Annotated in this window: 54 protein-coding genes and 1 riboswitch (2 of these 55 only partly in view); of the genes, 16 read left to right on the forward strand and 38 right to left on the reverse strand. The window is 67.4% G+C overall.

The features are described 5' to 3' along the window. From ASD05_RS19325 to ASD05_RS19360, 8 genes are all read right to left on the reverse strand, one after another. On the reverse strand, positions 1-171 hold the 5' portion of the coding sequence (locus ASD05_RS19325; protein WP_082572172.1) for a DUF4349 domain-containing protein. Its footprint begins 792 nt before the window's first position; the window shows 171 of its 963 coding nt (coding positions 1-171); its start codon is at positions 169-171; its stop codon lies off the left edge, out of view. A 69-nt stretch (positions 172-240) separates the two neighbouring features. After that, on the reverse strand, positions 241-2,244 hold the full coding sequence (locus ASD05_RS19330; protein ID WP_056595692.1) for an acetyl/propionyl/methylcrotonyl-CoA carboxylase subunit alpha: 2,004 nt from the start codon (positions 2,242-2,244) through the stop codon (positions 241-243). After that, positions 2,237-2,908, reverse strand: coding sequence for a DUF4126 domain-containing protein (locus ASD05_RS19335; protein WP_056595695.1), 672 nt, complete (start codon positions 2,906-2,908; stop codon positions 2,237-2,239). The genes ASD05_RS19330 and ASD05_RS19335 overlap by 8 nt, the downstream gene beginning before the upstream one ends. A 9-nt stretch (positions 2,909-2,917) precedes the next feature. Further along, positions 2,918-3,709 carry an enoyl-CoA hydratase/isomerase family protein gene (locus ASD05_RS19340; RefSeq protein WP_056595698.1) on the reverse strand — a complete coding sequence of 264 codons (792 nt, stop codon included), beginning with the start codon at positions 3,707-3,709 and terminating at the stop codon, positions 2,918-2,920. Further along, on the reverse strand, positions 3,706-4,869 hold the full coding sequence (locus tag ASD05_RS19345) for a hypothetical protein (RefSeq protein WP_157610167.1): 1,164 nt from the start codon (positions 4,867-4,869) through the stop codon (positions 3,706-3,708). The genes ASD05_RS19340 and ASD05_RS19345 overlap by 4 nt, the downstream gene beginning before the upstream one ends. Before the next feature lie 36 nt (positions 4,870-4,905). After that, positions 4,906-6,531, reverse strand: coding sequence for a carboxyl transferase domain-containing protein (locus ASD05_RS19350; RefSeq protein WP_056595704.1), 1,626 nt, complete (start codon positions 6,529-6,531; stop codon positions 4,906-4,908). Further along, positions 6,528-8,201, reverse strand: coding sequence for an AMP-binding protein (locus ASD05_RS19355; protein ID WP_056595706.1), 1,674 nt, complete (start codon positions 8,199-8,201; stop codon positions 6,528-6,530). Before ASD05_RS19355 ends, ASD05_RS19350 begins: the two co-directional genes overlap by 4 nt. 151 nt (positions 8,202-8,352) lie before the next feature. Continuing rightward, positions 8,353-9,525, reverse strand: a complete 1,173-nt coding sequence (locus tag ASD05_RS19360; RefSeq protein WP_056595709.1) for an isovaleryl-CoA dehydrogenase — start codon at positions 9,523-9,525, stop codon at positions 8,353-8,355. Positions 9,526-9,664: 139 nt separating this feature from the next. Between ASD05_RS19360 and ASD05_RS19365 the strand changes: the two genes are divergently transcribed. Continuing rightward, positions 9,665-10,693 (forward strand): AraC family transcriptional regulator, encoded by a 1,029-nt coding sequence (locus ASD05_RS19365; RefSeq protein WP_056595711.1) that lies wholly within the window; start codon positions 9,665-9,667, stop codon positions 10,691-10,693. A gap of 15 nt (positions 10,694-10,708) precedes the next feature. Here ASD05_RS19365 and ASD05_RS19370 read toward each other — a convergent pair whose 3' ends face one another. From ASD05_RS19370 to ASD05_RS19385, 4 genes are all read right to left on the reverse strand, one after another. Then, positions 10,709-11,038 carry a thioredoxin family protein gene (locus ASD05_RS19370; RefSeq protein WP_056595930.1) on the reverse strand — a complete coding sequence of 110 codons (330 nt, stop codon included), beginning with the start codon at positions 11,036-11,038 and terminating at the stop codon, positions 10,709-10,711. A 21-nt stretch (positions 11,039-11,059) separates the two neighbouring features. Continuing rightward, positions 11,060-11,752, reverse strand: a complete 693-nt coding sequence (locus ASD05_RS19375) for an HAD family hydrolase (RefSeq protein ID WP_056595713.1) — start codon at positions 11,750-11,752, stop codon at positions 11,060-11,062. A gap of 52 nt (positions 11,753-11,804) precedes the next feature. Further along, a complete protein-coding gene (gene thiC, locus ASD05_RS19380; RefSeq protein ID WP_056595716.1) occupies positions 11,805-13,691 on the reverse strand; it encodes a phosphomethylpyrimidine synthase ThiC in 1,887 nt (628 codons plus the stop codon). Between the two features lie 91 nt (positions 13,692-13,782). Beyond that, a riboswitch (TPP riboswitch) is annotated at positions 13,783-13,888 on the reverse strand. Between the two features lie 26 nt (positions 13,889-13,914). Further along, positions 13,915-14,349: a YchJ family protein gene (locus tag ASD05_RS19385; protein WP_007827801.1), complete on the reverse strand. Its 435-nt coding sequence runs from the start codon at positions 14,347-14,349 to the stop codon at positions 13,915-13,917. Positions 14,350-14,516: 167 nt separating this feature from the next. Here ASD05_RS19385 and ASD05_RS19390 point away from each other — a divergent pair, with 167 nt between their 5' ends. Beyond that, positions 14,517-15,266 (forward strand): helix-turn-helix transcriptional regulator, encoded by a 750-nt coding sequence (locus tag ASD05_RS19390; protein WP_056595719.1) that lies wholly within the window; start codon positions 14,517-14,519, stop codon positions 15,264-15,266. Between the two features lie 10 nt (positions 15,267-15,276). Here ASD05_RS19390 and iaaH read toward each other — a convergent pair whose 3' ends face one another. The 7 genes from iaaH to ASD05_RS19425 all read right to left on the reverse strand — a co-directional run bounded on the left by iaaH (position 15,277) and on the right by ASD05_RS19425 (position 23,707). Beyond that, the gene (iaaH, locus tag ASD05_RS19395) at positions 15,277-16,797 is read right to left on the reverse strand and encodes an indoleacetamide hydrolase (RefSeq protein ID WP_200955460.1); all 1,521 of its coding nucleotides are present in this window, start codon (positions 16,795-16,797) and stop codon (positions 15,277-15,279) included. Positions 16,798-16,887: 90 nt separating this feature from the next. Continuing rightward, the gene (locus ASD05_RS19400) at positions 16,888-18,018 is read right to left on the reverse strand and encodes an acyl-CoA dehydrogenase family protein (protein ID WP_056595722.1); all 1,131 of its coding nucleotides are present in this window, start codon (positions 18,016-18,018) and stop codon (positions 16,888-16,890) included. A 36-nt stretch (positions 18,019-18,054) separates the two neighbouring features. Further along, the gene (locus ASD05_RS19405; protein ID WP_056595724.1) at positions 18,055-19,302 is read right to left on the reverse strand and encodes a glutamate carboxypeptidase; all 1,248 of its coding nucleotides are present in this window, start codon (positions 19,300-19,302) and stop codon (positions 18,055-18,057) included. 88 nt (positions 19,303-19,390) lie between these two features. Next, on the reverse strand, positions 19,391-20,575 hold the full coding sequence (locus tag ASD05_RS19410; protein ID WP_056595727.1) for an acetyl-CoA C-acyltransferase: 1,185 nt from the start codon (positions 20,573-20,575) through the stop codon (positions 19,391-19,393). Positions 20,576-20,621: 46 nt separating this feature from the next. After that, entirely contained in the window at positions 20,622-22,442 is a 1,821-nt protein-coding gene (aceK, locus tag ASD05_RS19415) for a bifunctional isocitrate dehydrogenase kinase/phosphatase (RefSeq protein ID WP_056595730.1), read from the reverse strand. A 29-nt stretch (positions 22,443-22,471) separates the two neighbouring features. After that, positions 22,472-23,260, reverse strand: a complete 789-nt coding sequence (can, locus tag ASD05_RS19420) for a carbonate dehydratase (protein WP_056595733.1) — start codon at positions 23,258-23,260, stop codon at positions 22,472-22,474. 27 nt (positions 23,261-23,287) lie between these two features. Beyond that, complete coding sequence (locus ASD05_RS19425; protein WP_056595736.1) at positions 23,288-23,707, reverse strand: MerR family transcriptional regulator; 420 nt, start codon at positions 23,705-23,707, stop codon at positions 23,288-23,290. A gap of 107 nt (positions 23,708-23,814) precedes the next feature. On the opposite strand from ASD05_RS19425, the gene ASD05_RS19430 reads away from it, so the two are divergent. The 4 genes from ASD05_RS19430 to ASD05_RS19445 all read left to right on the forward strand — a co-directional run bounded on the left by ASD05_RS19430 (position 23,815) and on the right by ASD05_RS19445 (position 27,962). Further along, positions 23,815-24,885 (forward strand): MBL fold metallo-hydrolase, encoded by a 1,071-nt coding sequence (locus tag ASD05_RS19430; RefSeq protein ID WP_007836164.1) that lies wholly within the window; start codon positions 23,815-23,817, stop codon positions 24,883-24,885. A gap of 9 nt (positions 24,886-24,894) precedes the next feature. Continuing rightward, positions 24,895-26,199 (forward strand): leucine-rich repeat-containing protein kinase family protein, encoded by a 1,305-nt coding sequence (locus ASD05_RS19435; RefSeq protein WP_056595738.1) that lies wholly within the window; start codon positions 24,895-24,897, stop codon positions 26,197-26,199. After that, a complete protein-coding gene (locus tag ASD05_RS19440; protein WP_056595741.1) occupies positions 26,196-27,116 on the forward strand; it encodes a pseudouridine synthase in 921 nt (306 codons plus the stop codon). Before ASD05_RS19435 ends, ASD05_RS19440 begins: the two co-directional genes overlap by 4 nt. A gap of 75 nt (positions 27,117-27,191) precedes the next feature. Further along, positions 27,192-27,962: an SDR family oxidoreductase gene (locus ASD05_RS19445; RefSeq protein ID WP_056595744.1), complete on the forward strand. Its 771-nt coding sequence runs from the start codon at positions 27,192-27,194 to the stop codon at positions 27,960-27,962. Between the two features lie 18 nt (positions 27,963-27,980). Here ASD05_RS19445 and ASD05_RS19450 read toward each other — a convergent pair whose 3' ends face one another. The 8 genes from ASD05_RS19450 to glyQ all read right to left on the reverse strand — a co-directional run bounded on the left by ASD05_RS19450 (position 27,981) and on the right by glyQ (position 34,915). After that, on the reverse strand, positions 27,981-28,964 hold the full coding sequence (locus ASD05_RS19450) for a M48 family metallopeptidase (protein ID WP_235508036.1): 984 nt from the start codon (positions 28,962-28,964) through the stop codon (positions 27,981-27,983). Positions 28,965-28,981: 17 nt separating this feature from the next. Next, entirely contained in the window at positions 28,982-29,749 is a 768-nt protein-coding gene (locus ASD05_RS19455; RefSeq protein ID WP_056595751.1) for a lysophospholipid acyltransferase family protein, read from the reverse strand. After that, positions 29,749-30,327 (reverse strand): D-glycero-beta-D-manno-heptose 1,7-bisphosphate 7-phosphatase, encoded by a 579-nt coding sequence (gene gmhB, locus ASD05_RS19460; protein WP_056595754.1) that lies wholly within the window; start codon positions 30,325-30,327, stop codon positions 29,749-29,751. The genes ASD05_RS19455 and gmhB overlap by 1 nt, the downstream gene beginning before the upstream one ends. Further along, positions 30,324-30,857, reverse strand: coding sequence for a DUF6036 family nucleotidyltransferase (locus ASD05_RS19465; protein WP_157610169.1), 534 nt, complete (start codon positions 30,855-30,857; stop codon positions 30,324-30,326). Before ASD05_RS19465 ends, gmhB begins: the two co-directional genes overlap by 4 nt. Further along, on the reverse strand, positions 30,847-31,176 hold the full coding sequence (locus tag ASD05_RS19470) for a hypothetical protein (protein ID WP_056595760.1): 330 nt from the start codon (positions 31,174-31,176) through the stop codon (positions 30,847-30,849). The genes ASD05_RS19465 and ASD05_RS19470 overlap by 11 nt, the downstream gene beginning before the upstream one ends. 25 nt (positions 31,177-31,201) lie before the next feature. Then, on the reverse strand, positions 31,202-33,334 hold the full coding sequence (gene glyS / locus ASD05_RS19475) for a glycine--tRNA ligase subunit beta (protein WP_056595763.1): 2,133 nt from the start codon (positions 33,332-33,334) through the stop codon (positions 31,202-31,204). A 95-nt stretch (positions 33,335-33,429) separates the two neighbouring features. After that, positions 33,430-33,981, reverse strand: coding sequence for a metal-dependent hydrolase (locus tag ASD05_RS19480; RefSeq protein ID WP_056595765.1), 552 nt, complete (start codon positions 33,979-33,981; stop codon positions 33,430-33,432). 25 nt (positions 33,982-34,006) lie between these two features. After that, complete coding sequence (glyQ, locus tag ASD05_RS19485) at positions 34,007-34,915, reverse strand: glycine--tRNA ligase subunit alpha (RefSeq protein WP_056595769.1); 909 nt, start codon at positions 34,913-34,915, stop codon at positions 34,007-34,009. 171 nt (positions 34,916-35,086) lie between these two features. On the opposite strand from glyQ, the gene ASD05_RS19490 reads away from it, so the two are divergent. Then, positions 35,087-35,899: a phosphatase PAP2 family protein gene (locus tag ASD05_RS19490; protein ID WP_056595773.1), complete on the forward strand. Its 813-nt coding sequence runs from the start codon at positions 35,087-35,089 to the stop codon at positions 35,897-35,899. A gap of 85 nt (positions 35,900-35,984) precedes the next feature. Here the strand turns inward: ASD05_RS19490 and ASD05_RS19495 are convergent, their stop codons facing one another. Continuing rightward, the gene (locus ASD05_RS19495) at positions 35,985-37,055 is read right to left on the reverse strand and encodes an asparaginase (RefSeq protein ID WP_056595776.1); all 1,071 of its coding nucleotides are present in this window, start codon (positions 37,053-37,055) and stop codon (positions 35,985-35,987) included. A gap of 150 nt (positions 37,056-37,205) precedes the next feature. On the opposite strand from ASD05_RS19495, the gene ASD05_RS19500 reads away from it, so the two are divergent. Continuing rightward, the gene (locus ASD05_RS19500) at positions 37,206-37,883 is read left to right on the forward strand and encodes a TetR/AcrR family transcriptional regulator (RefSeq protein WP_157609054.1); all 678 of its coding nucleotides are present in this window, start codon (positions 37,206-37,208) and stop codon (positions 37,881-37,883) included. A 15-nt stretch (positions 37,884-37,898) separates the two neighbouring features. Here ASD05_RS19500 and ASD05_RS19505 read toward each other — a convergent pair whose 3' ends face one another. The 6 genes from ASD05_RS19505 to ASD05_RS19530 form a co-directional block, all read right to left on the reverse strand. Continuing rightward, positions 37,899-38,210, reverse strand: a complete 312-nt coding sequence (locus tag ASD05_RS19505; RefSeq protein ID WP_056595778.1) for a hypothetical protein — start codon at positions 38,208-38,210, stop codon at positions 37,899-37,901. A gap of 119 nt (positions 38,211-38,329) precedes the next feature. Continuing rightward, the gene (locus ASD05_RS19510; RefSeq protein WP_056595781.1) at positions 38,330-40,453 is read right to left on the reverse strand and encodes an SdrD B-like domain-containing protein; all 2,124 of its coding nucleotides are present in this window, start codon (positions 40,451-40,453) and stop codon (positions 38,330-38,332) included. Then, positions 40,450-41,277, reverse strand: a complete 828-nt coding sequence (locus ASD05_RS19515; RefSeq protein WP_056595784.1) for a hypothetical protein — start codon at positions 41,275-41,277, stop codon at positions 40,450-40,452. Before ASD05_RS19515 ends, ASD05_RS19510 begins: the two co-directional genes overlap by 4 nt. After that, the gene (locus ASD05_RS19520) at positions 41,274-41,738 is read right to left on the reverse strand and encodes a hypothetical protein (RefSeq protein WP_056595787.1); all 465 of its coding nucleotides are present in this window, start codon (positions 41,736-41,738) and stop codon (positions 41,274-41,276) included. Before ASD05_RS19520 ends, ASD05_RS19515 begins: the two co-directional genes overlap by 4 nt. Beyond that, positions 41,735-42,370, reverse strand: a complete 636-nt coding sequence (locus tag ASD05_RS19525; RefSeq protein WP_157610171.1) for a hypothetical protein — start codon at positions 42,368-42,370, stop codon at positions 41,735-41,737. The genes ASD05_RS19520 and ASD05_RS19525 overlap by 4 nt, the downstream gene beginning before the upstream one ends. Before the next feature lie 67 nt (positions 42,371-42,437). Further along, on the reverse strand, positions 42,438-43,070 hold the full coding sequence (locus ASD05_RS19530; RefSeq protein WP_056595936.1) for a hypothetical protein: 633 nt from the start codon (positions 43,068-43,070) through the stop codon (positions 42,438-42,440). A gap of 419 nt (positions 43,071-43,489) precedes the next feature. Between ASD05_RS19530 and ASD05_RS19535 the strand changes: the two genes are divergently transcribed. The 6 genes from ASD05_RS19535 to ASD05_RS19560 all read left to right on the forward strand — a co-directional run bounded on the left by ASD05_RS19535 (position 43,490) and on the right by ASD05_RS19560 (position 49,738). Beyond that, a complete protein-coding gene (locus ASD05_RS19535) occupies positions 43,490-44,761 on the forward strand; it encodes an amidohydrolase family protein (RefSeq protein ID WP_056595793.1) in 1,272 nt (423 codons plus the stop codon). Between the two features lie 17 nt (positions 44,762-44,778). Continuing rightward, positions 44,779-45,642 carry a creatininase family protein gene (locus ASD05_RS19540; RefSeq protein ID WP_056595795.1) on the forward strand — a complete coding sequence of 288 codons (864 nt, stop codon included), beginning with the start codon at positions 44,779-44,781 and terminating at the stop codon, positions 45,640-45,642. A gap of 74 nt (positions 45,643-45,716) precedes the next feature. Next, the gene (locus tag ASD05_RS19545; RefSeq protein ID WP_056595798.1) at positions 45,717-46,700 is read left to right on the forward strand and encodes an ABC transporter substrate-binding protein; all 984 of its coding nucleotides are present in this window, start codon (positions 45,717-45,719) and stop codon (positions 46,698-46,700) included. Positions 46,701-46,712: 12 nt separating this feature from the next. Next, positions 46,713-47,543, forward strand: a complete 831-nt coding sequence (locus tag ASD05_RS19550; protein WP_056595801.1) for an ABC transporter ATP-binding protein — start codon at positions 46,713-46,715, stop codon at positions 47,541-47,543. Next, a complete protein-coding gene (locus tag ASD05_RS19555; RefSeq protein ID WP_056595804.1) occupies positions 47,540-48,349 on the forward strand; it encodes an ABC transporter permease in 810 nt (269 codons plus the stop codon). Before ASD05_RS19550 ends, ASD05_RS19555 begins: the two co-directional genes overlap by 4 nt. Positions 48,350-48,358: 9 nt before the next feature. Further along, entirely contained in the window at positions 48,359-49,738 is a 1,380-nt protein-coding gene (locus ASD05_RS19560; RefSeq protein ID WP_056595807.1) for an FAD-binding oxidoreductase, read from the forward strand. 6 nt (positions 49,739-49,744) lie between these two features. Here ASD05_RS19560 and lnt read toward each other — a convergent pair whose 3' ends face one another. The 4 genes from lnt to ASD05_RS19580 all read right to left on the reverse strand — a co-directional run bounded on the left by lnt (position 49,745) and on the right by ASD05_RS19580 (position 53,599). After that, positions 49,745-51,310 carry an apolipoprotein N-acyltransferase gene (lnt, locus tag ASD05_RS19565; RefSeq protein WP_056595810.1) on the reverse strand — a complete coding sequence of 522 codons (1,566 nt, stop codon included), beginning with the start codon at positions 51,308-51,310 and terminating at the stop codon, positions 49,745-49,747. Then, positions 51,310-52,188: an HlyC/CorC family transporter gene (locus tag ASD05_RS19570; RefSeq protein WP_007836122.1), complete on the reverse strand. Its 879-nt coding sequence runs from the start codon at positions 52,186-52,188 to the stop codon at positions 51,310-51,312. The genes lnt and ASD05_RS19570 overlap by 1 nt, the downstream gene beginning before the upstream one ends. A gap of 99 nt (positions 52,189-52,287) precedes the next feature. Continuing rightward, on the reverse strand, positions 52,288-53,016 hold the full coding sequence (locus tag ASD05_RS19575; RefSeq protein WP_056595812.1) for a GNAT family N-acetyltransferase: 729 nt from the start codon (positions 53,014-53,016) through the stop codon (positions 52,288-52,290). A 109-nt stretch (positions 53,017-53,125) separates the two neighbouring features. Then, positions 53,126-53,599, reverse strand: coding sequence for an Lrp/AsnC family transcriptional regulator (locus ASD05_RS19580; RefSeq protein ID WP_007836115.1), 474 nt, complete (start codon positions 53,597-53,599; stop codon positions 53,126-53,128). Between the two features lie 142 nt (positions 53,600-53,741). On the opposite strand from ASD05_RS19580, the gene hppD reads away from it, so the two are divergent. Both hppD and ASD05_RS19590 read left to right on the forward strand, forming a co-directional pair. After that, a complete protein-coding gene (gene hppD / locus ASD05_RS19585; protein WP_056595815.1) occupies positions 53,742-54,869 on the forward strand; it encodes a 4-hydroxyphenylpyruvate dioxygenase in 1,128 nt (375 codons plus the stop codon). Between the two features lie 33 nt (positions 54,870-54,902). Then, a protein-coding gene (locus tag ASD05_RS19590; RefSeq protein WP_056595818.1) for a transporter substrate-binding domain-containing protein crosses the window boundary here: on the forward strand, positions 54,903-55,328 show its 5' portion. Its footprint extends 378 nt past the window's final position; only the first 426 of its 804 coding nucleotides appear in the window; it begins with the start codon at positions 54,903-54,905; its stop codon lies beyond the right edge, outside the window.

Consider the following 55,328-nt stretch of genomic DNA (forward strand, 5'->3'; position numbering starts at 1 on the left):
GGCCTGCATCGGCGCGGGCGGCGGAGCCGGCTCGGCGAGCGTGGTGGCCTCGTCGTGGGTGCGGTTGCAGCCGGCGAGCGACAAGGCGGCCGCCAGGGCCAGCAGGACGATGCCCGAGCGGTGGCGGGCAAACAGGAAGCGAGGCGCGCCGGACAGCGTGCGATAGGTCATGGGATATCCCTTGAGTGATGACTACCGCAGCTGATACGGGCGGGCGCCCGAAAGGGGGTTAACTATTTTTCAGGCTGCGGCGGCACTCATTCGCAACAGTTCCTCGCCTTCGGCCACCTGCTCGCCTGGCGCGAACATCAGCTCGTCCACCGTGCCGTCGGCCGGTGCCGCAATGGTGTGCTCCATCTTCATGGCCTCCATCACGGCCAGCGGCTGGCCGCGGCTGACCTTGTCGCCGGCCTTGACGGCGAAGGACACGACCTTGCCTGGCATCGGTGCCGTGAGCCGGCCGCCCTCGGCATGGGTGTCGCCCGCGTGCGCGAGGCGGTCGATGGCGGTGATCTTCGTCGCGCCCTTCGAGGCGAAGACGTGGGCGGTGGCGCCATCGACGTGCACGTCGAGCGTCTGGCGCGTGCCGGCGAATTCGACTTCGAATTCACCGCTGGGGAACTGGCCGATGACCAGCGGGCCTTCGGCGCCGCCGGCTTCGAGCCACAGGCCGCCGTCGCGCTTGTAGGTCAGCAGCGCCGTCTGTTCGGCACCGCGGAACTCGAAGTCGAAGTGGCGCCGGTACTCGCCCAGCGAGCGCCAGCCGTCGCGCCGCGCAAAAGGATCGGGCATCTTCGCGGGCCACTCGGTGATCAGCGTGCGCGTGATCGCGGCGGCTGCGGCCAGCGGCAGGCCCAGCGGCTCGCGGTCGAACAGCACGGCGCGCTCGCGCTCGATCAGCGCGGTGTCGAGGTTCGCCTTCGAGAACGATTCGGTCGCCAGGATGCCGCGCAGGAATTGCACGTTGGTCGACACGCCCACGATCTGCACCTGCGCCAGCGCGGCGTCGAGCCGGGCCAGCGCTTCTTCGCGCGTGCTGCCGTGCACGATGAGCTTGGCAATCATCGAGTCGTAGAAGGGCGAGATCTCGCCACCCTCGCGCACGCCGTCGTCGATGCGCACGCGGCTGCGCTGGAAGGCGGTCGCCTGCGGCTTGCGGTACACGCGCAGCGTGCCGGTGGCGGGCAGGAAGTTGTTGTCGGGGTTCTCGGCGCAGATGCGCGCCTCGATGGCGTGGCCGTGGATCTGCAGCTCCGCCTGCTTCGCGGGCAGCGTCTCGCCCGAGGCCACGCGCAGCTGCCATTCGACGAGGTCCTGGCCGGTGATCGCTTCAGTGACGGGATGCTCGACCTGCAGCCGCGTGTTCATCTCCATGAAGAAGAAGTTCATCTCGCCGCCTTCGCGCTGCTCGACGATGAACTCGACCGTGCCGGCACCGACGTAGTTCACGGCGCGCGCCGCAGCTACGGCGGCCTCGCCCATCTGCTTGCGCATCGCCTCGGTCATTCCGGGCGCGGGCGCTTCTTCGAGCACCTTCTGGTGGCGGCGCTGCACCGAGCAGTCGCGCTCGAACAGGTAGACGTAGTTGCCGTGCGTGTCGCCGAAGACCTGGATCTCGATGTGGCGCGGGCGCTGCACGTACTTCTCGATCAGCACCGCGTCGTCGCCGAAGCTGTTGATGGCCTCGCGCTGGCACGAGGCGAGCGCGGCGGCGAAGTCTTCCGCCTTGTCGACCGCACGCATGCCCTTGCCGCCGCCGCCCGCGCTGGCCTTGATGAGCACCGGGTAGCCGATGCGGTCGGCCTCGCGCTGCAGCAGCTGCGGGTTCTGGTCGTGGCCGTGGTAGCCGGGCACCAGTGGCACACCGGCCTTTTCCATCAGCTGCTTCGACTCGGCCTTCAGCCCCATCGCCTTGATGGCCGAAGGCGGCGGGCCGATGAAGACCAGGCCGGCGTCGGCGCAGGCCTGCGCGAACTCTTCGTTCTCGCTCAGGAAGCCGTAGCCCGGATGCACGGCCTCGGCGCCCGTGGCCTTGGCCGCTTCGAGGATCTTTTCCCAGCGCAGGTAGCTGTCCTTCGGGGCACTGCCGCCGAGATGCACCGACTCGTCGCAGGCGCGCACGTGGTTGGCATGCGCGTCGGCATCGGAGTACACGGCGACCGTGCGAATGGCCATGCGGCGGGCCGTTGCAGCGACACGGCAGGCGATCTCGCCACGGTTGGCAATGAGGATCTTCTTAAACATTCGGAGTGTCTCCCGGAGGATTCTTTTTCAGTTGAAACGCGGGCACGACGCCCGGATCGGGTCGGCCGCTGAAGATGCGGGCCACGCGGGTGAACAGCGCCTTGAGGAAACGCCAGCTCTTGCGGATCAGCCACACGCTGAGCACCAGCACGAAGACGAACAGCACCAGAAAGACCAGCGGATGCGCCACCGCGAGCCACAGCCCCGCCGGCACCATCGTGTCTTCGACCAGCGAGGCACCCACGTTGGAGAACGGCTCGGGCGAGGTGTTGATGGCCGCGCGCGTCGTCGCCTTGGCCGCATGCGCGGTGGCCGCGAAGCTACCGCCCAGCAGCGCGGCGACGATGGCCATCACGCCATGGTCGGCGCCGAACACGCTGGCCGCGAGCGCCGCGCCGGCCGGAATGCGGATGGCGGTGTGCACCACGTCCCACAGCGAATCGAGGCCGGGGATCTTGTCGGCGAAGAATTCGACGAACACCATGAAGCCACTGGCCGCGATGACCACCGGGTGCGCCAGCAACTGCAGCCCGCTCGGCAATGGCACCCAGCCGAAGTAGCCGACAAGGCCGGTCAGCAGCACGACGAGGTAGAGCCGCACGCCGCTGGCCCAGCCGATGGCGGCGGCCAGTGCGAGCAGCTGGGGCATGTCGAGTGCGTTCATCGCGTGTGCTCAGCGTCCCAGCCAGGACGGCTTGCGCTTCTGCAGGAAGGCCTGCACGCCTTCACGGCCTTCCTCGCTCGCGCGGATGTCGGCAATGCCTTCGACGGTCTTCGCGATCAGCGCGTCATCGATCTCGCGGCCGGCCACGTCGGCGATCAGTTGCTTGCACGCGCGCACGGCGGCCGGACTTGCACCGGTCAGCGCCTTCACGAGTTCGTCGACCTTGGCATCGAGCGCATCGGCGGCAACCACTTCATGCACGAAACCGATGCGATGCGCCTCGGCCGCGGTGAAACGCTCGGCCGTGAGGAAGTAGCGCTGCGAGGCGCGCGTGCCCATGGCGCACAGCACGTACGGGCTGATGGTCGCGGGCACGAGGCCGATCTTCACTTCGCTCAGGCAGTACCAGGCCGTGTCCACACTCACCGCCATGTCGCAGGCCGCGACCAGCCCCATGCCGCCCGCGTACACGTCGCCCTGCACGCGCGCGATGGTGGGCTTGGGGCACTCGGCAATGGTGCGCAGCATGCCGGCCAGCTTGCCCGCGTCGGCGATGTTCTCGTCGCGCGTGTAGTCAGCCATGCGGCGCATCCAGTTGAGGTTGGCGCCCGCGCAGAAGGCCGGACCGTTCGCGCCGAGCACGATGGCCTTGACCTGCGGCGCGGCGCCGGCTTCGGTGAAGGCGCGCGTGAGTTCGGCGATGACGATGTCGTCGAAGGCGTTGCGGGCATCGGGCTGGTCGAGCCAGATGCGGGCGACCGCGCCTTCTATTTGAAGATCGAGTTTTTCGAAATCGCTCATGGAGTACGTGCGTCCTGTTGAATCCTGGAGAGTTGGTTGACGCGGCCGATACGCTGGCGCGGGTCGGACTTCCACACCACGCGATCGTCCACGGCATAGAGCCAGCAGGTCTTTCCTTCGCGTTCGCAGGTGTTCAGGACATCGGCCATCGCCGCGCCACCGGAAGCGAAGGCCGCGCTACCGTCGGCCGCGATTGCAAAGGCGCGCGGCATGGGCAAGGCAAGGAATCCAAGGTAGCGGTCCCTGCTCTGCTCACGCACGGGCACCACGGAGGGATCGTTGACGTCGGCAAAGTGGCTGTCGGTCGGCAACCTGTAGAGGTTGGCGACAGGACCCTCGGTTGCCACTTTGCGATCGGCGGCAGCAGGCTTGGGCTTCTGATAGACCACGGTGTAATCCACCGCGTAGACACTGCACTCGCCCTGGTGGCGATCTGTGCAATATTCCAGCGCCCGCTGCGTCGGATCCGACGGCCGGTTGATGTCGCGCGGCACCAGGCCATCGGCCCAGTGGACCCAGGAACTGTCGCCGGACCGCCGGATGACAAGAACCCGCGGCGGCTTGGCCTGCAGGAATTTCTGATACGCCGCACGACCTTCCGCGTTCAGCCCCGGAACGGCATCGACGTCGTCGACCCCGACACCTGCTGTCGCCACCGCACCGCCATCGCCCCCCGCCACTCCGCGCAGATGCACTTCAGCGCTTCCGGTGCCCGCATGGCATTCATAGGCACCGGGCGTCGACAGCAGGGCGCCTTCGTAAAAACTCTCGACCTGCGTCACCGTGTGCACGCCACGCGCCCGTGCCGCCTGGGCCAGCGCCACCAGCGTATTGCGCATGGCCTCGCGGCAGGTCTCTTCGTCGCCACGGATCACCGGCCGGCCGTCGCCGTAGCGCTGCGTGGTGGAGTACGGCCGGGCATAGCTTTCGGCCTTGAGCATCTGCGACTGCGATACCAGGGGCTGCGGCGTGGCGGCAAAGCGAAGCTGCACGTCGTTGCCTATCGCTTCGCGCGTGGCGGGCTGCTGCATCACCGGATAGATGGGCAACACCAGCCGCGTGTCGCGGGCAAGCGCGGGCATGGCCAATGTCGCCAGGCAAGCAGAAAGCACGAGAAAGCCGACTCCCAGCTGACTTGTACCAAGGGGTTTCGAGATCATGGGATCACTTCCTGTTCGAAGCCGGCGGAGGCCAACTTACATGCGGAAGATACCGAATTTCGGCTCTGGAACAGGTGCGTTGCGCGCGGCCGCGAGGCCCAGCGCCAGCACGCGCCGCGTATCCGCCGGATCGATGATCCCGTCGTCCCACAGCCGCGCGGTCGCGTAGTACGGATGGCCCTGGTCTTCGTACTGCTGGCGGATAGGCGCCTTGAAGGCTTCTTCTTCTTCCTTGCTCCAGCTGCCTCCCTTGAGCTCGATGCCGTCGCGCTTCACCGTGGCCAGCACGCTCGCGGCCTGTTCGCCGCCCATCACGCTGATGCGTGCGTTGGGCCACATCCAGAGGAAGCGCGGACTGTACGCGCGGCCGCACATGCCGTAGTTGCCGGCGCCGAAGCTGCCGCCGATGATGATGGTGAACTTGGGCACGTTGGCCGTGGCCACGGCCGTCACCATCTTGGCGCCGTGGCGCGCGATGCCTTCGTTCTCGTACTTGCGGCCCACCATGAAGCCGGTGATGTTCTGCAGGAACACCAGCGGGATCTTGCGCTGGCAGCACAGTTCGATGAAGTGCGCGCCCTTTTGCGCCGACTCGCTGAACAGGATGCCGTTGTTGGCGACGATGCCCACGGGCATGCCCTCGATCTCGGCGAAGCCGCAGACCAGCGTGGCGCCGAAGCGGGCCTTGAACTCGTGGAACTCGCTGACGTCGACGATGCGCGCAATGATCTCGCGCACGTCGAAGGGCTTGCGCGTGTCGGTGGGGATCACGCCGTAGAGTTCTTCGCGCGGGAATGCAGGTGCGCGCACCGGGGTGTTCGTGGGCGTTGCCGCCGCGGCCTTCGCATTGAGGTTGGCCACCGCCGAGCGCGCGAGCGCCAGCGCATGCAGGTCGTTCTGCGCGAGGTGGTCGACCACGCCAGACAGACGCGTGTGCACGTCACCACCGCCCAGGTCTTCGGCCGTCACGACCTCGCCGGTGGCAGCCTTCACGAGCGGCGGGCCGCCCAGGAAGATGGTGCCCTGGTTCTTCACGATGATCGATTCGTCGCTCATCGCCGGCACGTAGGCGCCACCCGCCGTGCACGAGCCCATGACCACCGCGATCTGCGGGATGCCCTGGGCGCTCATGTTGGCCTGGTTGAAGAAGATGCGGCCGAAGTGGTCGCGGTCGGGGAACACCTCGTCCTGGTTCGGCAGGTTGGCGCCGCCCGAGTCGACGAGGTAGATGCACGGCAGGCGGTTCTGCTCGGCGATCTCCTGTGCGCGCAGGTGCTTCTTGACGGTCATGGGGTAGTAGGTGCCGCCTTTCACCGTCGCGTCGTTGCACACGATCATGCAGTCGACCCCGTTCACGCGGCCGATGCCGGCGATGAGGCCGGCGCCCGGCGCCGATTCGACGCCCTTGGCGTCAAGGTACATCGCATGCGCGGCCAACGGCGCGATCTCGAGGAAGGGCGTGCCCGGGTCGAGCAGCTCTGCGACGCGGTCGCGCGGCAGCAGCTTGCCGCGCGACGTGTGCTTGGCGCGCGCGGCTTCGCCGCCGCCCTGCTCCACTTTGGCGAACTGCTGGCGCAGGTCGTCGACCAGCGCGCGCATGGCGGTGGCATTGGCCTGGAAGTCGGCCGAACGGGCATTCAGTTTGGTTTCGAGTTGGCTCATGCTGTCTTTTCTTGCTGAAGGCCGAGTTGCTCGGTCATGGCGTCGCGGATCTTGAATTTCTGGATCTTGCCGGTCACCGTCATCGGGAACTCGGTGACGAACTGGATGTACTTCGGCACCTTGTAGTGCGCGATCTGGCCCTTGCAGAAATCGCGGATCTCGGTGTCGGTCGCGGTCTGGCCGGGCTTGACGATGATCCAGGCGCAGAGTTCTTCGCCGTACTTTTTATCGGGCAGACCGACCACCTGCACGTCCTGCACCTTCGGGTGGCGATACAGGAATTCTTCGATCTCGCGCGGGTAGATGTTCTCGCCGCCGCGGATCACCAGGTCCTTGATGCGGCCGACGATGTTGACGTAGCCCTCGGCGTCCATGGTGGCGAGGTCGCCGGTATGCATCCAGTGCTCGGCGTCGATGGCTTCGCGCGTCTTCGGCTCGTCTTCCCAGTAGCCGTGCATCACCGAGTAGCCGCGCGTGCAGAGCTCGCCCGATTTGCCGACCGGCATGATCGCGCCGGTCTCGGCGTCGACGATCTTCACCTCGAGGTGCGGCTGCACGGTGCCCACGGTCGACACGCGGCGGTCCAGCGGCGTGTCGGTGCTGCTCTGGCAGCTCACGGGGCTGGTCTCGGTCATGCCGTAGGCGATGGTGATTTCGCTCAGGTGCATCTCGCTGACCACGCGCTTCATCACCTCGATGGGGCACGGCGAGCCGGCCATGATGCCGGTGCGCAGCGTGGACAGGTCGAACTCCTTGAAGCGCGGATGGTCGAGCTCGGCGATGAACATCGTGGGCACGCCGTGCAGGCCGGTGCACTTCTCGGCCTGCACCGTCTCGAGCACGGTGAGCGGGTCGAAGCCGTCGTTCGGGTACACGATGGCCGAGCCGTGCGTGAGGCAGGCGAGGTTGCCCAGCACCATGCCGAAGCAGTGATAGAGAGGCACCGGAATGCACAGCCGGTCGACGGGCGACAGCTTCATGCACTCGCCGATGAAGAAGCCGTTGTTCAGGATGTTGCGGTGCGTGAGCGTCGCGCCCTTGGGAAAGCCCGTGGTGCCGCTGGTGAACTGGATGTTGATGGGGTCGGCGGCCTTCAGCGTCTTCTGCGCCTGTGCCACGCGCGGGTCGGCGGCATCGCCGCTCGCGAGCAGCTGCGAGAAGCGCTGCATGCCGGGCTGCTCGTCGCCCTGGCCGGGCTTGTCGATCCAGAAGGTGTGCAGCAATTGCGGCAGGCGCTGGGGGCCGAGTTCGCGCAGCATGCCGAGGTAGTCGCTGGTCTTGAACTGCGCCATCGTCACCAGCGCCTTGCAGCCGACCTTGTTGAGCGCGTATTCGAGCTCGGAGGTCCGGTAGGCGGGGTTGATGTTGACGAGGATCAGGCCGACCTTGGCAGTGGCGATCTGCATCAGCACCCACGCGACGTTGTTGTGCGACCAGATGCCGACGCGGTCACCGGGGGCGAGGCCGAGGTTCAGCAAGGCGCTGGCGAGGCGGTTCGATTCGGTCTGCAGCTCGCGGTAGGTGAAGCGCTGGCCTTCATGGCGGCTGACGAGGGCTTCGCGCTCGGGCTGCTTCGCGACCATGTCGTCGAAGAAGTCGCCGATGGGTTGTTCGATGAGGGGGACGTCTGTGGCGCCCTTGCCGTAGCTCTCGGTCAGTGCGGCGGTCATGTGTTCATTTCCTTGTCTCCTTGTCTTGCTCCTTCCCCCTCTGGGGGAAGGTTGGGATGGGGGCTGGCGGCGCCTGTTCGGCGCAGTGCTTCATCGAACGCCGCTTGCCCCCACCCCTGCCCTCCCCCGGAAGGGGAGGGAGAAAAACAGCCTATGCAGTCTCCGCGAACAACTCGCGCCCGATCAGCATCCGCCGGATCTCACTCGTCCCCGCACCGATCTCATACAGCTTCGCATCGCGCCACAGCCGCTCCACCGGAAACTCCTTCGTGTACCCCACGCCGCCCAGCGCCTGGATCGCCTCGCCGGCCATCCACGTCGCCTTCTCGGCCGAGTACAGGATGGCGCCGGCCGCGTCTTTGCGGAAGGTGCGCGCATGGTCGTTGCGGTCGCAGGCCTTGCCCACGGCATACACGTAGGCCCGCGTGGCCTGCCAGGTCGAGTACATGTCGGCCAGCTTGCCCTGCATCAGCTGGAACTCGCCGATGCTCTGGCCGAACTGCTTGCGCTCGTGCACGAAGGGCAGCACCGCATCCATGCACGCGGCCATGATGCCGAGCGGGCCGCCCGAGAGCACGGCGCGCTCGTAGTCGAGGCCGCTCATCAGCACCTTCGCACCCATGCCTTCGCCGCCGAGCACGTTCTCTTCGGGCACTTCGCAGTTGTCGAAGAACAGCGGGAAGGTGTTGGAGCCACGCATGCCGAGCTTGTCGAGCTTGGTGCCGGCCGAAAAACCTTTGAAGTTCTTTTCGACGATGAAGGCCGTCATGCCGCGCGCGCCCATCTCGGGTTCGGTCTTGGCATAGATGACCAGCGTGTCGGCGTCGCCGCCGTTGGTGATCCACATCTTGCCGCCGTTGAGCACGTAATAGCCGTCCTTCTTCTCGGCCTTGAGCTTCATGCTCACCACGTCGGAGCCGGCATTGGGCTCGCTCATGGCCAGGGCGCCGACGTGCTCGCCGCTCACCAGCTTGGGCAGGTACTTCTTCTTCTGCGCGTCGCTGCCGTTGCGGTGGATCTGGTTCACGCACAGGTTGGAGTGCGCGCCGTACGACAGGCCCACCGAGGCCGAGGCGCGCGAGACTTCTTCCATCGCCACGATATGCGCCAGGTAGCCCAGCTCGGTGCCGCCGTATTCTTCCTTCACCGTCATGCCGTGCAGGCCGAGCTCGCCGAGCTTCTGCCAGAGGTCGTGCGGGAACAGGTTGTCGCGGTCGATGTCGGCGGCGCGCGGTGCGATCTCGCGGGCGGCGAAGTCCTGGATCGCGCTGCGCAGCGAGTCGATGTCCTCGCCCAGGTCGAAGTTCAGGCCGGGATCGTGCATGTGTCTTGTCTCCTCTGAAGGGTCTGCGCAGTGCCATCCGCGCTGGATGGCGCTTGCGAAAGATCGCAGCTTACGCCTCGCTGTTCCGCAATTGGCGCCACAATGGTTGCAAATTGCGCCACGCTTGATCCGCATAACCATGTCGTCCCCCTCCTTCCTGAGACCCGCCCGTGCCGTCACGCCGATGGCCTTCGTGCGAGCCATCGTGCAGGGCTACGAGCGCTACGGCAAGGACCCGGCCGAGGCCCTGAAAGCGGCACAGATCACGCCGCGCGATCTGGCCCGGCCGGGCGCGCGGGTGACGGCTGCGCAGTTCGAGGCGCTTTCGGAACACGCCATGCAGGAACTCGACGACGAGGCGCTGGGCTGGTTTTCGCGGCGCCTGCCCTGGGGCAGCTACGGCATGCTGTGCCGCGCTTCGCTGACCTCGCCCGACCTGGGCGTGGCCATCAAGCGCTGGTGCCGCCACCACCGGCTGCTGACCGAAGACATCGGCCTGGCGCTCGAAGTGGCCGGCGGCGTGGCCACCTTGCGCATCACCGAGAACCGCCCGCTCGACGATGCCTTCCGCGAGTTCTGCCTCGTGACCAGCCTGCGCTTCATGCACGGCTACATGTGCTGGGCCATCGACTCGCGCATCTCGCTGCGCAGCGCGACCTTTCCGTTCGCCGCGCCGCCGCACCGCGACGCCTACGCGCCGATGTTCACGCCCGAGGTTCGCTTCGACGCGCCCAAGGCTGGCATCAGCTTCGACGAACGCTACCTCGCCCTGCCGCTGCAGCGCGACGAACGCGCGCTGCGCACCATGCTCAAGCGGGCGCTGCCGCTGACCATCCTGCAGTACCGGCGCGACCGCTTGCTGGGCCAGCGCGTGCGCGAGCTGCTGCGTTCGCGTGCGAGCGAGGCCACCACGGCCGAGGCGCTGGCTGCGCTGCTCAACGTGTCGAGCCGCACGCTTCACCGGCAGCTGCACGAGGAAGGCACGTCGCTGCAGGTGCTCAAGAACGAGGTGCGCCACGAGGTCGCCGTCGAACAGTTGCGACGCACGACGCGCCCCATCAAGCAGGTGGCGCTGGCGGTGGGGTTTCGCAACGAGAAGAGTTTTTCGCGCGCATTCCTGCAATGGACAGGGCACGCGCCGCGCGACTTCCGGCAGCAGGGGCTCTAGGCAGCCCTGCCGTGCTCAGGTGGCCGGAGCGTCGATCAGCGCGAGCGCGTCGGCAATCGACTGGCTGTCTTCCGGGCGCACCAGCTTCGCGACTTCCTTGCCGTCGCGCATGAACACCAGCGTGGGCCACAGCCGCACGTTGAACGAGCGGCCCAGCGGGCGGCCGCTGCCGTCTTCCACCTTGATGCGGCGCACGTTCGGGTACTTGGCAAAGGCCTCGGCGATGTTCGGCTGCGCGGCCTTGCAGATGCCGCACCAGTTGGTGCCGAACTCGACCACGGCGGGGCCGGTGAGTGCATCGATTTCGCTGCGATCGGGCTGCTCGGTCTTGTATTCGGAATTCATGCCCTTCATTCCACCAGAAACTCAGGCCGCCTGCAGGCCATAGCCCGAAAGCAGCGCCGGCAGTTCGGCCATGTCGCTGAACACCTTGACCGCGCCCACGCTCAGCAACGGGCCGGGGCCGCTGTGGCCCGATTCGCCCGTGCTGTAGCCGAACACCGTGGCACCGGCGGCCACGCCCGCCATGGCACCGGTGACGGTGTCTTCGACGATGGCGCAGCGCCTCGGATCGACGCCGAGGGCTTCGGCGGCGGCAAGGTAGACATCGGGATGCGGCTTGGAGCGCGGCATCTCGTGGCCGCTGAAGATGCGGCCCTCGAAGCAGTCGAGCAGGCCGACCTTGGCCAGCTGCAGCTCGACCTTGTGGCGGTCGGCACCCGAGGCACAGGCAATGCGGCCCTTGAGCCTTGCATGGATGTCCCGGATGGCCGCAGGGGCGTTGGGTATCGCCGTGAGCGTGCGCTCGAGGGCTTCGTTGCGCCGCGCCCGGAACGTCTTCAGCCACTCGGCGGTGATGGCGAAGCCCGTCTTCGATTCGATAAGGGCGGCTTCGTCCTTCACGGCCTTGCCGGTGAAGGTGTTCATCGACTCTTCGGTGGTGATGTGCCAACCGAGCTCGCCGAGCATTTCGGCGAGCACGCGGTTGGTGATGGGTTCGGAATCGACGAGAACGCCGTCGCAGTCGAAGAGAACTGCGGAGAAGGGGAATGGGGTCATTGCGCTGCAGGGTTCGGGGGAGTTCCCATGGTAGCAACGACCCCGGGCGCGCTCAGGCCGCCGGCTTGATCGGGATGTAGATCTCGCCCCCGCCCGCCATGAATTCCCTGGACTTCTGCTCCATCCCGTCGGCCAGGGCCTCGGCCTCGGCCACGCCCTTCTTCGCGGCGTACTCGCGCACCTCCTGCGTGATCTTCATCGAGCAGAACTTCGGTCCGCACATCGAGCAGAAGTGAGCGACCTTGCTGGAGTCCTTCGGCAGCGTCTCGTCATGGAATTCGCGCGCCGTGTCCGGATCGAGGCCCAGGTTGAACTGGTCCTGCCAGCGGAACTCGAAGCGCGCCTTGCTCAGCGCGTCGTCGCGCGAGCGAGCGCCCGGGTGCCCCTTGGCCACGTCGGCTGCATGCGCGGCGATCTTGTAGGCAATGATCCCCTGCTTCACGTCGTCGCGGTCGGGCAGGCCCAGATGTTCCTTGGGCGTCACGTAGCAAAGCATCGCGGTGCCGGCCCAGCCGATCATCGCGGCGCCGATGGCGCTCGAGATGTGGTCGTAGCCCGGCGCGATGTCGATGGTCAGCGGGCCGAGCGTATAGAACGGCGCCTCGTGGCAGTGCTTGATCTGCTCGTCCATGTTGGCCTGGATCATGTGCATCGGCACGTGGCCCGGGCCTTCGATCATGGTCTGCACGTCGTGCTTCCACGCGACCTGCGTGAGCTCGCCCAGCGTGCGCAGCTCGGCGAACTGCGCTTCGTCGTTGGCATCGGCGCCCGAGCCCGGCCGCAGGCCGTCGCCCAGCGAGAAGCTCACGTCGTACGCCTTCATGATGTCGCAGATGTCCTCGAAGCGCTCGTAGAGAAAGCTCTCCTTGTGGTGCGCGATGCACCACTTGGCCATGATCGAGCCGCCGCGCGAGACGATGCCGGTCATGCGGTCGGCCGTCAGGTGAATGAACGGCAGGCGCACACCCGCGTGGATGGTGAAGTAGTCGATGCCCTGCTCCGCCTGCTCGATCAGCGTGTCGCGGAAGATCTCCCAGGTCAGGTCCTCGGCCACGCCGCCCACCTTCTCGAGCGCCTGGTAGATCGGCACGGTGCCGATGGGCACCGGCGAGTTGCGCACGATCCAGTCGCGCGTGGTGTGGATGTTCTTGCCGGTCGAAAGGTCCATCACGTTGTCGGCGCCCCAGCGGATCGCCCACACGAGCTTCTCGACCTCTTCCTCGATGCTCGACGTGACGGCCGAGTTGCCGATGTTGGCGTTGATCTTGACCTTGAAGTTGCGGCCGATGGCCATCGGCTCGACTTCGGGGTGGTTGATGTTGGCGGGAATGATGGCGCGGCCGCGCGCCACCTCGTCGCGCACGAACTCGGGCGTGATGATGCGCGGAATCTGCGCGCCCATCGGGTTGCCGGCCACGCGCTTCGCGCGCGCCTCGTTGGCAAGGTATTCGGCCATCCACTCGCGCTTGCCGTTCTCGCGCAGTGCCACGTATTCCATCTCGGGCGTGACGATGCCGCGGCGCGCGTAGTGCATCTGCGTGACATTGGCACCCGACCTGGCGCGGCGCGGCGTGCGCTGCAATGCGGAAGCTCCGGCGCGCAGTTCGGCCAGGCGCTGGGCGTCGTGGTCATGCGCGTGCTTCAGGCCTTCGTCGAGCGCCTGGTGCGAACGGCCTTCGTAGATCTCGGTGTCGTTGCGCTCGGCGATCCACGCATCGCGCACGCCAGGCAGGCCGCGGCGCACGTCGATCTCGACCTTGGCATCGGTGTACGGGCCAGAGGTGTCGTAGAGCGACACGGTCTCGCCGTTGGTCAGCAGCACGTCGCGCACGGGCACGTTCAGGTCGGGTCGGCTGCCCGGGATCAGGCACTTGTGCGACGCGGGAAAGGGCTCGCGCGTGAGCGAAAGCAGGGAGGTGAACTTGTCGGGGGCATTCATGGCGGGCACTCCTTGTTGAGGAAAGGGTGCTCCGCAATCGCTCGGTGGGCTTTGGAGGAACCCGTCACGGAAGGGGGAGTGACGGACCGAAGCCAGGGAGTGCAGCTCTTCTTACGCCGGTATGACCCGGATCAAGTTCGCGGGTCGGCTGCTTTGCCATCTCAGCACGCCACATGCGTACACCCCGGAGCGGGGCCGATTGTGCGGGCCTGCGCCCGTCGCGTCAACCCAGGGGCTGCTGCAGGTCGCCGTCCAGGTAGTACCAGCGCCCGTCCTCGCGCACGAAGCGGCTGCGCTCGTGCAGGCGCGTGGCGGCACCCGTGGCCGCGCTGCGCTGGCGCGCGACGAACTCGATCTCGGCGTGGTCCGCGTCGAGCACCGAGCGCGAGCGGATGTCCAGCCCCAGCCATTTGACGCCCGGCTCGAACTCGATCGAGGCTGGCCGCTTCGATGCATGCCAGGTGGCGAGCAGGTAGTCGCCGCGCTCCAGCACGAAGGCCGAATAGCGCGAGCGCATCAGCGATTCGGCGTCGGGCGCGGGCGTATTCTGGAAATCGTCGAGGTAGCGGCCGCAGCACAGGGCGTAGCCGATGGGCTTGTCGCGGCGGTCGGTGCGGCCGCAGGGGCAAGGTCCGGTGGTGGGATCGATGGCGCTCATGGAGACCGCTATTGGAACACCTCGCGGCCCGGGTGCCGACAGGGCAAGCCCCGAAACGGGCCGATCGGGCGCGTTTGCCCTGCCGCGCGGGGTTCCTGCGGGCATTCACCCTTGGCGCGGTGCTTGCTGGACGCTAGCGTTCAACGACCCCATCGAGAAAGCCGGCGATGTACCTCACAGGCACTGAACAGCACGCCCTGCGCGGCGTTTTCGCGCTGCTGGCGGAAGACGACCACGGCGAGCAGGAGATCCGCGAGCGCCTGGGCCGGGCCCTGCTCGACTTGCTGCACGCGGACCAGTTCGCCTCCTTCGTATGGGATGCCGGGAGCGGCAACTTCGACGCGCGCGTGGCGCTGCACATGGATCCTGCCAACCTCGACCGCTACGCGCAGTGGCATCAGCACCACGACCCGATCACCTTCGTGCTGCAGTCGCGCCGCCGCGCCACGCGCGTGACGGAGGTGATGCCGCAGCGCGAACTGATGCGCACCCCCTTCTTCAACGACTTTCTCGCGCGCGACGGGCTGCACTGGGGCATGAACCTGCACGCCTTCGAGGGCGGGCGCGCGCTGGGCGACCTGCGCATCTGGCGCCGCAAGTGCCGCGGCGATTTCGGCGACCACGAGAAGGCGCTGCTGGACCTGATCGAGCCGGCGTTCGCGGGCGCCCTCCAGCGGGCGCAGCGCGCGGCGGCTTCGGCCGCGGCAGTGCCCGCGCCCGCCGCATGGACTTTGCTCAGCGCGCGCGAGCAGGAGGTGGCCCGCTGCGTGCGCGAAGGGCTCACCGACAAGGAGATCGCGCGTCGCCTCGCAGTGGGCGTGCCCACCGTGCGGACCTACCTGCGGCGCATCTTCGACAAGCTGGGTATCGAGCGCCGCTCGGCGCTGGCAGGCTGGGCGGTGCCGCCCGCGCGCTGACGCGGCGCGCTTACTTCGGCGCCGGCAGGCGGCCCAGTACTTTTTCCACCGCGAGGCCCACGGCCAGCAGCCTGCGGTCGCTGCCGGCCGGCCCGTCCAGCTCCAGACCCACGGGCAGGCCGCTGGTGGCGCCAAGGCCGAAGGGCAGCTGCACGCCCGGAATGCCGGCGTTGCTGCCGGGGTCGGTGTTCCGGATCAGCGCGCCGAAGTTCTCGGGGCTGCTGGCTTCGGGCGCCGCGGCCAGCGCCACACTGGGCACCGTCGGGAACACCAGCGCATCGAGCCTGTGCTTCGCGAAGGTGTCGCGGTAGAGCTTGCGTAGCGCGGGCCGAGCGACGCGCATCGCGTGCTCGTAGGCCGGCCTGGCGTCGACCACGCCGTTGGCGGAGGGCAGCTTGCGCGGGACAACGAAGGCCTCGAAAGTGCCCTTGACGTCGGGGCTCGCAATGCCGGCTGTGAGCTGCGCAATGTCGATGCCCGTGCGGTACTTCGCGAGGTAGGCCGCCATGTCGTCGTACGCCTCGTAGAGCGCGAGCGGGAAGCCGACCGCGCCGTTGAGCTCCATCAGCCCCGGCATGTCCACGTCCACCAGCGTGGCGCCGGCCGCGCGCAGTTTCGCAAAAGCGGCGTCGGTCGCGGCGCGCGTGTCGGTGTCGAGGCCGGCCTGGAAGGCGGGCACCACGCCGAGCCGCACGCGCTTCAGATCGGCGGGCTTCAGCGGAGCGCCGCCGGCAATGATGCTGTCGAGCAGCGCCACGTCGGCCATCGACTGCGCCATCGGCCCCGCGGTGTCGCGTGTGTGCGAGATCGGCGCAATGCCCTGCTGCGGATAGCGCCCCACCGTGGGGCGCAGCGACGCGCAGCCGTTGAACGCGCACGGAATGCGCACCGACCCGCCCGTGTCGGTACCCAGCGCCGCCGGCGCCATGCGCGCGCCCAGCGCGGCGCCATTGCCCGACGACGAGCCGCCCGCGATGCGGCTCGGGTCGTAGGCATTGCGCACGCCCACCTCGGGGCCGGTCTGGAACGCGGGGTTGTAGCCAGTGACGCCGAAGGCCAGCTCGTGCATGTTCGTCTTGCCGAGCACGACGGCGCCGGCCGCGCGCAGCCTGGCGACCACCGGCGCGTCGGCGGTCGGCACGAAGCGCTTGAGCGCGGGCGTGCCGGCTGTCGCGGGCAGGCCCCGCACCTGGATGTTGTCCTTGATGGCCACCGGCAGCCCGGCCAGCGGCGTGCAGGCGCCGCCGCGCTTGCGCAGTGCATCGGCGGCGCGCGCGGCCGCCATGGCGCCGGCTTCGTCGAGCGTGACGAAGGCGTTGAGGTTCGCCTTGGCCTTGGCCTGAGTGAGGTAGGCCGACACCAATTGCTCGCTGGTGACGGTGCCGGCGCACAACTGCCGCACGGCTTCGGTCGCGGTCAGCGTGGCGATATCGGGGACGGCGGGCTGGGCATTGGCGCAGGGGCCGAGCGCAGCGGCGAGCGGCAATGCCGCGAGCCATGCGGCGCGGGAGACGGGGGTGGCAGTAGTCATGGCAAGGCACTCCGTGAAAGAGGCAGCCATGGTGCGCCGGCGCGCGGCGCCTGTCTGTCATCCAAACCGATGACAGACAGGCGGCGTCGCTCACGCGAGCGCGCGTTGGATCAACAGCTTCTGGATGTCCGACGTACCTTCGTAGATCTGGCACACGCGCACGTCGCGGTAGATGCGCTCGAGCGGGAAGTCGTTCACGTAGCCGTAGCCGCCCAGCGTCTGGATGGCGGCGCTGCACACGCGCTCGGCCATCTCGCTCGCGAACAGCTTGGCCATGGCCGCTTCCTTCAGGCAGGGCCGCCCCGCATCGCGCAGGCTCGCGGCATGCCAGATCAGCTGGCGCGCGGCTTCGAGCTGCGTTGCGCATTCGGCCAGGCGAAAGCCCACGGCCTGCTGGTCGAAGATCGAGCCGCCGAAGGCCTGGCGCTCCTTGGCATAGGCCAGCGCCACGTCGAAGGCGCTGCGTGCCATGCCCACGCTCTGCGCGGCGATGCCGATGCGCCCGCCCTCGAGCGCGCCGAGCGCGATCTTGTAGCCCTCGCCCTCGGCGCCGATCAGGTTCTCGCGCGGAATACGGCAGCCGTCGAAGTTGATCTGCGCGGTGTCGCTGCTGTGCTGGCCCAGCTTGTCTTCCAGCCGCGCGACGTTGTAGCCCGGTGCGTCGGTCGGCACGATAAAGGCGCTCATGCCGCGCTTGCCCGCGCCCTTGTCGGTCACCGCGATGACGATGGCGACCTGGCCGTTCTTGCCGCTGGTGATGAACTGCTTCACGCCGTCGATCACGTACGCATCGCCGTCCTTGCGCGCCGTGGTGCGCAGGCTCGATGCGTCGCTGCCGGCCTGCGGCTCGGTCAGGCAGAAGGCGCCGAGCATCTGGCCCTGCGCGAGCGGCTCGAGCCACTGCTTTTTCTGCTGCGCATTGCCATAGCGCATGAGGATCGCGTTGACCGGGCAGTTGGTCACGCTGATGGCGGTGCTGGTGCCGCCGTCGCCGGCCGCGATTTCTTCCAGCACCAGCGCGAGCGTGAGGTAGTCGAGGCCCGCGCCGCCATGGTCCTCGGGCACGCAGATACCGTAAGCACCCAGTGCCGCAAGGCCTTGGTGAGCCTCCTTGGGAAAGCTGTGCTCGCGGTCCCATTTCGGGGCGTTGGGCCAGAGTTCGGCTTGCGAGAAGTCGCGCACCGCGTCGCGGATGGCTTCCTGGTCTGCGCTGAGCAGCATGGCGTTGTCTCCTGTCTGTCTTTTTTCGAGTCGCGCTTACTTGCCGGCGCCCAGGTCCATGATCAGGCGCGCAGCCATGTACAGACGGCGCGGAATGGCGCTGATGTCCACGTACTCGGCCTTGTCGCTGTGGTAGCCGAAGCCCGGCAGGCCCAGGCTTTCGATCACCGGCTTGCCCGACAGCGCCGCATAGGCCGCGTCGGTGCCGCCACCGGTGCGCTCTTCCACGCCGAGGTTGCCGCCCGCTTCCTTGTAGAAGCCCACGGCCTTGTCGACCAGCTTCTTGCCGCCTTCGCCCGCGTTGAAGGCCGGACGGCCGCGCGTGACGATCACCTTGACGTCGGCCTCGGGCAGCTTCTTCTGCTGCGCGCGCTCTTCCAGCGTCTTCATGGCGGCGTCGAAGTCTTCGTTGCGCGCATAGCGCACGTCGGCGTTCAGCGTGGCGCTGGCCGGAATGATGTTCGATACGTTGCCGGCCTTGGCGATGGTCCAGTTGAAGCGCAGGTTCTTCGCCTTGTCGTCGATGTTCATCGTGCGCAGCACGAGGTCGGAGGCCTCGACCAGCGCGTTCACGCCCAGCTCGGGCGCGGCGCCGGCGTGCGAGGCCTTGCCGGCGATGTTGACCTGAACGTACGCGATGCCCGAGGTGCCGAGCGAGAGCTTCTCGTCGCCGGCGCTGGTGGGTTCGAAGGACAGCACGTAGTCGGCCAGCTTGGCTTCTTCCTGGATCAGGTCGCGCGAACCGAAGGAGCCCTTTTCCTCGTCGGTGTTGAACAGCACGGTGATGGTGCCGTAATCGCGCACGCCATAGTCCTTCAGCAGCCTGAGCGTGTGCAGGATGACGGCGTTGCCGCCCTTGTCGTCGGCGATGCCGGGGCCGTAGGCCTTGTCGCCTTCGATCTTGAACGGCGCCTTCGCGAGCGTGCCCTTCAGGTACACGGTGTCCATGTGCGACATCAGCAGCAGGTTCTTGCCGCCGCGGCCCTTGAGCTTGCCGACGATGTTGTCGCCCACCACGAGGCCGGCCGACTTGCTGCGCGTGACCGTGAAGCCCAGGTTCTTGAGTTCGCCCTCGAGGTAGTTGCCGGCGGCGGCGATGCCCTCTGCATCACCGGTGCCGGTCTCGATGTTGACGAGCTTCTCCAGCGTCTTGATCACCGCGGGCTGCTCGTCGGTGGCGGCCTGGAACAGCACGTTGTCGCGCTTCTGCGCCCAGGCGGCGCTCGCCACGAAAGCGGTGGCCAGCACAGCGGCAATGGCGGTACGGTGGATGGATGGGCGCATGAAATCTCCTGCTCTACGCATTGTTTGAAGTATCCGAACGAGAAAGCCGGCAAGCGCCCGTCCCCCGGGCGCTTGCCGGCCGTTGCCCTTATAGCAATTCGAGTGCCACGGCCGTGCCTTCGCCGCCGCCGATGCACAGCGTGGCCACGCCGCGCTTCTTGCCGCGCGCCTTCAGCGCATGGATCAGCGTGACCATGATGCGCGCGCCGCTGGCGCCGATCGGGTGGCCCAGCGCGCAGGCGCCGCCGTTCACGTTGACGATCTCGTGCGACACGTCCAGCTCGTGCATCAGCGCCATCGGCACCACGGCGAAGGCTTCGTTCACTTCCCAGAGGTCCACGTCCTTCACGGTCCAGCCGGTCTTCTTGAAGAGCTTGGCGACCGCGCCGACGGGTGCGGTGGAGAACCACTCGGGCTGCTGCGCGTGCGTGGCATGGCCGACGAGGCGGGCGATGGGCTTCGCGCCGATCTTCTTCGCATGCGACTCGGTCATCATCACCAGCGCGGCGGCGCCGTCGTTGATCGACGAGCTCGATGCGGCGGTGATGGTGCCGTTCTCCTTCTTGAACGCGGGCTTGAGCGTGGGGATCTTGTCGAGCTTGACCTTGCCCGGGCCTTCGTCGATGGAGATCACCGTGTCGCCGCCGCGGCCCTTGACCGTGACGGGCGCGATCTCGCCCTTGAAGAGGCCCGTGTCGGTCGCCTTCTTGGCGCGCTCGACGCTGGCGATGGCAAACGCGTCCTGCTGCTCGCGCGTGAACTTGTATTTGGCCGCGCAGTCTTCGCCGAAGGTGCCCATCGAGCGGCCCGGCTGGTAGGCGTCCTCGAGGCCGTCGAGCATCATGTGGTCGAAGATGCGGTCGTGGCCCATGCGGTAGCCGCCGCGGCCCTTGAGCATGAGGTAGGGCGCGTTGGTCATGCTTTCCATGCCGCCCGCGATCATCACGTCGTGCGTGCCAGCGAGCAGCAGGTCGTGCGCGAGCATCGCGGCCTTCATGGCCGAGCCGCACATCTTGCTGAGCGTGACGGCGCCCGCGCTGTCGGGCAGGCCGCCCTTGTAGGCTGCCTGACGCGCCGGCGCCTGGCCCTGGCCGGCCATCAGGCAGTTGCCGAACAGCACTTCGCCCACGCTGTCCGGGGCAATGCCGGCGCGCTCGACGGCCGCCTTGATGGCGGCGCCGCCGAGGTCGTGCGCGGCAAGGGAAGAGAAGTCGCCCTGGAAGCTGCCCATGGGGGTGCGGGCGGCGCCGACGATGACGATGGATTCGGACATGGAGTTCTCCTTCAGGTATGTGAAAGCGGAATCGAAAAACGATCGGTCAAAAATGCGTCGCGTGCCCCTCGTGCTGGAAGCGTTGCGACTCTTCGTACGGAAACACGTCGAGCATCTGCCCGGCCTGGATGCGTTCCTTGTGGTGCTGCCAGAAGGCGGCGTCGAGCAGGTCGGCGTGGTGCGCCATGAAGGCGGCGCGCACGTCGTCGTTGCCGAGCAGGAAGGGTTCGAAGGTTTCGGGGAACACGTCCTTCGGGCCCACCGAGTACCAGACCTCGCCGCTCATCTCGTCCTCTTCGTTGCGCGGTGTGGGCACCTTGCGGAACTTGCAGTCGGTGACGTATTCGATCTCGTCGTAGTCGTAGAACACGACCTTGCCGCCGCGCGTGACGCCGAAGTTCTTCCACAGCATGTCGCCCGGGAAGATGTTCGCGGCGACCATGTCCTTGATGGCGTTGCCGTACTCGATCACGGCGCGCTCGAGCTGGTCCTTCGCGCGCTTGGCGTGTGCCGGGCTTTCGGGGCTGGCCAGCGTGTCGAAGGCTTCCTGCAGGTAGATGTTCAGCGGGATCATGCGCCGCTCGATGTAGACGTGCTTGAGCACGACTTCCATTTCCCCGTTGCTGTCGCGGTCGCCGAGCTCGAGCTGGCTGGGCGCGAACTTCCTAATCTCCTCGATCAGCTCGGGCTCGAAGCGGTCGAGCGGAAAACCCACGTCGCTGTACTCCAGCGTGTCGGCCATGCGGCCCACGCGGTCGTGCTGCTTCACGAGCAGGTACTTGCCCTTGATCTGCTCGCGCGTGGTGTCCTTCTGCGGCGGATAGAAGTCCTTGATGACCTTGAACACGAACGGGAACGAGGGCAGGTCGAACACCAGCATGACCATGCCCTTGATGCCCGGCGCGATGCGGAAGCGGTCGCTCGAATAGTTCAGGTGCGAGAGGAAGTCGCGGTAGAACAGCGTCTTGCCCTGCTTGGCGAGGCCGAGCGCGTTGTATATCTCGGCGCGCGGCTTGCGTGGCATGAGCGAGCGCAGGAACTGCACCCAGGCCGAGGGCACTTCCATGTCGACCATGAAGTAGGCGCGTGCAAAGCTGAACAGCATCTGCATGTCGTCCTCGCCGAACAGCGCTGCGTCGATGTAGAACTTGCCGTGGCTGTCGTGCAGGATCGGCAGCGAGAACGCAATCTCGGTGAAGCCGTTCATGATCTTTCCGACCACGTACGCGCCCTTGTTGCGAAAGAACAGGCCCGACAGCACCTGCAGCTGGAAGTTGGCGCGCAGCTTGACCTGGTGGAAGCGGTTCAGGATGACGTGCGCCACGCGCTGCGCATCGCGCCGCTTGTTGGCATAGCTGCCGAGCAGCGCGAAGTCGTCGAGCATCTGCTCGATGGTGTCGGCCAGCGTGTCGGGCTTGGGGTAGTACGGGCGGTAGGTTGGCGCGCCGCGCGGCTCGATGTACTCGGTGCTGATGGCCGGGCGCACGAAGATGAAGTCGTTCTGGAAGTACGCGCGGTGCAGGATCTTCGTGGTCACCGAGTTGAAGAAGGTCTCGGCCAGCTCGGGCTGGTGGTGGTCCACCAGCAGGCCGATGTAGTGCAGCTTGACCTGGTGCCAAACGTCCATCGGCTGTTCGCCGGCCTTGAACTCCTTTTCGAGCCGGGCCACGGCTTCGCTCACGCGCAGGTCGTAGAACTCGATGCGCTCGCGCTGCGCGCGCTGCTGGCCGTGCCAGTCGGCGGTTTCGAAACGATGCTTGGCGCGCGCCGATTCGGCGCGGAACAACCGGTAGTGCCGGTTGAAGCCGTCCATCATCGCCTTCGCGATGTCATAGGCCAGCGGCGAATCGAGGCGCTGCGGAAACATGGCGACGCGAGCCGATGGAGGACGGCCGTTCAGGCCACGGCGGGGTCGGCCGTGCCGTCGGCCTCGGGCTGCGGCGTCATGGCCTGCGCCTCCTGCACTGCCTGGTTCACCTGAGTGCCTTGCAGCGTCAGCGACTGGATCACTTCGCCGGGCTTGCTCCACTTGTAGCGGATGCGCTGCACCGCGGCCTTGTAGACTGCATCGAGCGGCTTGGCGCCGTCGACGCTCAGGCCGAGGTCCTGCAGCAGGCCGTCGTGCACGCCGAAGGTCCAGCCGTGGATGCGGACCTTCTGGCCGCGCGCCCAGGCGTCGACCATGACGGTGCTGACGGCCACGTTGACCACCTGCTCGGCGACGTTGAGTTCGCACAGCGCGTCGACGCGTGCATCTTCGGGCAGGCTCTCGAGCATCACGGCGTGGCGGTCGCGCACGTCCTGGATGTGGCGGATCCAGTTGTCGGCCAGGCCGATGCGCGCGCCGCTGAGTGCGGCCTTCACGCCGGCGCAGCCGTAGTGGCCCACGACCATGATGTGCTCGACCTTCAGGTGCTCGACCGCGAACTGGATCGCCGAGAGCGCGTTGAGGTCGGAGTGCACCACGATGTTGGCCACGTTGCGGTGCACGAACACTTCGCCCGGCTCCAGGCCGGTGATCTGGTTGGCAGGCACGCGGCTGTCGGAACAGCCGATCCACATGTAGCGCGGCGTCTGCTGCTTGACCAGGCTGGTGAAGAAACCGGGCCGGTCGCGCTCCATCTGCGCGGACCAGGCACGGTTGTGGGCAAAGAGATCGTCGAGGTTATCGGTGTTGTCGGGCATAGTCGGCTATTGTCGATGAGTCGTGTTTCAGGCCTTGGCTTCCGCGGGCTTGACCGCCTTGTTCGCCTTTTGTGCCTTGGCCAGGGTGGCCCGTCCCTTTTTCTCGTGCTCTCGCACCTCTGCGAGGTTGGCCTGCAATTCGGTCAGCTGCGCTTCGAGCTGGGCCCGGTGGGTGCCCAGCACGCCGAGGAATCTTTCCAGCTGCGGCACGGTGTCGCGCGGGCTGTCGTACATGTCGAGGATTTCCTTCGCCTCCGTCAGGCTCAGCCCGAGGCGCTTGGCGCGCAGCGTGAGCGTGAGCCGCGCCCGGTCGCGCGCGCTGTACACGCGCTGCAGGCCGGCGCGCTCGGGCGTGAGCAGGCCCATGTCCTCGTAGAAGCGGATGGCCCGCGTCGTGAGATCGAACTCCTTCGCGAGCTGGCTGATGGTGAAGGTTTGCGCAGGCATGGCGGCGGTGGTGGCGAAAGGGCGTTACGGGGGCGACAGCAGGTTTGCGCGGCGATCCCTACAATGGTGCCACCAACCTATGACGTTTACGTAAACGTCAATCTTACATGAACCTCCTCGAACGCGAACTCCACTACCCCCTCGGCGACACGCTCCCTGAGCCCGGCGAAGCCCTGGAAGTGGCGCCCGGCGTGCGCTGGATCCGCATGCGGCTGCCCTTCGCGCTCGACCACATCAACCTCTGGCTGCTGCGCGACAGCCTCGACGGCGTCGAGGGCTGGACAGTGGTCGACTGCTGCATCGCGCACGACGAAGCGCGCGCGCAGTGGGAGCAGATTTTCGAGACGCAGCTGCAGGGCATGCCGATCCTGCGCGTCATCGTCACCCACATGCACCCCGACCACATCGGCCTGGCCGAGTGGCTCTGCTCGCGCTGGAACGCGCCTCTGTGGATCAGTTCCACCGACTACCACGTGGCCCGCGTGCTCAGCACCAATGGCGACACCCTGGCGGGCGGCGACGCGGCCGCGGCCTTCTTCGGCTCACACGGCCTGACCGACGCCGAGTCGCTCGCCAAGATCCGCGCACGCACCAACTACTACGCGAACATGGTGCCCTCGGTGCCCGACCGCTTCGTTCGCATGCTCGACGGCGACGACGTCGTGATCGGCGGCCACGCCTGGCGCTGCATCAGCGGCTACGGACATGCGCCCGAGCACATCGCGCTGTACTGCGACGAACTCAAGCTGCTGCTGGGCGGCGACATGATGCTGCCGCGCATTTCCACCAACGTGAGCGTGCACGCGGGCGAGCCCGAGGCGAACTCGCTGCGCCTGTTTCTCGACAGCATCGACAAGTTCAAGGCGCTGCCGGCCGACACGCTGGGCCTGCCCTCGCACGGCAAGCCGTTCCGCGGCATCCACCGCCGCGTCGACCAGCTGCAGGAGCACCACCGCGACCGGCTGGCCGAATTGCTCGAAGCCTGCACGGCGCGCGCCCTGACCGCTGCCGAAGGCCTGCCGATCCTGTTCAAGCGCGAACTCGACCTGCACCAGATGACCTTCGCCATGGGCGAAACGGTGGCCCACCTGCACCTGCTGTGGTTCGCTGGCCAGGTGAAGCGCGAACTCGGCAAAGACGGCATCTACCGCTTCGGACCCAAGGCCGCGACGGCTTAGACTCGCCGGATGGACACGCTGGCTCAGCTGCGCGCGGGCCGGCTGGCAGGCGCAAGAAGAATCGATCTCTCGAGCGGACTCACCGAGTTCCCGCGAGAGATCTTCGAACTCGCCGATTCGCTCGAGGTGCTGAACCTGTCGGGCAATGCACTCGACACGCTTCCCGACGACCTCCACCGGCTGCACAGGCTGCGCGTGCTGTTCTGCTCGGACAACCGGTTCACCACGCTGCCTGAAGCCATCGGCCAGTGCCATGGCCTCGACATCGTCGGCTTCAAGGCCAACCGGATCCGCACCGTGCCGTCGGCCTCGCTGCCGCCCTCGCTGCGCTGGCTGATCCTCACGGACAATCAAATCGATGAACTGCCCGATTCGCTCGGCAACTGCACGCGAATGCAGAAGCTGATGCTCGCGGGCAACCGCCTGCGCGCGCTGCCGCCCTCGATGGCCAGCCTCGGGCAGCTCGAACTGCTGCGCATCTCGGCCAACCGCTTCGAGACGCTGCCCGCATGGCTGCCTTCGCTGCCGCGCCTGTCGTGGCTCGCCTGCGCGGGCAACCCCTTCGACACGCAGGCCGAGGACGCAGCAATCACCGCGCAATCGGTGCCGCACGTCGACTGGCGTGAACTGGCGCTGGGCAAAAAGCTCGGCGAAGGCGCCTCGGGCGTGATCCATCAAGCCACGCTAGGCACATCGCAGCCGGCGGCGGTCAAGCTCTTCAAGGGCGCGGTCACCAGCGACGGCTGGCCGCACAGCGAGATGGCCGCCTGCATCGCCGCTGGCGTGCATCCCACGCTGATTGCCGCGCAGAGCCGCATTGACGGCCATCCCGAAGGCATCGAAGGCCTGGTGATGGCGCTGGTCGATCCATCGTTCGCCACGCTCGCCGGGCCGCCGAGCCTTGCGTCGTGTACGCGCGATGTCTATGCCGAAGAAGCGACGTGGACATCCGCCGTGGCGCTGCGCATCGCACGCGACATCGCGTCGGCCATGCAGCATCTGCATGCGCAAGGAATTCTTCACGGCGATCTCTATGCGCACAACATCCTCTGGCATCCGGAAGATGGCGGCCGGCTCGGCGACTTCGGCGCGGCGTGGATGACGGGCGCGCTCGATGCAGCGCAGGCGCGTGCGTTCCAAGGCCTGGAGATGCGCGCCTTCGGCTGCCTGCTGGAAGAGCTGCTCGAACGCTGCAACGACGCACCGCCGCAGGCCGTGTCGACGTTGAAAGACCGCTGCCTGCAGCCCGACGCGGCGTCGAGGCCTTCGTTCGCCGAAGCCCTGTCCGTGCTGCGGCGAGCACCGCCGCAATGACCCGGCGCCGACCGCCCCAATTGCCGCTGCCCACGCGCGACGGCGTCGGACCGAGCTGTGTGGGCCTGGTCCACGGCCACTGGCCGACCATTGCCGAATTCCTGATCGAGCGCTTTCCCGCGATCACGCGCGAAGCGTGGCTCGAACGCATCGAGGCGAACGACGTCATCGACGAGCACGGCGTGCCCGTGACGGTGGTGCGCCGTTATCAATCGCCGCTGCGCGTGTACTACTACCGCACGCTCGACAACGAAGCGCGCATCCCGTTCGAAGAGCAGGTCGTATTCCGGGACGACGAACTGCTGGTGGTCGACAAGCCCCCCTTCGTACCCGTCACGCCCACCGGCAAATACCTGCAGGAGAGCCTGCTGGTGCGGCTCAAGCGCAAGCTGGCGCTCGACGACCTCGTGCCGCTGCACCGCATCGACCGCAGCACCTCGGGGCTGGTGCTGTTCTCGGTGCGGCCCGCCACGCGCGGCGCCTACCAGCAGATGTTTCCGGAGCGCCGCATCGCCAAGCACTACGAAGCCGTGGTGCCGTGGCGCGAAGGCGTTTCGTCGGTGCCCGCCACTTACCGCAGCCGGCTGGTCGACGACGACCACTTCATGCGCGTGCGCGAAGAACCCGGCGAGCCCAACTCCGAAACCCGCATCGAGGTGCAAGAGGTGCGCGACGGCCGCGCGCTGCTGAAGCTCTCGCCCGTGACGGGCCGCAAGCACCAGTTGCGCGTGCACTGCATGGCGCTGGGCATGCCGATCGTGAACGATCCGATCTATCCCGTGCTGCTGCCCGAAGGCGCCGACGACTTCGGCAAGCCCTTGCAGCTGCTGGCGAGGTCGGTCGCGTTCCTCGACCCGGTGAGCGGCGACCTGCGCAGCTTCACGAGCCCCCGAAGCCTGACGCTGACACCGAGGTGACGCCCGCGCGGCGCGGCGCGCACTAAGCTCGTTTCCTGGACCCGATCGCTCATTCATTCAGGAGACACCCGCACCATGGACACCACCCAACTCTTCTCGCTGAAGGGCCGCACGGCGCTGATCACCGGCGGCTCGCGCGGCATCGGCCGCATGATCGCCGAGGGCTACCTGGCCCAGGGCGCGCGCGTGTACATCTCGGCGCGCAAGGCCGCGGCCTGCGACCAGACGGCGAAGGAGCTGTCGGCCTTCGGACATTGCGTGTCGCTGCCGGCGGACGTGTCGACGCTCGAGGGTGCGCAGGCGCTGGTCGATGCCTATGCGAAGCACGAAGGCTCGCTGGACATCCTGGTGAACAACGCCGGGGCCGCCTGGGGCGCGCCGTATGAAGAGTTTCCCGAGAGCGGCTGGGACAAGGTGGTGGACCTGAACCTGAAGACGCCGTTCTTCCTGACGAAGGCGTTGACGCCGATGTTGAAGAAGGCGGCCACGGATCGCCTGGCGAAGGTGATCAACATCGCATCGATCGACGGGATTTCCGTGAATCCGCAGGAGACGTACTCCTATGCGGCGAGCAAGGCGGGGCTGATCCAGCTGACGCGCCGCATGGCGTTGCGGCTGGCGCAGGACCGCATCGCGGTGAGTGCGATTGCACCCGGCGCATTCGCCTCCGACATGAACAAGGACGCTCGCGACCACGGGGACGAGGTCAAGGGCCGCATCCCCGCGGGGCGCATCGGCACGCCGGAAGACATGGCGGGCGCGGCCATCTACCTTGCCTCTCGGGCTGGGGACTATGTGATGGGGTCGACGCTGGTGGTGGACGGAGGCGTTACGCACGCGCGCTGAGCGCGCCCAAGAAATGCCTCAGGACCAGCGGGGAACCGCTTCGTCCTTGAGCTGCTGGCGCAGCAGGTCGTAGTCAGGCATCACGCTCCCGACCGTTTCCCAGAAGCGGTGCGAATGGTCCATCACGCGCAGGTGGGCCAGTTCGTGCGCGACCACGTAGTCGATCACGGGCATGCGGAAATGAATGAGCCGCCAGTTGAGCCGGATCGACCCGTCCGCGCTTGCGCTGCCCCAGCGCGTGGCCGCGTTCGACAGCGACAGCTTCTGCCAGCGCACGCCAAGCAGCGGCGCGAAATGATCGAGCCGCTCGATGAACAGGCGCCGCGCCTGCCGCATGAGCCAGGCCTGTGCCGCATCGCGGATCTGCGAAGGCGCAGCGTTCTGCGCCACCGCCAGCCGCAGGATGCGCGGCTCCGTGCCGTCACCGGCATCGAGCGTGCCGCCGACGCTGGCGAAGCCGTGCTTCGGGTCGAGCTGGATCACCACCGGCTCGCCGAGGAACGGAAACCCGGCCCCGTCCCTCCACTCGATGCGCGTGGCTTCGACCCGCGCATGACGCTGCTGCGTTTCAGCGAGCTTGCGCAGGATCCAGTCGGACTTCTCGCGGATGGCCACATCGACATCGCGCAGCGCCACCCAGCGCGGCGCGCGCACCGACAGGCCTTCGGCACCGACGAGAAAGCCGATGGTCTTGCGCTTGCCGCGCTTGAATTCATAGGCCACGCGCGCAGAGCCGAGCACCACCTCGCGGGTGGCTTGAGGGTGCGCGAAGTTCGCGAGCGCCAGCGTCTCGGCAAGCGGAACCGCCGGCGGCGCTGGCACGGCGTGCTCATCGTCCAGCGTCGAAGGCGCCATGGCAGGAGGAGCAAGAAGGGTCGCTGGCGGTACCGCAGGCTTCGGCTTCTTCGCCCTGCGCGGCCGCGCCGGGGCGGGTGCCGGCGACGCGAACTCGCTGCCCAGCCCCTCGAACAGGTCCATCGTGAACTGAAGCAGTCCTCCCATGCCGGGCTCTCTGTTCCTCAGCTCACCGCTTCTTGCGCAGACTGCGGGCTGTCGACATAAGCCTCAGGGTCGAGGCGGCGCATCTCGGCCTCGATCCAGGCCTCGACCTCGCGCATCAGCTCGTCGGGCTTGCGGCCCACGCTCGGAATGGCCGGGCCGATGGACACGTCGACCACGCCCGGGCGCTTGATGAAGGCCTTGCGCGGCCACACCTTGGCCGAAGTCACCGCAACGGGAATCACCGGTACGCCGGTCTCGCAGGCGAGCCGCGTGCCGCCACTCTTGTAGGTGCCCTTCTGCCCGCGCGGGATGCGCGTGCCCTCGGGAAACATGATGATCCAGATGCCCTGCGCAAGCAGCTTGCGGCCCTGGTTCACCACCTTGTTGAAGGCTTGCGCGCGCTGGCTGCGGTCGATGTGGATCATGTCCAGCCGCGCCATCGCCCAGCCGAAGAAGGGCACGTAGATCAGCTCCTTCTTGAACACGTAGGCCAGCGGGTGCGGCATCAGCGTGGGCATCAGGAAGGTCTCGAGCGTGGACTGGTGCTTCACCAGCAGCACCGCGCCCGCAAGCTTGTCAGTCGGCAGGTTTTCCATGCCGCTCACGCGGGTCTTGATGCCCAGCAGCACGCGCGCGCCGCCGATGGCCCAGCCGAGCCAGCGTTCCGCCATCCAGTAGAGCGGAATGCCGCGCTTCCACAGCGAGCTGACGCACATGATGATGCCCCACGGGATCACGGTGACGAGCATCCACAGCGCGTGGAGAACGGAACGAAAAAACGCCATCAGACAGTCACCTGCAGTACGGCCCGCGCTTCGCGCGCAAGCAAGAAATCGACAAAAGCGGCGAGATCGTCGTGGACCAACGTGTTCGCCGGATATTCGGCAGGCAGCGGATCGATGCCGCGGCAGGCCGCCCCCATGCCCGTGAGCAGCAGGTGCGGCTCGCAGCCGGCGGCCGCACCCGCCTGCAGGTCGCGCAGGCTGTCGCCGCAGGTCGGGATGCCCTTGAGGTCGATGCCGTAGCGGTCGCCGATCTGCAGGAACAGGCCAGGCTTGGGCTTGCGGCAGTCGCAGTCCTCGTCGGGGCTGTGCGGGCAATAGAACACCGCATCGACCTTGCCGCCCACCGCCGCGAGCATCTTGTGCATCTTGGCGTGCATGGCATTGAGCGAGGCCATGTCGAACAGGCCACGGCCCAGGCCCGACTGGTTGGAAGCCACCACCACGTGCCAGCCCGCATGATTGAGCCGCGCCACGGCCTCGAGCGCACCAGGCAGCGGCGTCCACTCGATGTCGCTCTTCACGAAGTCTTCGCGGTGCACGTTGATCGTGCCGTTGCGGTCGAGGATGACGAGTTTCATGGTGTCTTTCCCGCTTCGATGCGGCGCCGTTCGATCCAGTCGCCCAGATGTGCCACCGGGTACTTCGCTGCGTCCAGCAATGCGGCGCGCGCTTGCAAGGTGACCGGGGACACCAGGTCGAGCCGGAGCAGTTCACGAACGAAATCGGCGTCCTTGTCGCGGCCCGCCACGCATTTGGACAACGCCAGATCGTGCAGTTCAGGGCAGACCACCGTCAGGTCGCCGACATAGTGAAGGCTGGCGCGCTGCATCCAGTCGGCCGGCATCACCGCCGTTTCGGGGCCCACGCCGTCGGCGTGGTAACCGAAGGTGTCGTCGAAGCTCGACAGCGCACCGATGGCACCGTCGATCAGGTCGGACTTTTCGGGGTGCAGCGCGGGATAGAGATCGAGCTCGCGCGACACCAGCAGGCTGGCGGGCGCATCCTGCAGCAGGAACAGCAAGGCCTGGCTGCCGATCACGACAAACGACTGCTCCTGCGCAATGGCAGCCGCTGCGCGCAGCACATGCTCCGCTTCGCTACGCTGCATGTGCGCCTTGCCGCGCCGCACGCAGGAGTTCGCCGCGTTCGCGCTGCGTCATGAGGACGCCGACGGGAGACACATTGCGCAGCGCCGCGGCGTGATCATCGGTGCCGCAGGTGGCGGCTTCGATGGCATCGACACCAGCCGCCAACATGGCGCGCCACTCGTTCCAGTAGGCGTCGGAGTGCGTGGCGCCGGCTTGCGTCTGCCACCGCTCGAGCGTGGCCGAGACATCCGCAATTCGGCCGGGATCGGCACGCAGCCGCGACACCGCCAGGCGATGCGCCTGAAGCAGGAAATCGTCGATCTGTTGCTGCCGGTTCATGGCGTGAATTATCGAGCGCGGGAACTCAAACAGCCAGCCGCTCGAGCTGCGCCACGCGGTTCATTGCGGCGTGCAGCGACATCAGCAGCCCCAGCCGGTTGAGCCGCAGGTCGGCCTGCTCGGCGTTGACCATCACGCCGTCGAAGAAGGCGTCGACCGGCTCGCGCAGCGCGGCCAGCGTCTGCAGCGAGGCGGTGTAGTCGCCGGCCTCGAATTGCGCGTTGGCGGCGGGCACGACCTGCGCCATGGCCGCATGCAGCGCCTTCTCGGCCGGCTCGTGCAGCAGCAGTTCGCTGACATGCGCGTCGGCCTCGGGGGCCTTCTTGAGGATGTTGCCGATGCGCTTGTTCGCGGCGGCCAGCGCGGCGGCGGCGGGCAAGGCGGCAAAAGCGCGCACAGCGGCCAGCAGCTTGGGCACTTCGCCCAAGCGCTGCGGGCGCGGTGCCAGCACGGCATCGACTTCCTGCGCGCTGGCGCCCTGCTCGCGCAGGCTGCCGGCGAGGCGGTCGAGGATGAAGTCCTGCAGCTCGACCGTGGCCTTGCCGCCGTCGAAACCGTCGATGGCCTTGAACTGCGCGGCGGCGTCCTGCAGCAGGGCGTCGAGCCCCAGCGCAAGGTCTTTCTCGATCAGCATGCGCAGCACGCCCAGCGCATGGCGGCGCAGCGCGAACGGGTCGCGGTCGCCGGTGGGCAGGTTGCCGATGCCGAACATGCCGACCAGCGTCTCGAGCTTGTCGGCCAGCGCGACCACGAGGCCCACGCTGTTGCGCGGCAGCTCGTCGCCGGCGAAGCGCGGCTTGTAGTGGTCTTCGATGGCGTCGGCCACCGAGGCGTCCAGGCCGTCGTGCAGCGCGTAGTAGCGGCCCATGGTGCCCTGCAGCTCGGGGAACTCGCCGACCATGTCGGTCACGAGATCGGCCTTGGCGAGTTGAGCGGCCTGCGTGGCGTGCGCGGCCAGCGATACATCGCCGAGCTTCTCTGCGATGCCGCGCGCGATGTGCATCACGCGCTGCACGCGCTCGCCCTGCGTGCCGAGCTTGTTGTGATAAACCACCTTGCCCAACGACTCGACGCGCGAGGCCAACGACTTCTTGCGGTCCTGGTCGAAGAAGAACTTGGCGTCGGCCAAGCGCGGGCGCACGACGCGCTCGTTGCCTTCGACGACCGCGCTCGCATCGTCGGGGCTGATGTTGCTGACCACCAGGAACTTGTTGGTGAGCTTGCTCGACGCATCGAGCAGCGGAAAGTATTTCTGGTTGGCCTTCATCGTGAGGATCAGGCATTCCTGCGGCACTTCGAGGAACTCGCGCTCGAAGCTGCAGACCAGCACGTTGGGGCGCTCGACCAGCGCGGTCACTTCGTCGAGCAGCGCGTCGTCGTGGATCGGCACCGAGCCGCCGCCGACCTCCACTGCCGCAGCAGCCAGCTGGCGCGCGATTTCGGCGCGGCGCGCCTCGAAGCTCGCGATGACGGCGCCGTCTTCCTGCATCTGCAGCGCATAGCTGTTGGCATCGCGCAGCACGACCGGATCGACCGCCGCCTCGAAGCGATGGCCGTGCGTCTCGCGGCCGGCCTTCAGGCCCAGCGCCTCGATGGCCACCACGGTGTCGCCGTGCAGCGCGACGAGGCCGTGCGCCGGGCGCACGAAGCTCACGCTGGTCCAGCCGGGCAGCTCGCTGCCTTCTTCGAGCTGGTAGCTCATGACCTTGGGAATCGGCAACCTGGCAATGGCTTCGGCCAGCGCCTTCTGCAGGCCTTCGGCCAGCGTGGCGCCCTTGGCGGTGCTTTCGTAGAACAGGGCTTCGGCCTTGCCGTCCATGGCGCGCTTCAGGCCGGGCACGGCGGAAGCATCGGCGCCCAATGCGCCCAGGCGCTTGAGCAGCGCGGGCGTGGGCTGGCCCGAGGCATCGAGGCCCACGGCCACAGGCATGAGCTTTTGCGACACGGCCTTGTCGGCGGCGCGCTCGGCAACGTGCGTGAGGTGCGCAGCCAGGCGGCGCGGCGAGGCATAGGCGGTGAGCACGGCGCCGGATGCGGCGAGCCCTTGCGCCACGAGCTGGTCGCGCAGCACGCCGGCAAAGGCATCACCGAGCTTCTTCAGCGCCTTGGGCGGCAATTCCTCGACAAACAGTTCGACAAGAAGGCTGGCAGACGACATGGCTCAGAGCGTTGTTGGAAATGGGCCGCGAGCGGCACCGGTCACGGGCACGCAGCGAAGCGGCACCGTGGAGGGGAAAGAAGAAAAGACCGAATTCATGCGGCAACGGCGCCGTGGCGCCGCTCCACGGAACGACGCGCAACCAGCGCGAGCACCGCGGTCGCCAGCAGCGGCGCCCACACGGTGGCCATCTCGTTGAACAGCACCTGCGCGCCGCGCGGCGAGAAGAACTTCTTCAGGGCGATCGGCGACACCTCGATGGGCCGCCACGGGCTGAAATAGCGCACGTCGCTGAACGGCCAGAAGAAGGCGATGCCGATGCCGCCGTTGGTCAGCATGTCCAGCAGCGGATGCGACACGGTGCACAGCGCAATCCACGCCCAGCCCGCCGCCCGGCGCATGCCCCAGCGCGGCGCGAGCCACCAGCCCGCAAGGCCCAACAGCAGCGCGAACACCAGCGTGTGCGTGAAGCCGCGGTGGCCCGCCATGCCGCCGTAGGCGATGCCGAGCTTGAAGGCCAGGCCGTCGAAGTCGGGCACGATGGACGCGAGCATGCCCGCGAGCAGCGCCGACACCGGCACGCGCCGCGTGCCCAGCGCAATGGCTGCGCAGACGGGAACGGCGACGTGGGTGAAGACGGTGGGCATGGGAAAGGAGGTGCGCGAAGCTGCTTCAGGCAGCCTTCTTCGGAGGAATCTGCGCGACCCATTCGCGAGGCGCCATCGGGAAGCCCAGGCGCTCGCGGCTGTCGTAGTAGCTCTGCGCGACGGCGCGCGCGAGGTTGCGGATGCGGCCGATGTAGGCGGCGCGCTCGGTCACGCTGATGGCGCCGCGCGCGTCCAGCAGGTTGAAGCTGTGCGCAGCCTTGAGCACCTGCTCGTAGGCCGGCAGCGCGAGCTGCTCGGTCATGAGGTTCTTGGCCTGCTTCTCGTGCGCGGCGAAGGCAGTGAACAGGAACTCGGCGTCGCTGTGCTCGAAGTTGTAGGTCGACTGCTCGACCTCGTTCTGCTTGTAGACGTCGCCGTAGCTCAGGCCATCCGTCCACGTGAGGTTGTAGACGTTGTCCACGCCCTGCAGGTACATCGCCAGGCGCTCCAGGCCGTAGGTGATTTCGCCGGTGATGGGCTTGCAGTCGATGCCGCCGACCTGCTGGAAGTAGGTGAACTGCGTCACCTCCATGCCGTTGAGCCACACCTCCCAGCCCAGGCCCCAGGCGCCGAGCGTGGGGTTCTCCCAGTCGTCTTCCACGAAGCGGATGTCGTTCTTCTTCAGGTCGAAGCCCAGCGCTTCGAGGCTGCCGAGGTAGAGCTCGAGGATGTTGCTGGGTGCTGGCTTGAGCACCACCTGGTACTGATAGTAGTGCTGCAGGCGGTTGGGGTTCTCGCCGTAGCGGCCGTCCTTGGGGCGGCGGCTGGGCTGCACGTAGGCGGCCTTCCAGGGTTCGGGGCCGAGCGCGCGCAGGAAGGTGGCGGTGTGCGAGGTGCCCGCGCCCACTTCCATGTCGTACGGTTGCAGCAGCGCGCAGCCCTTGTCGGCCCAGTACGACTGCAGTTTGAGAATGATTTGTTGGAAGGTCAGCATGGCTCTGCGTGAAGGCGGCCGCCCGGCGGGAGAAGGACCCGCGGCGCAACGAACCGGCTATTTTACGAGGCAGTGGGCGGTCAGGAACGGCCCGCTATGCTCGACCTCCCCTTTGAAACCCCTGCCGACACGCCGTGATTCGCCTGCGCCTGCCGTTCGCCCGCCCCGCCCATGTCCGTTGAAGATGCCGCATTGATCGCCTTGGGAGAGCGCCTCGGCGCCCAGGCCTGGCCCGGATTCCTGGTTCTTCTGGCGGTGCTGACCGTGGCAGCAGGCCTCGCGGCGTGGGGCTTCGAGCACCTGCGGCGCCGGCATGCGGCACAGCCCGAACCGGGCACGGGCCTGCTGTTCGGCGGGCTGGCCATCGGCGCGGCGTCGGTGGTCGCTCTGGCCTGGATGTTCGCCGAAGTGGCGGAAGGCCTCGGCAATGGCCGGCCGATGGGCCTGCTCGATGAGACGATCAGCCGCGCCGTGGGCACGTACACACCGGCGGGCGTGCGGGAAATGTTCTCGTGGCTCACCCACGTGGGCGACCCGATCGTCGCGGTGCTGCTGTGCACCGTCGTGGCGGTGGCGCTGTGGCTACGCGAGCACCGCGGCTTCGCAGTCGGCTGGGTCGCGGCCGTCGTCGGCAACGCAGGGCTGAACCACACGCTCAAGCTCATCTTCGAGCGCACGCGGCCGGTGCACGACTTCGGCGTTGCGCAGGTGTCGGGCTATTCCTTTCCGAGCGGCCACAGCTCGGGCGCGATGGTGCTCTACGGCATGCTGGGCTACCTCGGGCTGCGCATGCTGTCGCCGCGCTGGCGGGTGCCGTCGGTGATGGCGGCGACGGCGGTGGTGATCACCGTGGCCTGCAGCCGAATCTTCGTGCGGGCGCACTTCCCGAGCGACGTGCTCGCAGGGCTGTGCTCGGGCGGCGCGTGGCTGGCAATCTGCATCGCGAGCATCGAGTACGCGCGGCACCATCGCGGCCCGCGCTGAGCGGACCCGCCAACGAAAAGGCCGCAGCGGCTTTCACCGCTGCGGCCCGATTCAGCCAAGGCACCGAACGCGCCCTGGGGAGAGATCAGTACTCCCAGAAGATGCGCTGCAGTTCCTTGGTGTTGCTGGTCTTGGTCAGCGCGACCATTGCCAGGATGCGGGCCTTCTGCGGACGCAGGTCGTGCGCCACCACCCAGTCGTACTTGTCGTCGGGCTGCTCGGCATTGCGGATCACGAAGCCGTCGGGCACACGGGCGCTGCGGATCACGATCACGCCGTCGGCGCGCGCCTTCTGCAGGTTCGGCACGATGCGGTCGGCCACCGAGCCATTGCCCGTACCGCCGTGGATCAGCGCCTTGGCGCCGCTCTTGGCGATCGCGTCGATGGCCACCGACGACACGCCTTCGTAGCCCATCGCGATCTCGACCGGCGGCAGCGCGTTGATGCTGTCGATGTCGAACTCCGAGTTCATGGTGTGGCGCTTGACCGGTGCGCGGAACCAGTAGTTCCTGCCCTCGACGATCATGCCCAGCGGACCCCACTGGCTGGAGAAGGCGTTGGTCTTGATGTTGACGTTCTTGCTCACGTCACGGCCGGTGTCGATGTTGTCGTTCATCGTCACCAGCACGCCCTTGCCCATCGCGTCCTTGCTGCCCGCCACGTTCACCGCGTTGTACAGGTTGAGCGCGCCGTCGGCCGACAGCGCCGTGCCCGGACGCATCGAGCCGACCACGATGATCGGCTTGCTGGTATGGACCGTCAGCGTCAGGAAGTAGGCGGTTTCTTCGAGCGTGTCGGTGCCGTGCGTGATGACGATGCCGTCCACGTCGGCTTGCTTCGACAGTGCCGACACGCGCTTGGCCAGCGTCAGCAGGTTGTCGTTGGTGAGGCTTTCCGATGCGACCTGGAACACCTGTTCGCCGCGCACGTTCGCCACCTTGGAGAGCTCCGGCAGGCCGGCGATCAGCTTCTCGACGCCGACCTTGGCGGCCGCGTACGTGGCGCTGTTGACGGCCGAGGCGCCGGCCCCGGCGATGGTGCCGCCGGTGGCGAGGATCACCACGTTGGGCAATGCCTGCTGCGCCTGCGCGAGCGCGCTGGCCGCCAGCATTGCGGCGCCGGCCGCGAAGGCACGGAAACGGGGGGAAAGGTACATGGAGAACTCCTGTGTTGAAGTGGAATCTTTCGAGGCGGCGAGGAAGATACATGAATCGTGCCCGCATGCCCTGCGCGTTCATGCCGGCATGGCATGTGGTCATGCGCGAGGGATTACCATCGGCCGCGCGCACCGCGCCTTCCCGCCACCATGACCGCCGATCCAGCCGCCCTCCCCGTTTCGACCGCCCAGGAAATGCCCGCCCCCGACGGCCCGCTGTCGCGCGCGCGGCCCGGGCGCGAACGCATCATGGCGGCGATCCGCGCCGCGGCGGTCACCGAGTTCAGCCTGCACGGGCTGAAAGGCACCTCGACCCAGGCCATCGCGGCGCGCGCCGGCCTCACCAAGCCCCAGCTTCACTACTACATCGCCGGCAAGGAAGAACTCTACGAAGAGCTGCTGATGCAGGTGCTGCATGCGTGGAAGGTGGTGTTCTCCTTCGAGGACGCGAGCGACCCGGCCACGGTGCTCGGGGGCTACATCCGCAAGAAGCTCGACCACGCCTTCGACAGCCCCGAGATGTCGCGCATCTTCACGCGCGAGATCCTCGATGGCGGCCGCAACCTGGACCGCTACTGGCCCAACGCACGGGCCTGGACGCAGAAGAAGATCGACGTGATCAACGGCTGGATTGCGCGCGGGCAGATGCGCCCGCTCGACGCGCGCATCCTGCTGATGCACATCTGGGCCATGACCCAGAGCTATGCCGACTACGCGATCCAGACGCGCGTGATGCTCGGCCTGCCGCCCGACGCGCCGATCGATCGCGAGCCGATCGCGCGGGAACTCGTGGCCTTCGTGTTGAACGGTTGCGGCATCGAGGGCTGAGCGGACCGCCCATTTCTACAGCCCGTGAACAATCCACGCGCCTGCCGCCGGGTTGTGCAGGCTCAGCGTGTTCTCACCGAGGTTGGAAAAACGGTACTCGCGCCCGCCGAGCATGATCGACTTCATGTTGGTCCAGACGCGGTATTGGTAGCCCTCGGCGGTCGGCGTGACCTGCAGTACGCGGAACACGGGCGGTACGGTCACGGTGATGCGCAACCGCGCAGTCGCGGCATTGCTCCCAGAGCCGTTGTCAGCCACGCACAGCATCGGCGCGAGCAGCAAAGCGGCCAGCGCGCCGCGCCCCGAGTGAAGCCAGCTTCCCGTCATAAGGCCCGATCCCTCCTAAGAACATGGGGGTCGGGCGCTGCATGGGCGCCCGATCTCCGGATATCGGCAGCAACGGGGAGAAATATAGGCCGGGAACGGCTTTTTTGCTTGGGTCTTTGCTAGCGGTCCTTCTGGATCGCAAAATCGGACACGGCGGTGCCGCGCAAGCGGATGTCGACGCGCTGCGTGGACGAACCCGCGCTGCTCCAGGGCAGGGGCAGGGTGTCCTGGACCAGTTCGACCTCGTGGCTGCCGCCGGCCACCGACGGGAAGCTGTAGAAGCCCTGCGCATCGGTCTGGGTCACGTAGCGGCGATCGATGCGCACGGTGACGCCGCCCACGCCGCCCTCGTTGGCTTCGCGCCGGCCGTTGTTGTTCTGGTCGAAGAACACGCGGCCTTCGAGCCGGCCGTCGCCGAGGCCTGGCGCGCCGCCGATGGGGGCGCTGGCCGAGCCGGCGCGGCCTTCATAGCGCAGCACCAGCATGAACGAGCGGGTGGAAGGCACGATCAGCGTCGGCTGCAGCGTGGCGGCCGTGAGAGCCGAGACCACCGCAGGGTCGAGCGCCTCCTGTCCGCGCGACGCGGTGGCCTGAGTGATGAACGACCAGCCGCGGCCCAACGGCCAAGCCAGCCGCGCGTTGGCGCTGAGAAAGCGCGTGCTGTTGCCGCCAAGACCGTTGCTGCCGCGCAGGCTCAGGTCGAGCCTCGCACCGGCCACCAGCGGAGTCGTGCCGAGCACGCCCCAGTACACGGTGCGCAGGCTTCCGCCCGATCGGTTCGATTGCTCGACGGCCAGCGAAGTCGAGAGCGTCTGCGCCTCCCCGACGCGCCAGGCGTGGTCGATGCCGGTGCGCAGCACGCGCAGGTCGACGCCGTGGGCCGCGTCAGTGCGCCATTGGGTATAGCCCCAGTCGGACTGGTGCTCCCACGTCACCTGCGCCGACTGCGCGGCGAAGGAGCCGCTGCGTGCGGCCACGTTGCCCGAGACCGCATCGCGCGAATCGAAGCGGTAGCGGCCGAACATGTTGGCGTAGAGCGAGCGGCGCTGAGTGCCGCTCACGCTGTCGCTCAACTCGACATTGCCGCCCAGTTGCCACTGGCGGGTGGAGATGTCGCCGCGCCATGAGGCGCCGCGCAGATTGTTGGGCAGCGTGTCCGAGCCCCAGCGCAGCGAAGGCTGGAAATAGAACACCGAGGCGCTCTGCTGCAGCCAGTCGGTGCGCCAGGCCGCGTCGAGCCAGCCGCCTGTGGCCGAGTCGAAGGGCGCTTGCGAAGACGCGTCCGACGGCCGCCCCGCGCTGTGGACGAGGTTGGCCTGCACGCGCATGCCGCCGATGCGGTCGCCGATACCACCGGTGCCGCTGCCGATCGTGTCTGCCCAGGGCGCGAGGCCCTGCCACGAGACTGCGCCCCACAGCGTGCGGGTGTCGCGCGCGTAACCGGTCACGCCGCTGGTGTTGACGTTGCGAGCCTCGACGAACTGCACCGCTGCGTCGGTGCGCCCCAGCGCCATGGGGCCGTCGCCCCCGGCGATCTGCGTCTGCGCGCCGACGCTGGCAGCCGTGCCGCGGCCGGCCGAGAAGCCTTCGAAGGCCAGTCCGTCGAAATAGCCGAGCCGCCCGGCCGAGGCATTGAACTGCGTGCGGCCCGGCTGCTCGATGCTCACGGACGCGCCCTCGATCGGCAGGCTCGGCAGGAACACGCGGCCGATGCCGCGCGCCAGCGGCGTGCTGCCCATGTTGATGTTGCCGACCGAACTGTTGCCGAACCAGCCGCCGTCGAAGGGCATCGCGCGCTGGTCGACGCGCCAGGTGCTGCCGTTGCGTGCGGTGAAGGGCACCACGCTGTATGGCGAGCCGCTGCTGCCGAACACGCCGTAGCCGTACACCGGCGCCGGGTTGCGGTTCAGGTTGAGGTTGGCGGAAAAGGCGCCGTAGTTGGGCGTGTCGAGAAAACCGGAAAAGGTCAGCGTCTGGCTCTGCGTCTTGACGGCGCTGTTGCTCTGCCGGTTCGATTGCAGCTCTGCGCTCCAGCCGCGCGGCCAGCCGGTGCTGGGCTCTTCGGCCTGCGGGGCCTCGGGCACGACGGGACCCTCTTCGAGCACGCGATCGACATACGCGGCGGCGACGGCCGGCGGCGGGTTGCCCGCCGCTGCCGGCACCTGGGCCCACGCACCCGCGCCGGCCAGGGCAGTGCCCGCGCCGCAGAGTCCTAGCGCGGTTCGCAGGGCCCGCTTCTTCATTGACTGAAGCGTTCGTTGACTTTGAATGAGCCGCTCTTGCCCCACTCGAGCGAACCGGTCACGGTGACCGGAAAGCGCACCGTGACGGCCGCATCCGTGTCTCCAGGCCGGGTCGCGGTGAGCGCAATCTCGCGCGTCTCGCCCGGCATGACCGGCGTGGTGGCGGGCTGGAATTCGAGCCGCGCGCCGCTGGCATCGGTGCCGTTGAGGAAGCCCGCGAGCCGGCCGTGCGCCGTGCCGGTGTTGCGGATGCGCAGCACCGGCAGGTCCTTGCCGTTCACGGCCTTCACGGCAGTGCCGGCGATGTCGAGCACGGGCTGGACGTCGCCGATCGCCACGTAGGCGATCACGCCGATGCGCGCGGCCATCGCCACCGGCGTGCCGGGCGCGTTGGTGTGTTCCTTGCCTTCGATCAGCACGGCGAAGCGGCACTCCACCGGCGGCGTACCGGGCGGCGGCGTGACCTCGAAACGGTAGCGATAGGGCTTGCCCGCGGCGATGCTGAGTTCGCGGCGCTCGATGGCCACCCAGGGCCGGCAGCTGCCCGGCGCCAATTCGTCGCTGAAGTCGACCGAGCCGTCGGGCTTGAGCGTCCAGTCGGCGGTCTTGAAGGTGTACTCGCCCTGTCGGGCGTCCGAATGGCTGAGCTCGATCACGTCGCGCACGCGCTCGCCGGGCTTGCCGCTCAGTTCGAAGCGGGGGGGCGAGACGGCCAGCGCGAACTGGGCCTGCGCGCCGGTGCCCACGAAGGCGGCCGATGCGGGGAATGCGACCAGCGCCAGTACGCGCAGGAGGCGGGAAGAAAAGCCGATCGCGCGCTTCATGGCGTCATCTCGATCTCGAAGTTGAATTGCAGCGACTGGGCGCGCTCGAGCGCGCGTCCGTCGGCCGTGAGATTCAGCAGGATGGTTTCCTGCAGGAAGGGTTCGCGCACCATGCCCTCGAAGACCAGCACGCGGTCGCCGCCGCGCATGGAGCCCGGCAGCAGCCGGCCCTGGGTGCGCCAGGTGGCGACCAGCCGTTCGTTCTCGGTGGGAGCCAGCAGCATGTAGATGCGGGCTTGGCGCATCACCCACTGCGACAGGTTCAGGCGCAGTGCGACGGAGACCTGTCCCTCGACGGTGTTGTCCGCAACGCGGCCGGGCACGGGCTGGCGCCAGCGCATCGGCGTGACCGGCTGGCCGACCACCGTGCCGGTGTCGTCGACGCGGTAGGTGGCAGCGCCGGCCTGTGCGGCGAGCAGCGCCAGCAGGGCGGCGGCGAGCGCGCGGCGTGCGTTCTTCATGGGGCCGTCAACGTGTAGGTTGCGGTGCCGGTGAAGGTGCCGGACGGCATCATGCCGGGATTGGTGTAAGTGAACAGCAGGCAGCTTTCCGACCAGGTGTTCTTGGCCACGGAGACCAGCGTGAGCAGGGTGCTGCTGAACGAACCGCTCGGAATCTCCGAGTCGTACTGGCCGCTGCCGGTGCCGGTCCACGAGATGGTGCTGAATGGAATGGTGGCGCTGCCGCTGGACAGGTTCGCCGGCGTGCTCACGGTCAGCGTCGCGCTGTTGTTGGAAGAACCGGTGGTGCGAAAAAAGCTGCCGACATAGACCTTGCCGGCCGGGGTGCAGTAGGCCGCGCCGTCGATCGGGCTGGTCATGACGGTGCTGTCGGTGTTCATCGTCTGCGCGGCGCCGCTGGTGAACAGTGCCGCCACAGGCACGGTCGCGGTCACGTTGTTCTGCGTCGAGTTGTTGCCGGCGGAGTTGGGGTTGCCCTGAGCCATGTTGCCCGCGCCGACTTGCAGGTACAGCGAGCGCGATGCGGAGGCAATGCCCACCGTGTAAGCGTGCGCAGGCATCAGCGCGCCGAAGGCGGCCACGAGGCATGCCGCGAGACGGAGCTGTTCGAAGGTGGGACGGCGCAATGTCAAGGGGTTCTCCCGAGGCTGGAAAAAAGGCGGCGCCAGGCCGCCTTCTTCCCTTGGCGACGGCGCAGGATCAGGGCGAGGTGAGCGTGTAGGTCACGACGCCGTTGTTGGCCACCGTGGCACCGTACGTACCGGGCGCGTAGACGCCGGTATTGTCGTACGCGAAGGTCCACTTGCTTTCCTGGCGCACCACCGTGTTCACCGAAGTGAAGGTCGTGGCGGTTGGACCCGCGCCCGAGGTCGTGCTGAAGGCCGGGTGGGTGATGGCTGCGTTGGTGAAGCCCGTGGTCATGCCGGCGGTGAGCGGCGCTGCCGTCACGGTGATGGCGCTCCAGGGGATGGTGCTGCTGCCGTTGCTCAACTGGCCGGTGACGCCGGATTTGAGCGACAGGTCGCCGGCGTTGCCAAGCACGCGAACCGTAACCGCGCCCGCGCCCAGATCACCGCCCGTGCCGGCGATGGTGCCGCCCGCGCCGACCGATGCGCCCGGCACCGTGAAGGCCAGGTTGTCGACCGTGCCCACGGTGCTGAAGTTGGTACCGGTACCGACCTGCAGATACATCACGCGCGGAATCGTCACCGTGAAGTTGAGACGCGCCGTGGCGGTCAGCGTGCCCGAGGCCGCGCTCACGAAATTGGACTCTGCTTGCGCAGCGAAAGGAAGGGCGCCTGCGATGGCTGCAACCAGGAGTAGTTTTTTCAAGATGAGCTCTCGGTGAATCGAATGGTTGATAAAGAAAACGAAACTGAGGTCCAAAGTTCACATTTTTGGAAATGTGGATTTTAGTTAACAATTTATAAAAAGAGTGCGCCGATGTTACGTAAAGAGTCGAGGCCGCCCGCCAATCCGTTGCGTTTTCGCCGATTTCTGTGACTTCTGTTACGAAACACAACTGAGGCGAACCCGGTTTTTGAGGCCATCGCGCAACTCGACCACCTGTAGAACCAAACCGGTGCGCCCGCACTGGCACGTCGCTTGCATTACCTGACCACTTGCTCTGATTAATCGGTCAAACACAACATGCACGTGCTCATCGCCTGCGGCCACCCGGTCGAAACCAGCTTCCATGCTGCGCTGCACCAAGAGGTGCTGAATCTGCGCGCCGCCGCGCACGAGGTGGCATGAACGCTCCCGCCCTACTCGACAACGTGCGCCTGCCGCGCTGGCTGCTGCCGGTGAACTGGCCACAAGGCGACGGTGTGCCCGTGCTGGCGCGCATCGCGATCGAGGCTGGGCGCGTGCAGTCGGTGCGCCCTGCGATGGGGATCGCCGCCCCGGCAACGGGCTGGGATCTCGCCGGCACGCTGGCGCTACCCGGCTTTGTCGACGCCCACACGCACCTCGACAAGGCCTTCACCCTGCCGCGCATGAAGCAGGTGCAGCCCGGCCTGCTCGGTGCCATCGACGCAATGCTGAGCGACCGTGTGCACTGGACGCCCGCCGATGTGCGCGAACGCGCCGCGCGCGGCCTGCAGTGGGCTTGGGAATGCGGCACCACACACCTGCGTACGCACGTCGACTGGTGGGAGCCCGATACCGTGCCGATGGCCTGGCCGGTGATGGCCGAGTTGGCGCAGGAATGGGCCGGCAAGCTGCGGCTAGAACAGGTGAGCCTCATCAAGCTGCCGCTGTTCGAAGACGCGGCGCAGGCAATGCGGCTCGCGAAGCAGGTCAAGGCCACCGGGCCGCATGCGCTGCTCGGCGGCTTCGTGCACTCCACCAACTGGAGCGAGAACGCGCTGCGCAACCTGCTGGTGTCGGCGCAGGCCTGCGAGCTCGACATCGACCTGCACGTGGACGAGGAACTCAACGCCTCGGCCGTGGGCCTGCAGACCACGGCCCGCATCCTGCGCGAGATCGGCTACGAAGGCCGCGTGGTCTGCGGCCACATCTGCGCGCTCGCGGCACAGCCCGAGGCGCAGGCCTTCACCACGCTCGATGCGGTGGCGCGCGCGCCGATCACGGTCGTCTCGCTGCCCGCGACCAACCTGCTGCTGCAGGACGCCGTTACCGGCCGCACGCCGCGCCAGCGCGGCATCACGCTGGTGAAGGAAGCGCGCGAGCGCGGCATTCCACTGCTGTTCGCCAGCGACAACGTGCAAGACCCCTTCTGCCGGCTCGGCAGCTTCGACCCCGTAGAGGCGCTGGGCACGGCCGCACTCGTGGCGCAGCTCGACGAGCCCTTCGACACCTGGTCGCAGGCGCTGTGCCGCAGCGACTGGCTGCAGCGCGCGCCCACACCAGCCACGCCCACGCTGGTCGGCTGCCCCGCCGACCTGGTGCTGTTCACGCAGGCCGACCGCCATGGATGGCCGTCGCGCACCGCCACCCGCGTGGTGCTGCGCGATGGCCGCGTGACGCGCGGCGACGCGACGCCCTTCCTTCCCCGGTAACGCACACAAGGACTCCCATGCTCCACGGATACATCCCGCCCCACCGCTTCCTGCCCTACCTGAGCTGGACCGAAATCGCCGCGCTGCCCGACCGCGAGAACACCGTCATCGTGCTGCCGTGCGGCGCCATCGAGCAGCACGGGCCGCACCTGCCCTGCTCGGTCGACAGCGTGATCTGCTCGGGCGTGATGGGCAAGGCGCTCGAAAAGCTCCCCGCCGAGGTGCGCGCCTTCGCGCTGCCGACCATCACCTACGGCAAGTCGGAGGAGCACCTGCACTTCCCCGGCACGATGACGCTGACCGGCACCACGCTGCTTTCGACCGTGATCGAGATCGGCGAGTCGGTCTACCGCTCGGGCTTTCGCAAGCTGTTGTTCGCCAACGGCCACGGCGGCCAGCCGCAGGTGCTGGAGATGGCGGCACGCGAGCTGCGTCTGCGCCATGGCGACTTCGTGGTGGTGCCGCACGGCGTGTCGCGCCTGCCGAGCGCGGCCAGCAAGCAGGTGAGCGAGCAGGAGAAGAAACTCGCGATGCACGCGGGCCATTCCGAGACCGCGCTGATGCTCGCGCTCGCGCCCGAGACGGTGCACATGGAGCACGCGGTTGCCAACTTTCCGCCGCCCTTCCCGATCAAGCTGCTGTCGGCCGACGGCCGCCCGGCCTGTGCGTGGACCTCGCGCGACTTCGGCCCGAGCGGCGTGATCGGCGACCCCACCACCGCCACGCGCGAACAGGGCGAAGAGATCCTCGACACGCTCTCCGACAGCTGGGCACAGGCGCTGACCGAACTGCATGCGCTGCGTTGGCTGGTGCGCGAAGAAGCCACCTGGGAGCGTGGGCACCAGCAGGGCTTCATCCAGCAGGGCTTCGAACCCGCCTGAGCCTGCTTCTTGCAACGGCCCCTTCGCTTTTCTCGCTTCTTCTTCAACTCCCCAGCCTTCGAGAGGTTCCCACCATGCGCTCCTTCGCACTGTCCCTGGCCGGCGCCGCCGCCATCGCCTTCCTCGCCGCCGCGCCCGCGCAGGCCGAGGACAAGTTCACCTACATGACCAACTGGTACGCGCAGGCCGAGCACGGCGGCTTCTACCAGGCGCAGGCGCTCGGCATCTACAAGAAGTACGGCCTCGACGTGACCATCAAGATGGGCGGCCCGCAGGTCAACATCACGCAGATGATGGCCGCCGGGCAGGCCGACTGCATCATGGGTTCGAGCGACATCCAGATGATGCAGGTGCGTGAAGGCGGCGTGCCGGTGGTCAACGTGGCGGCTTTCTTCCAGAAAGATCCGCAGGTGCTGATCGCGCACGACGACGTCAAGAAGTTCGAGGACCTGAAGGGCAAGACGCTGCTGATCGGCGCGCAGGCGCAGCGCGGCTACTGGCCGTGGCTGAAAGCGAAGTTCGGCTTCACCGATGAGCAGACGCGGCCCTACACCTTCAACATCCAGCCCTTCGTGGCCGACAAGAATTCGGCGCAGCAGGGCTACCTGACCTCCGAACCCTACGCCATCCAGAAGGCCGGCGTGAAGAGCACCGTGCTGATGTTCAGCGACCACGGCTTTCCTGCCTACGCGACCACCGTGTCGTGCATGGAGAAGACGGTGAAGGAACGCAGCAAGCAGGTCGCCGCCTTCGTGAAGGCCTCGGCCGAAGGCTGGAAGAGCTACCTGGCCGATCCGGCACCCGCCAACGCACTGATCAAGAAGGACAACCCCAACATGACCGACGACCAGCTGGCGTACAGCGTGGCCAAGCTCAAGGAGATGGGCATGGTCACCGGCGGGGATGCGGCCAAGCTGGGCATCGGCGTGATGACGGATGCGCGCTCCAAGGCGAGCTACGACTTCCTCGTGACGGCCAAGCTGCTCGACCCGGCCAAGGTGGAACTGGCGAAGACCTATACGACCGAATTCGTCAAGGACGCCAAGGTTCTGCCCTGAGTCTTCCGCTTCATGAATCGCATCGAACCCAACACCCTCGCGCCGCCGACGGAGCCTGCCGTGCCCGCGGTGGAAGTGCTCTCGGCTGAGAAGACCTACCCCAACGGCACGCAGGCGCTGCTGCCGGTGGACCTGTCCATCGCCGAAGGCGAATTCGTCACGCTGCTCGGTCCCTCGGGCTGCGGCAAGAGCACGCTGCTGAAGATGGTGGCAGGCATGCTCGAACCCAGCGACGGCCGGCTGCTGGTGTGGCGCAAGCCGGTGGCGCAGATCCACAGCTGCCCGCACAAGCTGTCGTTCGTGTTCCAGTCGCCCACGCTGATGCCGTGGGCGAGCGTGCAGACCAACGTGCGCCTGCCGCTGGACCTGGCCGGCGTGCCGCGCAAGGAAGCCGATGCGCGGGTGACGGAATCGCTCGCGCTGGTGGGGCTCGAAAAGTTTGCCGATGCGCTGCCACGCGCGCTCTCGGGCGGTATGCAGATGCGCGTGTCGATCGCGCGCGGCCTCGTCACGCAACCCGACCTGCTGCTGATGGACGAGCCCTTCGGCGCGCTCGACGAGATCACTCGCCACAAGCTCGATGCCGATCTGCTGGAGCTGTGGCGCAAGAAGAAGCTCACGGTGATCTTCGTGACGCACTCGATCCACGAGGCGGTGTTCCTGTCGAGCCGCGTGGTGATGATGGCCGCGCGGCCGGGCCGGGTGGTGGAAGAGTTCCGCATCGACGAGCCTTATCCGCGCAGCGCCGATTTCATGGTGACGCCCGAATTCGCGCGCCATGCGAAGCAGCTGCAGGACAGCCTGCTGCGCGCCAGCAGTGCCGACGAGGAGACCGCGCGATGAAGAAGAAAGCCCAACCTCTGCTGAGCCAGCCGCGCGTGCAGCGCGTTCTGTACCCGGTGCTGATCGGCGTGGTGCTGGTCGCGCTGTGGCAATGGATGGTGGTGGCGATGGAGCTGCCGCCCTACCTCGTGCCCTCGCCCTACCTGATGATGCAGACGCTGGTGACCGACTGGGCGCCGCTGGGCAATGCGCTGCTGGTCACACTGAAGATCACGGTGCTGTCGTTCCTGCTGGCCACGGTGGCGGGTGTGCTGATCTCGTTCCTGTTCGTGCAGAGCAAGCGCATCGAGACCGCGCTCTTTCCGTACGCGGTGCTGCTGCAGGTGACGCCCATCGTGGCGGTGGCGCCGCTGATCATCATCTGGGTGAAGAACCCGGTGGCTGCGATGACGGTGTGCGCGGCACTGGTGGCGCTGTTCCCGATCATCAGCAACACCACGCTCGGCCTGCGCAGCATCGACCCCGACCTGCAGAGCTACTTCAAACTCAACCGCGCGACGCGCTGGCAGCAGCTGGTGCGGCTGCGCATTCCGAGCGCGCTGCCGTACTTCTTCGGCGGACTGCGCATCTCCAGCGGCCTCGCGCTGATCGGCGCGGTGGTGGCGGAATTCGTCGCGGGCACGGGCGGCTCGGGCGCGGGGCTGGCCTACCAGATCCTGCAGGCGGGCTTCCAGCTGAACATCCCGCGCATGTTCGCCGCGCTGCTGCTCATTTCCCTCACCGGTGTCGCGCTCTTCGTGCTGATGGCCTGGCTCACCAAGGTGGCGCTGGGTTCGTGGCATGCGAGCGAACTTTCCCAGGATTGAACCTTGACCATGAATGCCCCTGCTTCCGCCATCGAGCAACTGCTGCTCGAACTGCCCCATCTCGACTGGATCACGGACGAGAGCCGCGTTACGCGGCTCTCGTCCGACTTCTCGTGGTTCAGCCCCGTCCTGGTGCGTCAGCTCAAGGACAAGCGCGCCGACGTGGTCGTGCGCCCGCGCACCGAAGAAGAGATCCGCGCGGTGGTCGGCGCCTGCGCGCGCCGCTGCGTGCCCATCACCATCCGTGGCAGCGGCACCGGCAACTACGGCCAGACCACGCCGCTGGCCGGCGGGGTGGTGCTCGACATGACGGGCTACAACACCTGCCTGTGGGTGCGCCCCGGCGTGGCGCGTGCGCAGGCCGGCATCCGCCTGGGCGAGCTGGAGAAGCAGACCAAAACCACGGGGCAGGAACTGCGCTGCGTGCCATCGACCTACCGCAGCGCCACGCTTGGCGGCCTCTTCGGCGGCGGCTTCGGCGGCGTGGGCTCCATCAACTATGGGCCGCTGGGCGCGCCGGGCAACGTGATCGGCATCCGCGCGATGACCATCGAGGCCGAGCCGCAGGTCGTGGAGCTGCGCGGCGCCGAGGCGATGCGCATGCACCACCTGTGGGGCACCAACGGCCTGGTGCTGGAGCTGGAGATCGCACTGGCACCGGCGCATCCATGGCTGGAAACGCTGGTGACCTTCGACGACTTCGAAAGCGCGCTGAACTTCGCCGACAAGCTGGCGCACGCGCCGGGCATCGTGAAGCGCGGCGTGACCTTCTTCGCGGCGCCCATCTCCGACCATCTCGCACAGCTGGCCGCGCATCTGCCCAAGGGCTGCCACACGGTGCTGTCGCTTGTGGCCGAATCGTGCGAGCCCGCGATGCTTCAGCTGGCGGAGGCGCACGGCGGCACGGTGAGCTACCGCAAGACGGCGGCCGAGGTGCAGAAGAGCAACCGCACGCTGATGGAATTCACCTGGAACCACACGACGCTGCATGCACTGAAGATCGACCCGAGCCTGACCTACCTGCAGAGCGGCTTCATCCCCGGCAGGCATGTCGAGCAGGTCATCGAGATGGAGAAGCTGCTGGGCGGTGAGCAGGGCGAGGTGATGATGCACGTCGAGTTCCTGCGCAACGTGGCCGGTCTCATGACCTGCAGCGGCCTGCAGCTGGTGCGCTTCAGCACCGAGGAGCGGCTGCAGGAGATCATGCGCATCCACCGCGAGCACAGCGTGCATATCAACAACCCGCACGTGAACATCGTGGAAGACGGCAAGGCCGGCGGGCCGCTGCCGCCGGAGGTCATCGAGGTGAAGAAGCGCTTCGACCCGCTGGGGCTGCTGAACCCGGGCAAGCTGCGCGACTGGCCTGTGAAGGCTGCGCCGGCCGCCTGACGAGCTTCAGCGCTGGCGGCGGCCTTGCACCCAGGCCACCGCCACGATGGCCATGGCCAGCAACCAGAGCGGCCAGAGGCCGAACGGTGCCACCCAGCGCGCATAGGGCGTGAGCCCGCGCCGGCCTTCGACGCTGGCTTCCAGCACGCCGCGCGTGAGGCGCGGCAGTTCGTGCGCCACGCGGCCTTCGGCGTCGATCACGACGGTGGCGCCCGTGTTGGTGGCGCGCACCATGGGCCGCGCGAATTCGAGCGCGCGCATGCGCGAGATCGACAGGTGCTCGTCGATGGCCACCGTGTCGCCGAACCACGCGATGTTGCTCACGTTGAGCAGGATGGTGGGGGCCGTGGCCTCGTCCGTGAAGTTCGCGCCGATCTCGTCGCCGAACAAGTCCTCGTAGCAGATGTTCGGCGCGATGCGCTGGCCCTGCCAGACGAACGGCGCCTGCGCGAGCCCGCCGCGTGCGAAGTCGCCGAGCGGGATGTTCATCATCTGGATGAACCAGCGGAAGCCCGGGGGAATGAACTCGCCGAAGGGCACCAGGTGGTGCTTGCTGTAGACGTAGGGCCGCGCGGCGCCGGACTGGAAGCCGAGCACTGCGTTGCTGTACGTGCCCTGCCCTCCCATCGGCAGGCCGACGATGGCGGCCTGCGTACCCTGGCTGTAGCGCGCCTCGATCGCTTCGAGGTAGCCGGCCGGCAGCTGCTGCGGCAGGAGCGGCAAGGCGGTCTCGGGCGTCACGACGAGCGATGCCTTGGCGTCGCGCAATTGCTCGCCGTACCAGCGCAGCGCGGTTTCGATGCCGCCGCCAGGAATGAATTTCTCGTCCTGCGGGATGTTGCCTTGCAGGAGTGCCAATTGAAGGTTGCCGGCCGAGCCCTTGGCGCCTTGTACGTCACTGCGCAGCGGCGCAACCAGTTGCGGCGCTGCGAACACGAGCGCGATCAGCACCAGGCCCTGCACGAGCTCGGCGGCGCGCGGCGGCCGGTGCAGCGCGACCAGCGCGACGACCAGCGCCGATGCGGCGCCGATGCCGTAGACGCCGACCCACGGCGCCAGCGCGGCCAGCGGACCTTCGACATGCGCGTAGCCGCCGGCGCCCCACGGGAAACCCGTGAACCAGCTGCCGCGCACGAGCTCGGCCAGCGTCCACAACGCCGCAAAGACGAGCGCGCCTGTCACCCGCCCCTGCGGTCCGCGAACCACGAACCACGCAGCCGCAACCGCGTAGTACAGCCCGAGCGCCGCGGCCAGTGCCAGCACGGCGATGGCCGCCAGCGGCGCCGGCAGCCCGCCGTAGGTATGCATCGAGATGAAGAGCCACCAGAAGCTGCCGGTGAGCCAGGCGGTCGAGAACAGCCAGCCATGCAGGCCCGCGCGACGCCAGCCCGCGCCCTGCGCGCGCAGGCCGTCGAGCAGCCACACGAACGCGCCGAGCGACAGCAGCTGCAGCCACCACAGCGGCTTGCCGCCCACGGGCGATGCCATCGAAAGCGCCTGCGCGAGCCCGGCGGCACCGAAGCCGAGCAGGCGGAACAGGTTGGCGGAAGGAGAAGCCGGCGCGCCGCGCATCAGTCGGCCGCGTCGCCGCCGCGGGCCGGGGACACCTTGAACCAGCGCACCGCGCCGCCCTTGGTGTGCAGCACCACGAAGTCGAAGCCGCCGATGGCGTGGTGCTCGCCGCGCTTGGGCACGTGGCCCATCTCGTGCGCGATCAGGCCGCCGATGGTGTCGAAGTCTTCGCTGAGCTGTTCTTCGTCGAACACGATGCCGAAGGCCTCGGCCACGCGCTCGATCGGCGTGTCGCCCGAGACGCGGTAGGTGTGGTCGGCCAGGCCGAAGATGTCGCCCTCGTCCTCGGCGATGTCGAACTCGTCCTCGATCTCACCGACGATCTGCTCGAGCACGTCCTCGATGGTGATGAGGCCGGCCACGCGGCCGAACTCGTCGATGACGATGGCCAGGTGGTTGCGGTTGCCGCGGAACTCGCGCAGCAGGTCGTTCAGGCCCTTGCTCTCGGGCACGAAGGTGGCCGGGCGCAGCAATGCGCGGATGTTCAGGCCCGGCGCGCGCTGCAGCTTGAGCAGATCCTTCGCGAGCAGGATGCCGATGATGTTTTCTTTTTCGCCCTCGTACACCGGGAAGCGCGAGTGCGCGGTGTCGATGATGAGGTGCAGCAGCGCGTCGAACGGCGCGTCGATGTTCACCAGGTCCATGCGCGGCGCGGCAACCATCACGTCGCCCGCGGTCATGTCGGCCATGCGCAGCACGCCTTCGAGCATCACGCGCGATTCGGCGCCGATCACCTCGTTGTCCTCGGCATCGGCCAGGGTTTCGATCAGCTCGTCGCGCGAGTCGGGACCGGGGTGGATGAATTCGGCGAGCTTCTGGAGAAAGCCGCGCTTGTCTTCCCGTTCGACGGGAGCGCGTTCAGGGTGAGGGTCGGCCACTGCGGGAGGGCTTAGTTGAGGAAGGGACAAGGATACCGGATTGCGTGTGACACGCTCTACCGCATGGCCCCCGCCGTCCGTTGGGGCCGCCGCCAAGCCTCAGAGGGCGGATTTCTTGCGGGCGTCGCGCATGCCGCTGCGCACTTCCTGCACGCTCGCCAGGAAGGCCCAGAACTGCTTGGCACGGCTCTTGAGCGCGAAGTCGACCGCGGCGTAGTGCTCCAGGGCGATCTCGCTCATGCGGCTGTCGAAGGTGGCACTCGGCAGTTCGAGGTGGGCCTCGGCTTCCGAGCCGCTGCGCACCACAGTCGCGCCGGCGTTGCGGGCGATCTTCAGCATGGCGGCGTTCTCGCTGAGCGCATGGATGAAGAGCATGCCGACGCCTTCATTGCGGGCCACGACCACGGCGCGCTCGAACAGGCGGGCGCCGTAGCCCCGGCCGCGGGCATGCGCCGACACCGACACGCCGAATTCGGCGCAGTCGCTGTGCTGGTCGCCGGGCGCGAAGGCCAGGTGCGCCATCGCGATCAGGTCGAGGCGGCGGTTGTAGATGCCGAAGAGTTCGTCGCGCTCGAAGTCGAGCCCATCGACGTAGCTCTGGACCTGCTCGTCGCCCGCTGCATAGCCGAAGCGCAAATAGCGGTCGTGCGGGGAGAGTTCGAGCAGGTGGCGGGCGATGCGCTCGCGTTCGCGCGGGCCGATCGAGCGGATCGGCACCATGACGGGCTGAGGCGCGCTGACTGCGCGTGGTTGCGCCTCAACCATCGGCGCCTTCAGGAAAGAGCCGAGGCCGAGAGACGCTTTGAGAAGGGTCTTGGCGGTAAGCATGGCTCGAATGTAAGGGTTTCCCCTTAAACAACAAGTCCACAGGGTCAATCACGGGACACATTTGTGTCCTAGTACCAAGCTGCGTGGCGCTGGCGCAACCGCAATGTGGCTAAACCGGCACAGCTGTTGTGGCCTTGACACGGTCGAGCACGAAGCTGGTCTTGCAGTCTTCCACGCTCGGATGCTTCAACAGGGTGTCCATGATGAAGCGGCTGTAGTGGGCCATGTCGGCCACGACCACCCGCAACAGGTAGTCCATGTCGCCGGTGAGGGCCGCGCATTCGACCACCTCGGGCCAGGTCTGCACGCTGGCGCGAAACAGGTCCATCGGGTTGCGCTTGTGGCTCTCGGTGTGCTTTTCGAGCCGCACATTGAGATAGGCGGTCAGCCCCAGGCCGATGGCTTCGGGCTGGACCAGCGCGACGTAGCGGTCGATCACCTTGTGCTCTTCGAGCCGCTTGACCCGCCGCAGCACGGCGCTGGGCGACAGGCTGACCTGCTCCGCGATCTGGTCGTAGGTGGCACGCCCATCTGCTTGCAGCGTGCGCAAAATTAGCCTATCGATCTTGTCCAGTGCTTCCATATCGCCATTCTTGCAGTTTTACTGCGCAATGGCCATTCCGAACGCCCGGAAACGCAGAAAACCTGAGAGGTATCCGCCCTACATTGCATGACCGGCCGATTTCGCGCCTTATTCATCCCGCCCCACCTACCGGAGACCGCACATGAGCCATGCCGACGCACCCGCCTTCACGCCCTGGGAGAACCCCATGGGCACCGACGGCTTCGAATTCATCGAGTACGCGGCACCCGATCCGGCCGCCATGGGCAAGGTGTTCGAGCGCATGGGCTTCAAGGCGGTGGCGAAGCATCGCCACAAGAACGTGCTGCTGTACCGCCAGGGCACCATCAACTTCATTCTGAACGCGGAGCCCGATTCCTTCGCGCAGAAGTTCGCGCGCGAACATGGCCCAAGCGTCTGCGCCATCGCCTTCCGCGTACAGGACGCCAAGCAAGCCTACGAACGCGCCACATCACTCGGCGCATGGGGCTTCGCCGACAAGGCCGGCCCCGGAGAACTGAACATCCCCGCCATCAAGGGCATCGGCGACAGCCTGATCTACCTGGTGGACCGCTGGCCCGGCAAGAATGGGGCGAAGCCCGGCGACATCGGCAACATCGGCTTCTACGACGTCGACTTCGAGGCGCTGCCGGGCGTGTCGTCGCAGGAAGCGCTGGCGCGCAAGGGCAACGGCCTGACCTACATCGACCACCTGACGCACAACGTGTACCGCGGCCGCATGGACGTGTGGGCCAACTTCTACGAAAAGCTCTTCAACTTCCGCGAGGTGAAGTACTTTGACATCGAAGGCCAGGTGACGGGCGTGAAGAGCAAGGCCATGACCAGCCCCTGCGGCAAGATCCGCATCCCGATCAACGAAGAAGGCAAGGAACAGGCCGGCCAGATCCAGGAGTACCTGGACATGTACAAGGGCGAGGGCATCCAGCACATCGCCATGGGCTCGGACAACCTGTACGAGAGCGTCGACGCGCTGCGCGCCAACGGCGTGACGCTGCTGGACACCATCGACACGTATTACGAGCTGATCGACAAGCGCATTCCCGGGCACGGCGAAAGCGTGGCCGAACTGAAGAAGCGCAAGATCCTGATCGATGGCAAGAAGGACGCGCTGCTGCTGCAGATCTTCAGCGAGAACCAGTTGGGCCCGATCTTCTTCGAGTTCATCCAGCGCAAGGGCGACGACGGTTTCGGCAACGGGAACTTCAAGGCGCTGTTCGAGAGCATCGAGCTCGACCAGATGCGCCGCGGCGTGCTGAGCGCCGCAAAATAAGGGCTCCTTTTTCTTATTGCCCAGGAGCCCCGCATGCGCAGCAGCACGTCTTCGATTGGTCTGACCTTCATTGCGGCGGCTGCCGCCGTTCTTTCGGGTTGCGCTATGCCACCGCCGGCCACTCCGGTGGCCGGCTCGCACCTCGATGCCGTGCAGAAGGCGGCGGTGCTGCGCATCTGCACGCCGGGCGACTACAAGCCCTTCAGCTTCCAGAAGGCTGACGGCGCCTTCGAGGGCATCGACGTCGACCTGATGACGGGCTTCAGCGCCAGCCTCGGCGCGAAACCCGAATGGGTCAAGACCACCTGGGCCAACCTGCTGCCCGACCTGAACGCCGGCAAGTGCGACATCGCCGTGGGCGGCGTGTCGGTCACCACCGACCGGCAGAAGCGGGCCTTCTTCAGCGCGCCCTACATGGTCAACGGCAAGACGCCCATCGCGCGTTGCGCCGACGTGGCC

The organism is Variovorax sp. Root434 (assembly GCF_001426595.1).
In the GTDB taxonomy this organism is placed as follows: Bacteria; Pseudomonadota; Gammaproteobacteria; order Burkholderiales; family Burkholderiaceae_C; genus Variovorax.

Coding starts and splice junctions, on each gene's coding strand:
- ASD05_RS19445 (WP_056595744.1), top strand. CDS start 27,192: ATGGACACCACCCAACTCTTCTCGCTGAAGGGCCGCACGGCGCTGATC.
- ASD05_RS19495 (WP_056595776.1), bottom strand. CDS start 37,055: ATGTACCTTTCCCCCCGTTTCCGTGCCTTCGCGGCCGGCGCCGCAATG.
- ASD05_RS19405 (WP_056595724.1), bottom strand. CDS start 19,302: ATGCGCCCATCCATCCACCGTACCGCCATTGCCGCTGTGCTGGCCACC.
- ASD05_RS19370 (WP_056595930.1), bottom strand. CDS start 11,038: ATGAATTCCGAATACAAGACCGAGCAGCCCGATCGCAGCGAAATCGAT.
- lnt (WP_056595810.1), bottom strand. CDS start 51,310: ATGCGCGGCGCGCCGGCTTCTCCTTCCGCCAACCTGTTCCGCCTGCTC.
- ASD05_RS19425 (WP_056595736.1), bottom strand. CDS start 23,707: ATGCCTGCGCAAACCTTCACCATCAGCCAGCTCGCGAAGGAGTTCGAT.
- ASD05_RS19505 (WP_056595778.1), bottom strand. CDS start 38,210: ATGACGGGAAGCTGGCTTCACTCGGGGCGCGGCGCGCTGGCCGCTTTG.
- ASD05_RS19560 (WP_056595807.1), top strand. CDS start 48,359: ATGAATGCCCCTGCTTCCGCCATCGAGCAACTGCTGCTCGAACTGCCC.
- ASD05_RS19535 (WP_056595793.1), top strand. CDS start 43,490: ATGAACGCTCCCGCCCTACTCGACAACGTGCGCCTGCCGCGCTGGCTG.
- ASD05_RS19510 (WP_056595781.1), bottom strand. CDS start 40,453: ATGAAGAAGCGGGCCCTGCGAACCGCGCTAGGACTCTGCGGCGCGGGC.
- ASD05_RS19550 (WP_056595801.1), top strand. CDS start 46,713: ATGAATCGCATCGAACCCAACACCCTCGCGCCGCCGACGGAGCCTGCC.
- ASD05_RS19440 (WP_056595741.1), top strand. CDS start 26,196: ATGACCCGGCGCCGACCGCCCCAATTGCCGCTGCCCACGCGCGACGGC.
- ASD05_RS19355 (WP_056595706.1), bottom strand. CDS start 8,201: ATGACCGCCGCACTGACCGAGAGCTACGGCAAGGGCGCCACAGACGTC.
- ASD05_RS19410 (WP_056595727.1), bottom strand. CDS start 20,575: ATGTCCGAATCCATCGTCATCGTCGGCGCCGCCCGCACCCCCATGGGC.
- gmhB (WP_056595754.1), bottom strand. CDS start 30,327: ATGAAACTCGTCATCCTCGACCGCAACGGCACGATCAACGTGCACCGC.
- ASD05_RS19350 (WP_056595704.1), bottom strand. CDS start 6,531: ATGAGCCAACTCGAAACCAAACTGAATGCCCGTTCGGCCGACTTCCAG.
- ASD05_RS19465 (WP_157610169.1), bottom strand. CDS start 30,857: ATGCAGCGTAGCGAAGCGGAGCATGTGCTGCGCGCAGCGGCTGCCATT.
- can (WP_056595733.1), bottom strand. CDS start 23,260: ATGCCCGACAACACCGATAACCTCGACGATCTCTTTGCCCACAACCGT.
- ASD05_RS19500 (WP_157609054.1), top strand. CDS start 37,206: ATGACCGCCGATCCAGCCGCCCTCCCCGTTTCGACCGCCCAGGAAATG.
- ASD05_RS19545 (WP_056595798.1), top strand. CDS start 45,717: ATGCGCTCCTTCGCACTGTCCCTGGCCGGCGCCGCCGCCATCGCCTTC.
- ASD05_RS19450 (WP_235508036.1), bottom strand. CDS start 28,964: ATGGGAGGACTGCTTCAGTTCACGATGGACCTGTTCGAGGGGCTGGGC.
- ASD05_RS19400 (WP_056595722.1), bottom strand. CDS start 18,018: ATGCTGCTCAGCGCAGACCAGGAAGCCATCCGCGACGCGGTGCGCGAC.
- ASD05_RS19375 (WP_056595713.1), bottom strand. CDS start 11,752: ATGACCCCATTCCCCTTCTCCGCAGTTCTCTTCGACTGCGACGGCGTT.
- glyS (WP_056595763.1), bottom strand. CDS start 33,334: ATGTCGTCTGCCAGCCTTCTTGTCGAACTGTTTGTCGAGGAATTGCCG.
- iaaH (WP_200955460.1), bottom strand. CDS start 16,797: ATGACTACTGCCACCCCCGTCTCCCGCGCCGCATGGCTCGCGGCATTG.
- ASD05_RS19385 (WP_007827801.1), bottom strand. CDS start 14,349: ATGAGCGCCATCGATCCCACCACCGGACCTTGCCCCTGCGGCCGCACC.
- ASD05_RS19340 (WP_056595698.1), bottom strand. CDS start 3,709: ATGAGCGATTTCGAAAAACTCGATCTTCAAATAGAAGGCGCGGTCGCC.
- ASD05_RS19480 (WP_056595765.1), bottom strand. CDS start 33,981: ATGCCCACCGTCTTCACCCACGTCGCCGTTCCCGTCTGCGCAGCCATT.
- ASD05_RS19360 (WP_056595709.1), bottom strand. CDS start 9,525: ATGCACGATCCCGGCCTGAACTTCGACCTGGGCGAGGACATCGACTCG.
- ASD05_RS19575 (WP_056595812.1), bottom strand. CDS start 53,016: ATGCTTACCGCCAAGACCCTTCTCAAAGCGTCTCTCGGCCTCGGCTCT.
- ASD05_RS19365 (WP_056595711.1), top strand. CDS start 9,665: ATGTCGTCCCCCTCCTTCCTGAGACCCGCCCGTGCCGTCACGCCGATG.
- ASD05_RS19470 (WP_056595760.1), bottom strand. CDS start 31,176: ATGAACCGGCAGCAACAGATCGACGATTTCCTGCTTCAGGCGCATCGC.
- thiC (WP_056595716.1), bottom strand. CDS start 13,691: ATGAATGCCCCCGACAAGTTCACCTCCCTGCTTTCGCTCACGCGCGAG.
- ASD05_RS19430 (WP_007836164.1), top strand. CDS start 23,815: ATGAACCTCCTCGAACGCGAACTCCACTACCCCCTCGGCGACACGCTC.
- ASD05_RS19515 (WP_056595784.1), bottom strand. CDS start 41,277: ATGAAGCGCGCGATCGGCTTTTCTTCCCGCCTCCTGCGCGTACTGGCG.
- ASD05_RS19580 (WP_007836115.1), bottom strand. CDS start 53,599: ATGGAAGCACTGGACAAGATCGATAGGCTAATTTTGCGCACGCTGCAA.
- ASD05_RS19435 (WP_056595738.1), top strand. CDS start 24,895: ATGGACACGCTGGCTCAGCTGCGCGCGGGCCGGCTGGCAGGCGCAAGA.
- aceK (WP_056595730.1), bottom strand. CDS start 22,442: ATGTTTCCGCAGCGCCTCGATTCGCCGCTGGCCTATGACATCGCGAAG.
- ASD05_RS19555 (WP_056595804.1), top strand. CDS start 47,540: ATGAAGAAGAAAGCCCAACCTCTGCTGAGCCAGCCGCGCGTGCAGCGC.
- ASD05_RS19520 (WP_056595787.1), bottom strand. CDS start 41,738: ATGAAGAACGCACGCCGCGCGCTCGCCGCCGCCCTGCTGGCGCTGCTC.
- ASD05_RS19390 (WP_056595719.1), top strand. CDS start 14,517: ATGTACCTCACAGGCACTGAACAGCACGCCCTGCGCGGCGTTTTCGCG.
- ASD05_RS19455 (WP_056595751.1), bottom strand. CDS start 29,749: ATGGCGTTTTTTCGTTCCGTTCTCCACGCGCTGTGGATGCTCGTCACC.
- ASD05_RS19490 (WP_056595773.1), top strand. CDS start 35,087: ATGTCCGTTGAAGATGCCGCATTGATCGCCTTGGGAGAGCGCCTCGGC.
- ASD05_RS19345 (WP_157610167.1), bottom strand. CDS start 4,869: ATGATCTCGAAACCCCTTGGTACAAGTCAGCTGGGAGTCGGCTTTCTC.
- ASD05_RS19335 (WP_056595695.1), bottom strand. CDS start 2,908: ATGAACGCACTCGACATGCCCCAGCTGCTCGCACTGGCCGCCGCCATC.
- ASD05_RS19330 (WP_056595692.1), bottom strand. CDS start 2,244: ATGTTTAAGAAGATCCTCATTGCCAACCGTGGCGAGATCGCCTGCCGT.
- glyQ (WP_056595769.1), bottom strand. CDS start 34,915: ATGCTGACCTTCCAACAAATCATTCTCAAACTGCAGTCGTACTGGGCC.
- ASD05_RS19540 (WP_056595795.1), top strand. CDS start 44,779: ATGCTCCACGGATACATCCCGCCCCACCGCTTCCTGCCCTACCTGAGC.
- hppD (WP_056595815.1), top strand. CDS start 53,742: ATGAGCCATGCCGACGCACCCGCCTTCACGCCCTGGGAGAACCCCATG.